Annotated in this window: 53 protein-coding genes (2 of these 53 cut by a window edge); 10 read left to right on the top strand and 43 right to left on the bottom strand. The window is 59.4% G+C overall.

The window, feature by feature from the left end; genetic code table 11:
* Together HU742_RS24855 and zigA are read right to left on the bottom strand one after the other, a co-directional pair.
* A protein-coding gene (locus HU742_RS24855; protein ID WP_186644918.1) for a DUF1826 domain-containing protein crosses the window boundary here: on the bottom strand, positions 1–240 show its beginning. 402 nt of this gene lie to the left of the window's left edge; only the first 240 of its 642 coding nucleotides appear in the window; it begins with the start codon at positions 238–240; its stop codon lies off the left edge, out of view.
* A complete protein-coding gene (gene zigA / locus HU742_RS24850; RefSeq protein ID WP_186644919.1) occupies positions 240–1448 on the bottom strand; it encodes a zinc metallochaperone GTPase ZigA in 1209 nt (402 codons plus the stop codon). The genes HU742_RS24855 and zigA overlap by 1 nt, the downstream gene beginning before the upstream one ends.
* A 163-nt stretch (positions 1449–1611) precedes the next feature.
* Between zigA and HU742_RS26855 the strand changes: the two genes are divergently transcribed.
* The 5 genes from HU742_RS26855 (at position 1612) to HU742_RS24830 (ending at position 5436) form a co-directional block, all read left to right on the top strand.
* Positions 1612–2007, top strand: a complete 396-nt coding sequence (locus tag HU742_RS26855) for a glutamine synthetase (protein ID WP_225923656.1) — start codon at positions 1612–1614, stop codon at positions 2005–2007.
* A gap of 114 nt (positions 2008–2121) precedes the next feature.
* Positions 2122–3018, top strand: coding sequence for a GTP cyclohydrolase FolE2 (folE2, locus tag HU742_RS24845; protein WP_186633238.1), 897 nt, complete (start codon positions 2122–2124; stop codon positions 3016–3018).
* Positions 3015–3683: a metal ABC transporter ATP-binding protein gene (locus HU742_RS24840; RefSeq protein ID WP_186633241.1), complete on the top strand. Its 669-nt coding sequence runs from the start codon at positions 3015–3017 to the stop codon at positions 3681–3683. The genes folE2 and HU742_RS24840 overlap by 4 nt, the downstream gene beginning before the upstream one ends.
* The gene (locus HU742_RS24835) at positions 3683–4549 is read left to right on the top strand and encodes a metal ABC transporter permease (protein WP_186633244.1); all 867 of its coding nucleotides are present in this window, start codon (positions 3683–3685) and stop codon (positions 4547–4549) included. The genes HU742_RS24840 and HU742_RS24835 overlap by 1 nt, the downstream gene beginning before the upstream one ends.
* An 11-nt stretch (positions 4550–4560) precedes the next feature.
* Positions 4561–5436 carry a metal ABC transporter substrate-binding protein gene (locus HU742_RS24830; RefSeq protein WP_186633246.1) on the top strand — a complete coding sequence of 292 codons (876 nt, stop codon included), beginning with the start codon at positions 4561–4563 and terminating at the stop codon, positions 5434–5436.
* Between the two features lie 70 nt (positions 5437–5506).
* Here the strand turns inward: HU742_RS24830 and HU742_RS24825 are convergent, their stop codons facing one another.
* Positions 5507–6028 (bottom strand): DUF3617 domain-containing protein, encoded by a 522-nt coding sequence (locus HU742_RS24825; RefSeq protein ID WP_186611323.1) that lies wholly within the window; start codon positions 6026–6028, stop codon positions 5507–5509.
* A 140-nt stretch (positions 6029–6168) separates the two neighbouring features.
* Between HU742_RS24825 and cls the strand changes: the two genes are divergently transcribed.
* Positions 6169–7608, top strand: a complete 1440-nt coding sequence (cls, locus tag HU742_RS24820; RefSeq protein WP_186633249.1) for a cardiolipin synthase — start codon at positions 6169–6171, stop codon at positions 7606–7608.
* Here the strand turns inward: cls and cfaB are convergent.
* The 5 genes from cfaB to hflK (HU742_RS24795) form a co-directional block, all read right to left on the bottom strand.
* Positions 7605–8792, bottom strand: coding sequence for a C17 cyclopropane fatty acid synthase CfaB (gene cfaB, locus HU742_RS24815; RefSeq protein WP_186644920.1), 1188 nt, complete (start codon positions 8790–8792; stop codon positions 7605–7607). The two genes, cls and cfaB, sit on opposite strands and share 4 nt — an antisense overlap.
* 197 nt (positions 8793–8989) lie before the next feature.
* Positions 8990–10885, bottom strand: a complete 1896-nt coding sequence (locus HU742_RS24810; RefSeq protein WP_186633255.1) for a heavy metal translocating P-type ATPase — start codon at positions 10883–10885, stop codon at positions 8990–8992.
* Positions 10882–11934 carry a protease modulator HflK gene (gene hflK, locus HU742_RS24805; protein ID WP_186644921.1) on the bottom strand — a complete coding sequence of 351 codons (1053 nt, stop codon included), beginning with the start codon at positions 11932–11934 and terminating at the stop codon, positions 10882–10884. The genes HU742_RS24810 and hflK (HU742_RS24805) overlap by 4 nt, the downstream gene beginning before the upstream one ends.
* The gene (gene hflC / locus HU742_RS24800) at positions 11931–12971 is read right to left on the bottom strand and encodes a protease modulator HflC (protein WP_186644922.1); all 1041 of its coding nucleotides are present in this window, start codon (positions 12969–12971) and stop codon (positions 11931–11933) included. Before hflC ends, hflK (HU742_RS24805) begins: the two co-directional genes overlap by 4 nt.
* Positions 12968–14932, bottom strand: a complete 1965-nt coding sequence (gene hflK, locus HU742_RS24795) for a protease modulator HflK (protein WP_186644923.1) — start codon at positions 14930–14932, stop codon at positions 12968–12970. The genes hflC and hflK (HU742_RS24795) overlap by 4 nt, the downstream gene beginning before the upstream one ends.
* A gap of 219 nt (positions 14933–15151) precedes the next feature.
* On the opposite strand from hflK (HU742_RS24795), the gene lpdA reads away from it, so the two are divergent.
* Entirely contained in the window at positions 15152–16552 is a 1401-nt protein-coding gene (gene lpdA, locus HU742_RS24790; protein WP_186644924.1) for a dihydrolipoyl dehydrogenase, read from the top strand.
* Between the two features lie 64 nt (positions 16553–16616).
* On the opposite strand, the gene HU742_RS24785 is transcribed toward lpdA, so the two are convergent.
* The 4 genes from HU742_RS24785 to HU742_RS24770 all read right to left on the bottom strand — a co-directional run bounded on the left by HU742_RS24785 (position 16617) and on the right by HU742_RS24770 (position 21704).
* Entirely contained in the window at positions 16617–18767 is a 2151-nt protein-coding gene (locus tag HU742_RS24785) for a hypothetical protein (protein WP_186644925.1), read from the bottom strand.
* Positions 18754–19947, bottom strand: a complete 1194-nt coding sequence (locus HU742_RS24780; RefSeq protein WP_186644926.1) for a DUF3142 domain-containing protein — start codon at positions 19945–19947, stop codon at positions 18754–18756. The genes HU742_RS24785 and HU742_RS24780 overlap by 14 nt, the downstream gene beginning before the upstream one ends.
* Before the next feature lie 102 nt (positions 19948–20049).
* Entirely contained in the window at positions 20050–20676 is a 627-nt protein-coding gene (locus HU742_RS24775) for a glutathione S-transferase family protein (RefSeq protein WP_186644928.1), read from the bottom strand.
* Between the two features lie 125 nt (positions 20677–20801).
* Positions 20802–21704, bottom strand: coding sequence for a LysR family transcriptional regulator (locus HU742_RS24770; RefSeq protein WP_186633278.1), 903 nt, complete (start codon positions 21702–21704; stop codon positions 20802–20804).
* A 230-nt stretch (positions 21705–21934) separates the two neighbouring features.
* Here HU742_RS24770 and HU742_RS24765 point away from each other — a divergent pair, with 230 nt between their 5' ends.
* On the top strand, positions 21935–24139 hold the full coding sequence (locus tag HU742_RS24765; RefSeq protein ID WP_186644930.1) for an LTA synthase family protein: 2205 nt from the start codon (positions 21935–21937) through the stop codon (positions 24137–24139).
* 60 nt (positions 24140–24199) lie between these two features.
* Here the strand turns inward: HU742_RS24765 and HU742_RS24760 are convergent, their stop codons facing one another.
* From HU742_RS24760 to HU742_RS24740, 5 genes are all read right to left on the bottom strand, one after another.
* Entirely contained in the window at positions 24200–25189 is a 990-nt protein-coding gene (locus HU742_RS24760) for an aspartate-semialdehyde dehydrogenase (RefSeq protein ID WP_186644936.1), read from the bottom strand.
* A 57-nt stretch (positions 25190–25246) separates the two neighbouring features.
* Entirely contained in the window at positions 25247–26176 is a 930-nt protein-coding gene (gene rarD / locus HU742_RS24755) for an EamA family transporter RarD (RefSeq protein WP_186633287.1), read from the bottom strand.
* Positions 26173–26919, bottom strand: a complete 747-nt coding sequence (locus tag HU742_RS24750; protein WP_186633289.1) for an iron-containing redox enzyme family protein — start codon at positions 26917–26919, stop codon at positions 26173–26175. Before HU742_RS24750 ends, rarD begins: the two co-directional genes overlap by 4 nt.
* Before the next feature lie 82 nt (positions 26920–27001).
* Positions 27002–27796 carry a HalD/BesD family halogenase gene (locus HU742_RS24745; RefSeq protein ID WP_186611307.1) on the bottom strand — a complete coding sequence of 265 codons (795 nt, stop codon included), beginning with the start codon at positions 27794–27796 and terminating at the stop codon, positions 27002–27004.
* Positions 27797–29053, bottom strand: coding sequence for a cation:proton antiporter domain-containing protein (locus HU742_RS24740; protein WP_225923658.1), 1257 nt, complete (start codon positions 29051–29053; stop codon positions 27797–27799).
* A gap of 353 nt (positions 29054–29406) precedes the next feature.
* On the opposite strand from HU742_RS24740, the gene ftrA reads away from it, so the two are divergent.
* Entirely contained in the window at positions 29407–30402 is a 996-nt protein-coding gene (gene ftrA, locus HU742_RS24735) for a transcriptional regulator FtrA (RefSeq protein ID WP_186634404.1), read from the top strand.
* 6 nt (positions 30403–30408) lie between these two features.
* On the opposite strand, the gene nudK is transcribed toward ftrA, so the two are convergent.
* From nudK to rpmH, 26 genes are all read right to left on the bottom strand, one after another.
* The gene (gene nudK, locus HU742_RS24730) at positions 30409–31005 is read right to left on the bottom strand and encodes a GDP-mannose pyrophosphatase NudK (RefSeq protein WP_186633295.1); all 597 of its coding nucleotides are present in this window, start codon (positions 31003–31005) and stop codon (positions 30409–30411) included.
* Positions 31006–31057: 52 nt separating this feature from the next.
* Positions 31058–32488 carry an FAD-binding oxidoreductase gene (locus HU742_RS24725; protein ID WP_186644938.1) on the bottom strand — a complete coding sequence of 477 codons (1431 nt, stop codon included), beginning with the start codon at positions 32486–32488 and terminating at the stop codon, positions 31058–31060.
* 154 nt (positions 32489–32642) lie between these two features.
* A complete protein-coding gene (locus HU742_RS24720) occupies positions 32643–34163 on the bottom strand; it encodes a tripartite tricarboxylate transporter permease (protein WP_186644939.1) in 1521 nt (506 codons plus the stop codon).
* Between the two features lie 9 nt (positions 34164–34172).
* Positions 34173–34646 carry a tripartite tricarboxylate transporter TctB family protein gene (locus tag HU742_RS24715; protein ID WP_186644941.1) on the bottom strand — a complete coding sequence of 158 codons (474 nt, stop codon included), beginning with the start codon at positions 34644–34646 and terminating at the stop codon, positions 34173–34175.
* A 79-nt stretch (positions 34647–34725) separates the two neighbouring features.
* On the bottom strand, positions 34726–35697 hold the full coding sequence (locus tag HU742_RS24710; protein ID WP_186644943.1) for a tripartite tricarboxylate transporter substrate binding protein: 972 nt from the start codon (positions 35695–35697) through the stop codon (positions 34726–34728).
* Between the two features lie 519 nt (positions 35698–36216).
* Positions 36217–38049 (bottom strand): glutamine--fructose-6-phosphate transaminase (isomerizing), encoded by a 1833-nt coding sequence (gene glmS / locus HU742_RS24705; protein ID WP_186633310.1) that lies wholly within the window; start codon positions 38047–38049, stop codon positions 36217–36219.
* Position 38050: 1 nt separating this feature from the next.
* The gene (locus HU742_RS24700; RefSeq protein ID WP_186633313.1) at positions 38051–38827 is read right to left on the bottom strand and encodes a DeoR/GlpR family DNA-binding transcription regulator; all 777 of its coding nucleotides are present in this window, start codon (positions 38825–38827) and stop codon (positions 38051–38053) included.
* A 145-nt stretch (positions 38828–38972) separates the two neighbouring features.
* On the bottom strand, positions 38973–40340 hold the full coding sequence (gene glmU / locus HU742_RS24695; RefSeq protein WP_186644945.1) for a bifunctional UDP-N-acetylglucosamine diphosphorylase/glucosamine-1-phosphate N-acetyltransferase GlmU: 1368 nt from the start codon (positions 40338–40340) through the stop codon (positions 38973–38975).
* Positions 40341–40455: 115 nt separating this feature from the next.
* Complete coding sequence (locus tag HU742_RS24690) at positions 40456–40881, bottom strand: F0F1 ATP synthase subunit epsilon (protein WP_186611301.1); 426 nt, start codon at positions 40879–40881, stop codon at positions 40456–40458.
* A gap of 45 nt (positions 40882–40926) precedes the next feature.
* Positions 40927–42303, bottom strand: coding sequence for a F0F1 ATP synthase subunit beta (gene atpD / locus HU742_RS24685; RefSeq protein WP_186611300.1), 1377 nt, complete (start codon positions 42301–42303; stop codon positions 40927–40929).
* A 27-nt stretch (positions 42304–42330) separates the two neighbouring features.
* A complete protein-coding gene (gene atpG / locus HU742_RS24680; protein ID WP_186611299.1) occupies positions 42331–43191 on the bottom strand; it encodes a F0F1 ATP synthase subunit gamma in 861 nt (286 codons plus the stop codon).
* Between the two features lie 50 nt (positions 43192–43241).
* On the bottom strand, positions 43242–44786 hold the full coding sequence (atpA, locus tag HU742_RS24675) for a F0F1 ATP synthase subunit alpha (RefSeq protein ID WP_186611298.1): 1545 nt from the start codon (positions 44784–44786) through the stop codon (positions 43242–43244).
* Between the two features lie 21 nt (positions 44787–44807).
* Positions 44808–45344 carry a F0F1 ATP synthase subunit delta gene (locus HU742_RS24670; RefSeq protein WP_003187192.1) on the bottom strand — a complete coding sequence of 179 codons (537 nt, stop codon included), beginning with the start codon at positions 45342–45344 and terminating at the stop codon, positions 44808–44810.
* Positions 45345–45356: 12 nt separating this feature from the next.
* Entirely contained in the window at positions 45357–45827 is a 471-nt protein-coding gene (locus HU742_RS24665) for a F0F1 ATP synthase subunit B (RefSeq protein WP_047230097.1), read from the bottom strand.
* Positions 45828–45885: 58 nt separating this feature from the next.
* Entirely contained in the window at positions 45886–46143 is a 258-nt protein-coding gene (atpE, locus tag HU742_RS24660; protein WP_003097235.1) for a F0F1 ATP synthase subunit C, read from the bottom strand.
* A 132-nt stretch (positions 46144–46275) separates the two neighbouring features.
* Positions 46276–47145: a F0F1 ATP synthase subunit A gene (atpB, locus tag HU742_RS24655; protein WP_186633319.1), complete on the bottom strand. Its 870-nt coding sequence runs from the start codon at positions 47143–47145 to the stop codon at positions 46276–46278.
* A gap of 16 nt (positions 47146–47161) precedes the next feature.
* Positions 47162–47569, bottom strand: a complete 408-nt coding sequence (locus HU742_RS24650; RefSeq protein WP_186611296.1) for a F0F1 ATP synthase subunit I — start codon at positions 47567–47569, stop codon at positions 47162–47164.
* A gap of 148 nt (positions 47570–47717) precedes the next feature.
* On the bottom strand, positions 47718–48590 hold the full coding sequence (locus HU742_RS24645; protein WP_003187197.1) for a ParB/RepB/Spo0J family partition protein: 873 nt from the start codon (positions 48588–48590) through the stop codon (positions 47718–47720).
* Positions 48591–48599: 9 nt separating this feature from the next.
* Positions 48600–49397, bottom strand: coding sequence for a ParA family protein (locus HU742_RS24640; RefSeq protein WP_186633322.1), 798 nt, complete (start codon positions 49395–49397; stop codon positions 48600–48602).
* Positions 49398–49415: 18 nt separating this feature from the next.
* Positions 49416–50051 (bottom strand): 16S rRNA (guanine(527)-N(7))-methyltransferase RsmG, encoded by a 636-nt coding sequence (rsmG, locus tag HU742_RS24635; RefSeq protein WP_186634407.1) that lies wholly within the window; start codon positions 50049–50051, stop codon positions 49416–49418.
* A 5-nt stretch (positions 50052–50056) separates the two neighbouring features.
* Positions 50057–51955 (bottom strand): tRNA uridine-5-carboxymethylaminomethyl(34) synthesis enzyme MnmG, encoded by a 1899-nt coding sequence (gene mnmG, locus HU742_RS24630; RefSeq protein WP_186644946.1) that lies wholly within the window; start codon positions 51953–51955, stop codon positions 50057–50059.
* Positions 51956–52511: 556 nt separating this feature from the next.
* Positions 52512–53882: a tRNA uridine-5-carboxymethylaminomethyl(34) synthesis GTPase MnmE gene (gene mnmE / locus HU742_RS24625; protein ID WP_186644947.1), complete on the bottom strand. Its 1371-nt coding sequence runs from the start codon at positions 53880–53882 to the stop codon at positions 52512–52514.
* Positions 53883–53961: 79 nt separating this feature from the next.
* Positions 53962–55644 carry a membrane protein insertase YidC gene (gene yidC, locus HU742_RS24620; protein ID WP_186633331.1) on the bottom strand — a complete coding sequence of 561 codons (1683 nt, stop codon included), beginning with the start codon at positions 55642–55644 and terminating at the stop codon, positions 53962–53964.
* Between the two features lie 2 nt (positions 55645–55646).
* Positions 55647–55892: a membrane protein insertion efficiency factor YidD gene (gene yidD / locus HU742_RS24615; protein ID WP_010465488.1), complete on the bottom strand. Its 246-nt coding sequence runs from the start codon at positions 55890–55892 to the stop codon at positions 55647–55649.
* Positions 55885–56286, bottom strand: a complete 402-nt coding sequence (rnpA, locus tag HU742_RS24610) for a ribonuclease P protein component (protein WP_039593248.1) — start codon at positions 56284–56286, stop codon at positions 55885–55887. Before rnpA ends, yidD begins: the two co-directional genes overlap by 8 nt.
* Before the next feature lie 16 nt (positions 56287–56302).
* Positions 56303–56437 carry a 50S ribosomal protein L34 gene (gene rpmH / locus HU742_RS24605; RefSeq protein WP_003213577.1) on the bottom strand — a complete coding sequence of 45 codons (135 nt, stop codon included), beginning with the start codon at positions 56435–56437 and terminating at the stop codon, positions 56303–56305.
* 567 nt (positions 56438–57004) lie between these two features.
* Between rpmH and dnaA the strand changes: the two genes are divergently transcribed.
* Positions 57005–57671: the beginning of a chromosomal replication initiator protein DnaA gene (gene dnaA, locus HU742_RS24600; RefSeq protein WP_186633332.1), read on the top strand. The gene runs 857 nt beyond the window's last position; only the first 667 of its 1524 coding nucleotides appear in the window; it begins with the start codon at positions 57005–57007; the stop codon falls past the right edge of the window.

Genomic DNA, 57671 nt, shown 5'->3' with positions numbered 1-57671 from the left:
GCTGAAACCTGCAGCAAGACCGTGCAGCGTCGGCTGGGTGTCTTCATCCGGCATGTCGAGAACCATCGACTCGGCCACGGACTGGTTCATCGAAACCACCATGGCCGCGAAGTCACTAATATGCGCCGGGAGCTGGCGCTGCCAGACCGCCAGGTTGATGTCATCATCCAGAATCTGCGCCAAGGTCAGCGGGGTATGCCCGTGAACCTGCCGCACCTGTTTCAAACGAGTCGCCAGCATCACGCCGCAACCTCGTCATGCCAGGGACCGAACGGGTCCGGCAAATGACGCCAACCTTCTACCCCCAGGCTCATCTCCGCGTCGGTGAGCAGGCAGGCGTCCAGTTCGGTGGTGAGCAGGGAAAAATCTATATCCTGACCGATGAACACCAGCTCCTGGCGGCAATCACCGGTGGTCGCCAGCCAGTTTTTCATGATGGCGGCGGCGTCCTCCTCGTCCTGCGGCCATTGACCTTTGGGCACAAATCGCCACCAGCGTCCGGCGAAGCCGTGGCGCATCAGACCGCCGGCTTGCGACCAACTGCCGGCCTCCTCGTGTTTGCTCGCCAGCCAGAAAAAACCCTTTGAGCGCAACAGCGTGCCGTTGGTCCATGGGCGATCGATAAAGCTGAAAAACCGTTGCGGATGGAATGGACGGCGGGCGCGGTAAGCCGTCGACGCGATGCCGTATTCCTGGGTTTCGGGCACATGCTCGCCGCGCAGCTCCCGCAGCCAACCGGGCGCCTGCGAGGCGCGCTCAAAGTCAAAACGGCCGGTGTCGAGGATCGTTTCCAGCGGTACCTGGCCCATGACCATTGGAACAATCTGCGCTTGGCTGTTGAGACGCTTCAAAATTGCCGTCAGTTCTTCCCGTTCGTGGCGGCTGATCAGATCGATCTTGCTGATCAGGATCACGTCGGCAAACTCGACCTGTTCAATCAGCAAATCGGTGATAGAGCGCTCGTCTTCTTCCCCGAGGGTTTCGCCCCTTGTCGAAAGGTTCTCGGCGGCTTGGTAATCCTTCATAAAATTCACACCGTCGACCACGGTGACCATGGTGTCGAGCCTCGCGACATCGACCAAGCTGCGACCTTCTTCATCACGAAAGGTGAAGGTCTCGGCCACGGGCATCGGCTCCGAAATACCGGTGGACTCAATCAGCAAATAATCGAAGCGCCCTTCCCTGGCCAGCTTGCCGACTTCTATCAACAAGTCTTCACGTAGCGTGCAGCAGATACAGCCATTGCTCATCTCCACCAATCGTTCTTCGGCCCGATTGAGAGTGACATCTCGCTGAACTTCGCTGCCATCGATGTTGATCTCGCTCATATCGTTGACGATCACTGCGACGCGCAGATTATCGCGATTGCGCAAGACGTGATTAAGCAAGGTACTTTTACCGGCACCGAGGAATCCGGAAAGCACGGTGACTGGGAGGCGCTTGGGCATCAGGTTTATCCTCATCAGGGCGGCGGCCGCTGGCGACGTCGTTTTGGCGTGTCACGGCTCGTTTTCAGGCTTTGGTTCGGCCAAGGTCTGCTTTGTTGATGTTATACTATAACCATAAACGCAACCTTTCCAACTTCCCTCCTGCCGCTTGAGAGTGAAATCCATGCATAACCTCTGTCGGTTGCTGATCGCGGGGTGCTTGTTGTTGCTGGTCGCCCCAGGCGTATCCGCGCAAGAGCCTCTGTTGGCGAAATGCACCCGCAGCGCCAATGTGCTTGCTTGTGTGGATGCACAAGGCAACGCCTATAGCGTCTTAACGGCTGGAAATACGATTTATCTGCGCGGATTCGAGGTATCAGGCCGTCGCTCTTGGGCCCAAACAAACAGCCGCTACGGGCAGCTAACTTTTTTCACGGGATTGGCTTCAAATGGCGAAGCTTGGGTTGGATACAGTCGTCGCGTGGGCTGGACGACTATCAATCGTTTCTCCAGCTCTGGGGGCGGCGCTGGGAGATTCGTGTGCGGGCGAATCACGGGCTGCCAGGATTCGGCGCGCTGATGTTTCACGTGGAACGACCAGCCGCGGTGGATGAAACTCTGTTCATAAAAAAGGATTCGTCGCTTTCATTGTTATACTATAACATCAAAACCGGGCCCCTGATGGATCTTAAAAATGAACGCGTTAACTCTGCCGGATATTGCGGCACAGCCCTCTCGCCAAGCTTTGCCTCTGGAGTGGGTAGGCATGTGCGGCATCGCGGTGCCGGTATTGGTAAACGGCCAGCGGTTGAATGCAACGGCCGACGCGGGTGTCAGCCTCGACGACGGCGAGGCGCGTGGCATCCATATGTCACGCTTGTATCTGGCATTGCAGATGCTAGAAGAGGCCCCGCTCTCTCCGGTCCTTTTACGTCAAATCCTCCAGCAATTTCTCGTTAGCCATGATGGCCTGTCCCGTAGCGCTTCCCTGACTTTGCACACTGACTTGTTATTAAAGCGCCCCGCGCTGGTCAGCCCACTGGCCGGCTGGAAGCGTTATCCAATCGCCATCGAAGCTCAGCTGAAAAACTCAGTGTTCCACGTGGAACTCGAAATTCAGATCCCTTATTCATCGACGTGCCCTTGCTCTGCGGCGCTGGCGCGGCAGTTGATCCAGCAACAATTCGTCGACGATTTTGCCAACAAAGCCCTCGAGCATGCGCAGGTGCTGGCTTGGCTAGGCTCAACGAAAGGCATCGTTGCTACCCCTCATAGCCAACGCAGCGTGGCCACCCTTGCCGTGCGGTTGACCCCCAACGTCGCCGAGCTTCCGTTATTACCGATTATCGATGAGGCCGAAAAAGCCCTCGGCACCGCCGTACAAACCGCCGTCAAACGCGCCGATGAGCAAGCGTTCGCCCTCGCCAATGGCCAAAACCTGATGTTCTGCGAGGACGCTGCGCGTCGATTGAACAGGGCGCTAAGAAGCGTGCCTTCAATCACTTCATTCGACGTACGAGTGGTTCATGCCGAAAGCCTGCATGCCCATGATGCTGTTGCACGAAGCCATTGGAACGGGGAGCAATCATGATCCGATGCCGAGACCTACGCTGGGGCGCGCCCGGACAACCCCTGACGCCGCCCCTTCATATGGAGCGGTCGGAAGGCAGTCTGACGGCCATTATCGGCGCGAACGGCGCGGGGAAAAGCAGCCTGCTGAAAGTCATCGCCGGGCTGCAAAAGCCCCTGTCGGGAAGCGTGCTAATCAAGGTTCCACGGCGCGGCGGCGTGTCATTTCTGCCCCAGCAGCAACATCTGGACCGGCAGTTTCCCATCAGTCTTCAGGAATTGGTGGCCGCTGGCTCCTGGGGCTCAAGACATGCTCCAGCCACACGAAATCAGCGACTCAAGGCTGTCCTGGACGATTGGGCGTTGAGCGGTCTTGAGCAGCGGCCGCTAATGGCGCTCTCGGGAGGCGAGCTGCAACGTGCCCTGCTCGCCCGCTTGAGCCTGGCCGAAGCGCCGCTTTTACTACTCGACGAGCCCCACGCGGCCCTCGACGAACAGGGCCAGACGTTGCTGTGGAAACACATTCATCAATGGCATCGCGAGGGGCGCACCTTGGTGGTGGTCTGCCACGACTTGGCTGCGGTACACCGACACATCCCTCACACATTGTTGATCAGACCCACCGGATGCGAGTTGGGTCGCAGCGCCGATCTCATCGCCCAGCCCACTTACACACGGGTGGCTTGATGCTCGCCGCAGCTCAACTCTGGCTACCCTTCCAGGAATTTGTCTTTATGCGTCGAGCCTTGCTCGGCGGCCTGATGTTGGCGTGCAGCACGGCGCCGCTGGGAGTGTTCCTTATCCTAAGGCGCATGAGCCTGATCGGCGATGCAGTGGCTCACGGCATTTTGCCAGGCGCAGCCCTCGGCTTCTGGTTCGCCGGGCTGAGCTTGCCAGCCTTGACTCTGGGCGGCCTGGGCGCTGGCCTGAGCATGGCCGGGTTGGCTGCCTGGATCACCCGACGTACCGGCCTGCGGGAAGATGCCAGCCTGGCGGCAATCTATCCAATCTCCTTGGCCGCGGGCGTGTTGATTCTCGGCATGGCCGGTAAACGCCTGGACTTGCTGCACTTATTGTTCGGCTCGGCACTGGCCGTGGACGGCCCGACACTCACCGGGATGCTCTGGGTTTCTGCGGCCAGCCTGGCCGCAATGGCGCTGATCTATCGTCCCCTGCTGCTGGACACCCTCGACCCGCTGTTCCTGCAAACCGTCAGCCGTCTCGGGCCGTTGGCCCATGGCGTATTCCTGACCCTCGTGGTGCTCAATCTGGTGATCGGCTTCCAGGCGATCGGCGCATTGATGGTTGTTGGCCTGATGATGCTGCCAGCGGCCGCTTCGAGATTCTGGAGCCGTCGCTTGCCCATGCTGATAGGGGTCGCGGCACTGCTCGGTTGTCTGTCGGTATGGCTGGGCCTGCTGCTGTCGTTCTATCTGTCGCTGCCCAGCGGGCCGGCCATCGTCCTGGTGGCGGGCGCGTCTTATCTGCTGTCCGTGGTATTCGGTCCGGTGCACGGTTTGCTGCGCCGCCCGCCCCTGCTTACATCCCAATGAGGTGTTTCCCGATGCGCGTCCTGTTTCTGATATTCAGCTTGATGCTGTCCATGTCCTTGTCTGCCGCAGAAAAGCTCCACGTGGTCACCAGCTTCTCCATCCTGGCCGACATGACCCAACAGGTCGGCGGCGAACACGTCAAGATCATCAACATGGTGGGACCGGACGCCGATGCGCACACCTACGAGCCCACGCCGGACGACGCCAAGGCACTGCTCGCGGCAAAACTGATCATCAAGAACGGACTGGGCTTCGAGCCGTGGCTGGACCGCCTGGTCACCAGCACTGAAACCAGCGCCCCGGTGATCAGCGCCAGCCGTGGCGTGATCCCGCGTTCGCTGGATGAAGATGGCGAGACCATCCCCGACCCGCATGCCTGGCATAACCTTGCCAATGCCGAACTGTACGTCAGCAATATCACCAAGGCGCTGGTAGCCGCCGACCCGGCCAACAAGGCTGACTACGAACGCAACAGCCAGACTTACCTGAAGAAGATCTACGCCCTGCTCGCCGAAGCCAAGACCAAGTTCGGTGCACTGCCTCCGGGCAATCGCAAGATCGTCACGTCTCACGATGCGTTCGGTTACCTGGGCCAAGCCTATGGCATCGACTTCATGGCGCCCCAAGGCTTGTCCACTGAGCGTGAGCCATCGGCGGCGGAAGTGGCCGCCCTGATCACTCAAATTCGCCAGGCGAAAGTCAAAGCGGTGTTCATGGAAAACATCAAGGACGCACGTCTGCTCAAGCAGATCGCCGACGAAAGCGGCGCGCACATTGGCGGCACGTTGTACTCCGACGCCCTCGCCGCCAGCGGCCCCGCCAGTACCTTCACCGGCCTGTTCGAGTACAACCTCAACACGCTTTACGAGGCATTGAGCCGGCCTTGATCGGCTGGGCTAGCAATACGCAACCCGACGGGAGCGAACGCCCTCGTCCCAGGGGCTGGTTTGAAACAGGTCAAGCCCTCGGCTTGACCGTGCCGCAATCCTGCCCCAGCCACACGGCTCGAGTGTCGAGGCTACCGTTCTGCTGGATCCCAGTGGCGTTGAACGTGCCGTTGACCTTAGTGGTGAATTCTCGATCGCTCTGGAATGTCGCGATACCGTTGCCCTGGGCTTTAGGGCAACTGAAGCGAAACTTCCACTGATTGCCGGTTCGCTCGGTGATCTGCTGTTTGCATCCCGATTGCGGGTCCTGCAATGGAATGTCGTTGGTCTGGACCTGTGCCGGAGTCAGGCACACCCGAATGCCCTTGCCGCCCATGGTAATGCCTTGCTTCTCGAGCATTGCCCGCTGCTCCGGCGTCATCTGGCCTTGCAGCTGGCCGAGGATCAATTGCAGGTCCGGCAGGTTCTGGTTGTCGACTTTCATATTGCTTGTCGTCAATTCCCACAGGCCCGGTTGAAGCATCTGCGCCTGAGCCGCCACAGGAACCGACAAGCCAACGGCCAAGGCCAAACCCAGCAGACGAACTTTCATTGCAAAAACTCCAGAGGACAAGTGGCCGTTAGACGTCTTCCACAGACTTCGGTTCAGGCTCGGGGCGAGTGAATTAAATAGCGACATTCGCGATGGAACATGGTCTGTTAAGCATCGAACCTCAGGAGCATGGCTGTCCCATGGATTATTTTGGCCCGCATGTTTTTGGTTACCTAATCGCGCTGCTCCACACCCTCGGTTCCATTGCCGCCGTTCATGCGGTGCTTACCGTGCGAACCGCCCAAGGCTCGATCGCCTGGGCCCTGTCACTGGTGTTCATTCCGTACCTGACACTGATTCCCTACCTGGTTTTTGGTCGCAGCACCTTCGACGGTTACATCAAGGCGCGCCGGCAAGCCAACGAAGAAATGCGCAAGGCGATTTCTGAATTGAATTGGCGCCCCTGGGTCGAAGAGGCGCTGACCGCCCGCGCGTCCCAGGCTTATGCTTCGTTACGGGCGATGCCTAAATTGGGCCGGGCACCGTGCCTGGCGAACAATCAGGTGCGGTTGCTGGTAGACGGCCAGGTAACGTTCGAGGCTATTTTCCAAGCCATTGAACATGCCAGGGAAGCGGTGCTGGTTCAATTCTTCATCATCCACGACGACCGTCTCGGACAACGCCTGCAGGCATTGCTTTTAAAGAAAGCCGCCGAAGGCGTGGCCGTGTATCTGCTTTATGACCGTATCGGCAGCCATTCCCTGCCCCACCGTTACGTCCAGGCGCTGCGGGACGGCGGTGTCCACGTGAAGGCGTTCGCCACTCGCAGCGGCTGGCTCAACCGGTTTCAGGTCAACTTTCGCAACCACCGCAAGATTGTCGCTGTGGACGGCGTCCTGGGCTTCGTCGGCGGCCACAATGTGGGCGATGAATATCTGGGTGAAAAGCCTCCCTTGGCCCCCTGGCGCGATACCCATGTCGAAGTCCGCGGCCCCGTTGTGGGCAGCATGCAGGAGTCATTTGCCGAAGACTGGTTCTGGGCCGCTCGCTCGTTGCCGCCGTTGATCCTTCCGGACACTTATCCAGAGGGCGGCGTGCTCTGCCAGCTGTTGTCCAGCGGTCCGGCCGATGCCTACGAAACCTGCTCGCTGTTCTTTGTCGAGGCCATCCATGCCGCAAGCGAGCGGGTCTGGATTACCACGCCGTATTTCATACCCGACGAAGCAGTGTTTGCGGCACTGCGCCTTGCGGTCCTGCGCGGGGTGGATGTGCGCATCCTTCTACCGTCGCGGCCGGACCACAAGATTGTCTACGCCGCATCCAGCCTCTATGCCTTCGAAGCGGTTCGGGCCGGCGTGCGGGTGTTCCGTTATGAGCCAGGCTTTTTGCATCAGAAAGTTGTCTTGGTCGACCGGGAAATAAGCGCCATCGGCAGCGCGAACCTGGATAACCGTTCGTTCCGATTGAATTTCGAGGTGATGCTCCTGACGGTGGATGCCGCCTTCGCCAGCGAAGTGGAGCAAATGCTGGAAAACGATTTCGCCCAAGCCCACGAAATCGCCAAACAAGAAAGCCGGGAGACCCACCGCCTGCAGAAAGTCGGCATGCGGATCGCCCGGCTCATTTCCCCGATCCTTTAAGGGATGTAGATGTCGTCGCGGGTCCAGGGCAACTCATGGCTACCATCGGCATGGGCCTTCACCGCGAGAATCTGGTGCAGGTTGATCCAACCCTTGGCAAACGCATAAGCGCAGCCGGCCAAGTAGAGTCGCCAGATTCGCAGCGCCTGTTCAGGCACTTCCCTGGAGGCGGCTTCGAGGTTGTCTTCGAGGCGCTCGCTCCAATGGTCGAGCGTGCGCGCGTAATGCATGCGCAGGCTTTCCACGTCGACGATTTCCAACCCTGCTTCGCTGATCTCGGCAGAGATCATTGACAGGTGCGGCAGTTCACCGTTGGGGAACACGTACTTCTCGATGAACTCACCCGCGCCGCGACCGACCGGGCGGCCGTCGGTGTGCTTGGCAGTAATCCCATGGTTCATTACCAGGCCACCCTCGCGAACGGCGCCAAACAGCGTCTTGCAGTACTGCGCCAGATTGGCGTGCCCTACGTGCTCGAACATACCTACGCTGACCACTTTGTCGAAGCGACCGTCCTGGGGCAGGTCTCGGTAATCCATCAGCTGGAGCTCAACTTGATCCGCCAGCCCTTGCGCGTTGACCCGCTCGCGGGCCAAGGCCAGTTGCGCGTTGCTCAGGGTGATGCCGAAAACCCTGGCGCCGAATTCTCGCGCCGCGAAGCGGGCCAACCCGCCCCATCCGCACCCGACGTCCAGCAGATAGTCGCCCGGTTGCAGGCGCAACTTGCGGCACAGATGGCGGAACTTGGCTTGCTGCGCTTGTTCGAGGGTTTCGCTGCCGGTTTCGAAATAGGCGCATGAATATGCCATGTCGCTGTCGAGCCAGAGCTGATAAAAGGCATTGGATAAATCGTAATGGTAGGAAATCGCCTTGGCGTCGGTTTCCTTGTCATGGACCGAGCGCATCGGCAAATGTCTGTCGTCGTCTTTCAACAAGGCCTGGCTCAACTCGTCGCAGACCCGAATGACTTCGTTGATCGAGCCCTCGAGTTCAAGTTTGCCTTCGACAAATGCCGCTCCCAATGCGTCCAGGCTGGGATGGGTGAATTGCGCAACCATTTGTGGGTCCTTGACCACAATCGTGACGCTGGGGTCGGCACCCAGCGTGAACTCATTACCGTCCCAGAGCCGCAGCCGAAGCGGAAGATGCAGATTCTGTAAGGCCGGTGGAAGGTGAGCGAGCATGAAGAATCCCCCCTTGTTTCAGACGTCTGAAATGAGGGTAGACCATCGTAGAAAAATAGTAGGCTATCGAATTTATAGCCTTTTTCTATCGCTTCCAATTCTACTGTTTGAGCAGTAACCGCCTGAAGTGGTGCGCCCCTCTCGTAAATGACTGTAGGAGCGACCAACAGTTCGCTTCAAGTACTCAAGCAGACACGCTAGATTTTTGGCAAGGGCTCCTGGAACCGCAGCAGCCGTCCAGCGTTACCCAGTACCAACAATGTGCTTAGGTTATGCAGCAGCGCCGCGATCATCGCCCCCGCCGCCCCGAGCCAGCCAAATGCAGCGAAGGCGACGATGGCCAGCGTCCAGCCCAAGCCGATGATCACATTGACCTGGAGCGTCCGCCGGCATTGGCGACTCAATCGCACGCAGGTGCCCAGGCGCCGCAGGTCGCTGCCAATCAGGACAATATCCGCCGACGCGAGGGCAATGTCCGCGCCGCCAGCGCCCATCGCAACGCCCACCACGCCGGCCTTGAGCGCCAACGAATCATTGATCCCGTCCCCCACCACCATGGGCCGGAACCCGTGGCCAATTTCGGCCATGACCCGTTTGAGCTTATCTTCTGGGAATGCCTGAGCCTGAACGTCATTAATGCCAACTTCTTGTGCCAGGGCAGTGGCCACGCTCTGGCGATCACCGGTCAACAACAACTGGCGCCCCAGGCCAAGCGCGCGTAATTGCTCCATGGCCGCCCCCGCTTCCGGCTTGACGCTGTCGGCCAGCAGCAGCCAGGCGAGAAAGTGTCCATTTAGGGCCAATCCGGCGATCGGGCCGTCATGATCGGGAATCGTCGAGGTCTGGATCCCCAATTGGGCAAACAACTCGGGGCGGCCGAGTGCAGCCTCCCCTTGCTCGGTCATTGCCACCACACCCAAACCCTGGCGTTCGTGGATATCAGTGAGTGGCAGATAATTGTGCTGTTCCACCAAGCTCGCCAAAGCACGACTGACCGGATGACTGCTGGCCGAGCCGAGGCTCGCGGCCAATGGCAGCAGCACGGTGCGATCAGCTGAGGCACTTTGGATCGACTGCAGGCGCAACGTGCCATAAGTCAAAGTGCCGGTCTTGTCGATGACCAACGATGTCAGGTCCGCCAGCTCTTCAAGGAAGGCCGAGCTGCGAATCAAGATGCCATGGCGCGCTGCCACCGCGATGCCGGCAATCGCCGTGGCCGGCGCCGACAGCACAAGGGCGCAGGGACACGCCGCGACCAGAACCGCGAGCATCGCCTGGGCGTCGTTGGTCACGAACCAGGTCACCGCCGCCAGCAACAGCACCAACACCAGGTAGCTACCGGCGTATCGTTCCAGCAAACGCGTAATCGGTGGCTTGGAGCGCTCGGCGTTTTGCATCAGGGCAATCACCTTGCCCAGCGTCGATTCCTCGCCGGTGCGTGTCACTTGCAGACGCAGCAGACCATCAAGATTGATCGCGCCGCCAAACACTTCGACGCCGGCCACCGCTTCCAATGGCACCGACTCCCCGGTAATAGGCGCGGTGTCGAGACTTGCCTGACCGGACAACACCCGACCGTCGGCGGGCACCCGATCTCCAGCACGAACCTCCACCACATCGCCAGGTCGCAACGTACCGTTATCGACTTCGACAATCGAGCCGTCGGCCTGCACCTTGCGGCCCTGGCTGCGGGTCAACTGGCCGAGTGCGTGAATCGCTTCCTGGGAGCCAATGACACTGCGCTCTTCCAGGACGTGACCGAAAATCATGATGATCGGTAGCAGCGCCGCGGTCAGCAGATCGCCAGTGGCCCAGGCGCCGAGCATCGCCAGGGCGATCAGTTGATCGGTGATCCCGTGCAGGCTTGGATAACGCAAGCTGTACCAGGCGGAACGCATCACCGGCACCGCTACCAACAATGAGGCAAACCCCAACAGCAGTTGACTGACCCCGCTTTGCTCCGGCGACCAGCCGCGCCATGCAAGGCCCAAGGCAAGCAGGCCGAGGGCGAGCATAGCCAGCGTCAGTTGCCGTGCGGCTGAACGCTGCTCGGCGGAGGACAACATCGGCATGGCTGTGTTTTGGGCGGTCATTGGCCGGCTCCCTGGATGATCAGACGGCTGTCGTCTTTCGGGTCGACCGTGGTGACTGACCCCGCCCGGAGGAGGATGTCAGGCATGCGTTCGCGGTAAAGGCGCAGCAACATCTGAGGATCCTGGCCTTGGGTTTTCGCCAACCCGAACACCGTAGCCGTGTCCGCCGAAGCCTTGGCGAGCCGTTCGCCGGCCTGCGCATGGGCGACTTCCAACGTGCGATCGGCATCCTGGCGGGCGGCCTGGGTTTGTTTCTCGGCTTCGGTGTGAGCATTGGCGACGGCTTTGTCGGCTTGCTGGCTAGCAGTCAATACCGCATTGAACGCCCCCACCGCTGGGCCCGGCAGGCTCGATTGCACATCGACCCGGACCACTTCGATCCCCAGCCCCTGCCCTGTCGCTGCAAGATCAGCCAAGCGGCGGTTGATGCCTTGCACCAAGTCGCCACGCAAGCGTTCGCGGCGCTCCGCAGCCTGGTTGTCGCTGCCCAGCAGTTCAGGCCGGGCCACCAGAATGGTGTCCAGGTCCCTGGCGGCGGCGAGTGCCACGGCGCTGCGGGTCGCCAGTCGGTCCAGCGCCGGCAATACATGTTCACCTTGCAGGGCGTACGCGTAAGGCTCGGTGACCTTATAGAACACCCGCACATCCAGTTGCACCACACCTGCGTCACCGGTCAATAAATAACCAGAGCCCGCCAACGCGTCGCTGACCGGGGAAGCGAAACTGGCGACACGATCAGCTTGCAGAGCCGCGTCCGAACGCAACAGATTGTCGATCCTTCGCTCCAGTACGCGATCCGCAGCGGGCAACAGAATCACCTGTTCCACGGGACGAGGCCAGGCGATCAAGAGCCCGGCGTTCCGGATTCGATCAAGAGCACCAAAGTGCATCACCATCGCCCGGTCCTGCGGGTCGATCTGTCGCACATTGGAAAAAATCCAAGCCAATGCAGCCAAAATCGTAACGGCATAAAGAGCAAGAAACGCTAAGCGTCCGGCCTGGATCCATGGGCTGGACAACTCGTTTGTTCCACGTGGAACCAAACTCATGGCTGTGTTCCACCCTTGAGTTCCGCCGTCGGGGGACCGTCAACCAAGACACGGAACGGCGCGGCGTCAGTGCGCAGGATCAACTTGGTGCCTGGGCTGACAATGGTGCTCAGGGTGTCCAGGGAACGCAGCAGGTTGTAAAGCTGAGGCGAACCCGCATAGGCCTTGCCATAGATTTCAGCCGCCTCTACCCGGGACTGCGCCTCGATTTCAGCGGCTTTAACCGTTGCATCGGCTTGCAGGATTCGTGCATCACGTTCGGCGGAAGACCGAATCTGTGCGGCCTCACGCTTACCGATGGCCGTGCGCTCCGTAGCGATGGTTTCGCGCTCTGCACGCATACGGTCCACCGTTGCAGTGAGCGTCACTGACGGCAGCGTCAGGCGCTCGATGCCAACCTGAAGTACGCGCACGCCGTAGGTGGCCAGCAGTTGTTGTTCGATTTGCTGGCGCAACTGGGCTTCGAAATCAGCAATGCGCACTTGGCTGGGATCGGTGTTGACCAAGTTTGCCAGGTCATAACTGGCGGCCGTGGTCTCCAGGGCTGAACCGACAAACGTGCGGATTTGCCGCGCGGCTTCGTCCGGCTGGTTCTGCACGGCCCGCATGAAACGCTGCACATTGTCCGTGTCACCCTGCACCTGCCACGTCACGTAGGCCTGGACGATGATCCGTAACCCGTCGCGCGTACCGACGTCCTGCAAACCGCTGGAGCTGGTACGAAGGCGCAAATCCACCGGGATCGCCGCTTCGAATGGCGCTGGCCAGCGCCAGCCCAGGCCCGGCTGCAGCAACACCCGCGCCGGATTGCCAAAACGGGTGATGACGGTGGCTTCACCCGACCGCACTTGCACCAGGCTCGCGGCCGCGATGGCAAAGGCCACCAGCAATAATGCCCAGCTCATCCGTCGCCAGGGAAACGGCCCGGCCACCTGCGGATCGCCGTGATGGGCGTGATGATGTCCGTGGTGATGACCGGCATAGCCGTGATCGTGACCGGCGTGGTCAGGGTGATCGTGTGACGAAGACTGGCTCAATGGGCAGCTCCTGGCTGGACAGGGTTACGTGGCGACGCGGGGTCCGCCGGCAGCGTGAAGTTACGCAGGTCAATGGTCGGCGCGTTGCCGCTGCCGCCCAGGCGATGATCGAGTATCAGCAGATTGGCCTGGCCAAGTCCCTGGCTCAGTTGGCTAAGGTATTGCTCCAGGACGAAGGCGTGCCCCGCCGACGCGTAGGCTTTGCGATCGGCGTTGAAGCGCAGGTCCGCGGCCTGGGCGGTGGCGCTGATTTCCCGGGCGGTGCCTTGGGCCCGGTCATAGGCAACGCTCGCTTGCAGTTGCGCTTGGTTGGTTTGTTCCGCAGCGGCGCCACGCTCCCGGGCAATCAGTGCCTGGGCACCGATCTGCGCCGCCTGCACACCGTGGTAGGCATTGGCCGCACCGGCCGGTGGGTGAATCGCCTCTACCACCGTCGCGAGAATCTCCACGCCGCTGTCGAGTGATTGCAAGTCGGCCTGCACCGCACGGCCGATTTCATCCGCCAGGCTGACACGGTCCGCACCGAGCAAACCGTCCAGCGTGCGCGAAGCAAACTCATGCACGAGGATGCGGCTGGCGGTGCTGCGGATCAACGCCGGCACATCCGCACTGTTGTAAGTGGCCGCCAGTGCGGCGGCGTCCGTCAAGCCGATGCGATATACGAAGCGCACGTCCATGTTGACGATCTGGAAGCTTTGTTGATCGCCGCGCCGACTGGCAATCACTTGGGATTTGTCGTTCACATGACTGGCGTCCCATAAGCGATTGGCAACCGTCGGGGCAGGCCCTTCCGCTGGCTCAGCTTCCGGGACCACCTTGTTATCGCCGATACTGGTCGCCAACTCATGCACAACGCCGTTTTCTACGCTGAGCACCCTGCCCCACGGCCAAGGCAGCCCGGCATGCAGGCCCGGGCCGAAGACTTCCACCGGTTTACCAAACCGCTCATAGATGCCACGTGCTTGCAGCGGCACCTCATGCACGCCCGTCAGCAGCCAACCCACCAATGCCACCAGCGCCAGGACCGGCAAGAAGGCCCGGCGCATGTAGCTGAACGCCCAGATCTGGCGCAAGTCGATGCCGAAGCGGTTGTGCAGCTCATGTTGCAGGGCCAGCAACGGTTGCGGCGGCCAGCGCAGCAGGTCGGCGATGACGCTTCGCCCCAACAACCTCGGCTCCAGGGACTCCCGGCGCGGGCTGAACAACGAGAGCGCGGCGCGCAGCAAGAACTCCACCGCTACCAGCCCTGGCAATACCCCGGTCAGCACCGCCAAGCGCACCGGCCATACCGACGATTCCCCGGCGAAGAGCAAGCACAAGGCTGTCAGCACAAGAACGGCGATGGCGACTCGTGACAGTTGCGCGAGCGACGATGCTTCTGGCCATTCGAGGGCAGATTGTTGAACCAGTTGCCGCTCAAACACCAGCAAGCCGAACGCCAACAACAATGCGAGCACGGCGCCGACACTGGCCGACACGCCAAGCGAAGCAGCTGGAAGATCAAGGTTCCAAGCCTGCTCCAGACTCAACAGGGTCAAGAGCGACCAACCGGCGAGCCACAAGGCAGGCGCCCCGATTTGCGTCAGCAAACCAATCGAGCGGGCGCTGATTCGCTCGAGCATCTGCTCATACCAGCCCACGTTATCCACAGGCTCGGCGGCGGCAAGAACTGGGATTTCGACCTGGCGCACAAGCGCCTGGCTGCGCCACTTGGCCACCCAGCCAGCCGATTGCAGGCCCGCCACCAGCACAATCAAGCTGGCACTTTGGCTAACCAACAGCGCAGGCCATATCGACTGCGGCGAAAACAACCCAGTGAAAAACGCCAGCACCAGCCCAACGCTCGCCAGGCCGCCCAGCACAAAAACGACCCGCTTCAAGCGACGCGCTTGCAACGACGCCTGCTGAAAGCGCGGCCACTCAGCCACTTGTGCCCCTTGGATATCAAGATCGACTTGCATGTCACCCCAGCGCTTGTGGCGATCAAAATCTGCATTGGCAACCGACGCCCAATGCCGCTCCGTTACGTGGCGTTACCTTATAACCATTTCTGTGAAATTTCTGTTTTGAATTGTTCACGGTATGCAGAAGCCTGCCACTTGACGTAAGCCTTGACCGAATTCTTCGGAAACGCTCATATTACGCACATAATTTTTTTACAAGCCAAGCGGGAGAACGGTATGAGCAACTACGACGTCATCATTCTGGGCGGCGGTCCTGGCGGCTATAACGCGGCGATTCGCGCCGGACAGCTGGGGTTGAAAGCGGCCTGTATCGAGGGCCGCGCCACCCTCGGCGGCACCTGTCTGAACGTCGGCTGCATGCCCTCCAAGGCGTTGCTCCACGCTTCGGAACTGTACGAAGCGGCCAAGGGCTCTGAGTTTGCCAACCTGGGCATCAACGTCAGCCCCACCCTCGACCTCGTACAGATGATGAAGCAGAAGGACGACAGCGTGACTGGCCTGACCAAGGGCATCGAATTTCTGTTCCGCAAGAACAAAGTCGACTGGATCAAGGGCTGGGGCCATATCGATGGACCGGGTAAAGTGACCGTCACCGCCGAGGACGGCGGCGAGACCGAACTGAGCGCCAAGGACATCATCATTGCCACCGGCTCAGAGCCCACCCCGCTGCCCGGCGTAGACATCGATAACCGGCGCATCCTGGACTCCACCGGTGCGCTGTCCCTGGGCGAAGTGCCCCGGCATCTGGTGGTGATAGGCGCTGGCGTCATCGGCCTCGAACTGGGTTCGGTCTGGCGGCGCCTGGGTGCCGAGGTAACCGTGGTGGAATACCTCGATCGCATCTGCCCAGGCGTAGATGGCGAAGCCGGCAAGACCCTGCAACGGGCCCTGGCCAAACAAGGCATTCAGTTCAAGTTGAGCGCTAAAGTCACCGGCGCCGTGTCCTCGGCGAACGGCGTGCAGTTGCACGTCGAACCCGCGGCAGGCGGCGAGGCGCAAACGCTGGACGCCGATTACGTGCTGGTCGCCATCGGTCGCCGCCCTTATACCCAGGGGCTGGGGCTGGAGAACGTCGGGTTGGCGACCGACAAACGCGGCATGCTCGCCAACCAGCGCCACCGCACAGAAGCGCCGGGCGTCTGGGTGATCGGGGATGTCACCTCCGGGCCAATGCTGGCCCACAAGGCGGAAGATGAAGCCATGGCCTGCATCGAACAAATCGTCGGCAAGGCGGGCGAGGTCAATTACGAGCTGATCCCCAACGTTATCTATACCCGTCCGGAACTGGCCAGCGTCGGCAAAACCGAAGAGCAACTCAAGGCTGAAGGTCGCGCCTATAAAGTCGGCAAATTTCCGTTCACGGCCAACAGCCGGGCAAAAATCAATCACGAAACCGAAGGGTTCGCCAAGGTATTGGCCGATGAACACACCGACCAGATTCTCGGCGTGCATCTGGTCGGCCCGAGTGTCAGCGAGATGATCGGCGAGTATTGCGTCGCGATGGAATTCGGCGCATCGGCCGAAGACATCGCCCTGATTTGCCACCCCCACCCCACTCGCTCGGAAGCGCTGCGTCAGGCGGCGATGAATGTGGAAGGAATGGCTACGCAGATGTAGGCAACAAAGAGCACTGCGGTAGATTCCTGCGGCGGGGGAGCTCCCTCGCCACAGATTGATCAATCTACTCGGCTGCCATCCGCGCCTTGCGCTTGGGGCGGCTGATGAATGCCAGCACCACGGCCACCACGAGCACCGCGCCACCCACCTCCAACCACGCCTTGAAAGGCCGCAGGGCCGAGCGAATCGGTGCCAGGGCCTGGGTGACGTAGCGTTTATTCGCCTGGTCGAACGCCGGTTCCGCACATTGGTGACCGAAATCCCACGCCCATTCCACGTAGGGGCCTTCCTTCACGTAACGCTGATACAACGCACTTTGCACTTCCAGACTCGAGTTGTACCCGACCGCCTTGCACAGCACCGCCGCAAACGCCTGGCTGGTGTGCGGCAAATGATCGGCAGCCTGGCTCGCCAACGCCGTGGCGACAAAACGGTAGTGATAACGCACGTCCGGTTGCGCTGTGCTGGCCTGTTGCCGTTGCACTTCGCCTTCCGCTACCAGCGGACCGATCTTCAGCTCCACCGGCTCAAAACTGTAGTTGCCATCCAGGCTCGCGTAATCCGGCGCCATCTCGTAGCCCAGCAATTGCATGCCGGACTTGCGCGCGATGACGGACGCGTTGAAATACGCCTCGGCACGGCTGGTTGGCAACCATTTGGACTCGGCATCCTGGCGCAATTTTCCGTAGGCGCGGGCCTTGTCCTGCAGCTCGGCGTTATCGAAATAAGCCGGTGCCTCATCGTAGCGACCCTCACGCAGCAAGCGACGCCCCAGCAGGTTGCGCAGGTTCCCGGCTACGGACAACTGCACGTAGTTGTCTCGATCCTCCTGGCTCAACGGCGGCGGTGCCGGCACCTGGGCGTCGACATATTGCTTGAGTTCCTCGACGGTCAGCACGCGCTCGGCGACCGTCGCGGCGTCATACCAATAATTGCCCTGGCCGCGATAAAGCTGATCGAACGCTTGCAGATAGTCGCCCCGTTGCAACGCGAGGATCGCGCTTTCGCCCTCGACCCGACACTTGGGCTGTACCGTCTCGTAATCCCAGTCTGGCGTGCGGCGGGCGCCCCAGGACTCGTCCTGCGGAAAAGCCTGGGCGGCCTTGGCATAAGCCGCCGCCGCAGCGACTTTGTCGCCCTCGCGCAACGCGAGCTTGGCCCGCACCCACCAGGCCAATCCGGTGTCGGCGGCCTTGTCTGCAAACGCCTTTGCGCCAGCGTAGTCAGCGTGTTGATAACTCACCGCCGCCAAGCGATCAGCGTCTTCCAGGTTGCTCTGGGCGCTGGCTTGCAGAAGCTTGACGAGTTTTTTCTCGCCGGACGGCTCTTCGCCGTCCCACCAGCCGACACGGCTGAGCAAATAGGCGGTTACCAAGCGCTGGACCGATTTGGCTTTGAGCAATTCGCCCAGGCGTTCTTCCGACTCGACGCTGAGGCCGCCCGCCAACTGCAGCAACGAGCTGTAGCCGACCGGGGAGCCCTGAGCGTTCTGGCTCGCATACAGGCCGATGGCGGCGTCCCAGTCGTCGGCGGTATAGGCGACCCTGACCTCTTCGCCCAGGCTGGCGACGCCCAATTCCAGCGGATCACTGAAGCCGGCGATACTCAGCTCGCGAGCCTGGCGGAACGCTTGGCGAGCCTGATCCTGCATCACCGCCGGTTCGCCGCGCCCGGCCTCGACGCTCATGGCAAACAAGGCACGTCCCAAGGAATAGGCGGCCCAGGTGCTGCGCAAACGACGCTCGTCGGCCGGCAACGCGAGCAATTGCTGGAACGATTCGGCAGCACGCGGATGATCGCCCGCATTGAAGGCCGCCGCGCCGATCGCATACAACCGCAACTCGGCGGGCAGGTTCGCCGCTTCGGCAACGACCAGCTCGACATCGCTTGATGCCCGCAAACGCTCCACCACGGCTTGTTGCGGTGGCGTGAGGCCAAGTTGTTCGGCCTTGTTGCGTTGTTCCACGTAAGAAGAAACATCGTCGTAGCTGTAATCCGGGTTGCGCGTTGCCTCTGTCACTGGCTTCAACCCCGCGATGGCCTGGCCGAGGCGGCTGACTTCGAAGCGAAAGCTGCCTTCGGGCAGTTCAGCCAATGACTGGGCACGGTTATCCAGCAGGCGCATCGGGAAATCCGGCCCACAAGCCATTGCCTGGCCCAGCGGCAGGCTGAGGCTCAGGCACAGCAGGCGACGAGGCCAGTTACGGGTAGACATTGAATCCTCCTTGGTCAATTTTCGTACAGCGCGCCCAGCCGATAGCCCGTTGGGCACCGGCAGCCAAGCGGCCTTCCTGAATGCGGGTGAAGGTAAGCAGTCCGGGGGTTTGTTGCAACGTATAACCCGCCAAGGCATCGACCCCATCACAGGCGCCTACAGCAAGGGTCAGACGCTGGGGCCAGGGGCTGTCGAGATTGCCCTGGTTCACCAGCCGGATATCGTACAGGCCGTCTTGCTCGTCAACGTGCACCGCCAGGCGACTGTCGAGGCTGTCTCCACGGGCAACCGCGCCCAGCGTGGTCAGGCTCCAGACTCGCCGGTCCCCCGTCAGCGGCAGGCGAAACCAGATCAGCCCGGCCAAATGCTCCGGCGGTTCGGCGCGCAGGTCGGCAACAAGCCCGGCCACGGTTTGCGGATCGGCCAACAATTCCCGACGCTCGCCGCCCCGGTCGATGGGCACTTCGCTTTCCACCACCGGCGCACCGGTTTCCTGAGTCAAAAGCGCCACGCCATACGCCGGCAAGGCCAGATAAAAAGGCCGCGTGGTGACGGCCCCCCAACGCTTGGCCCAGCGCCTGGCCTGGCCGGCATCGAACAGTCCTTGCCGCGGGTCGCTGACCGCGTGAACCTGCAACACGCTGCTGTCCACCGTCTGCAACAACTCGGTCAGTTCAGGGCTGTCGAGCCAGGCCGGCAGCGCCGTGATGCTTAGCTGCAACGTGGTCGGCAAGGTTTGGCGCAATCGTGCGAGGAACGTCCGGTAGGCCGGCAGTCGTGCGCTACCGGCATCGTGATCGATCTCAACTCCCACCGGCGCCAGGCCTTGGGCTTGCCAGTCGCCTAGCACGTGTTGGATCTGCGCGATGACATCGTCTTGGTTGAGGGATTTGAGCTGACCGTCCAGGCGAATCACAGCCACCAACGGCCGACCGTCAGCCTTGAGCATCGCCGGATCGATCCGCGCCCGGCTCCAGCCGGCGCCGGGAAATGCCTGCAACGCCAACACCCGGACACTGGAAAAGTCGCCACGGCTCTGGCGCAGCGCCAACGCGTGAGCGGGTGTCCACTGGCGTTGCCAGATATAGAGTTGCTGATCGAGGACGAGAGGTGCGGGCTGATCGCAGCCACTCAGGAACAGCGCGGCAAGGGCCAGCGACAGCCTGTGGATAAAAGTCATGAAGCGCAGCCACCCGCGGGAAAAGGCTGGCAGATTAGCGCTTTCGACGTTTAACAGAAACCGTGGCGAGGGCGTTTGCCCCCTCCACGAGCGACCGGGTGCTCAAGCCTCCTTTTGCAGGCCCACAACGGTACGTGGCATCCCCACGAACCCGGGCAAGGCTTCGACCCGCGCCAGCCATGCGCGCACATGGGCGTAATCTTGCAGCGAAACATTGCCCTCTGGTGCATGGGCGATGTAGCTGTAGCCAGCGATGTCGGCGATGGTTGGCGTGTCACCGGCCAGATAAGCGCTGTTGCTCAATTCATGGTCGATGACCTTGAGCAGGCTGTGGGAACGGGCAATTACATCCTCGGCGTTATGGGACGCGCCGAATACGGTGATCAACCGCGCCGTGGCCGGTCCGGCATGCAGAGGTCCGGCCGCTACCGACAGCCAACGCTGTACGCGAGCGGCGCCGACCGGGTCCATTGGCAGCCAACGGCCTTGGCCATATTTTTGCGCCAAGTACACCAGGATGGCGTTGGAATCAGCCAGCACCACACCATTGTCATCAATCACCGGCACTTGCCCGAACGGATTGATCGCGAGGAAATCAGCCTGTTTGTGCGCACCCTTGGCCAGGTCGACGAAGATGACTTCGACTGGCAACTTGAGCAGCGACAGCATCAGCTGCACACGGTGCGCGTGGCCAGAGAGGGGGAAGTGATAGAGCTTGAGAGGGTTCATGGTCGACTCCGCTGGGAAATGACGCCATCGGTAAGCGGCGTCGATGGCTTCATCTTCCGCTCTAGCCCGAAGCTATAGAATCACCTGGAAACGCAATCCATCATTTCTATCGGCGCAACAATGCGTCAGCCTTTCAAGGCCGGGTGTTCGCGCAACGCGCTGACGATGAAGTCGACGAAGCTGCGAACGCGCGCCGGCGCATTGCGCCCGCCCTGGTACACCACATGGATCGGCAGCGGCGGGAGCTCGAAGTCAGCCAGGACGATTTCCAGCTCGCCGGCGGCAACGTTGGCCGCCACTTGATAGGACAGGACCCGCGTCATCCCCAATCCCTGGCACGCTGCACCAATGGCCGCCTGGTTGGCCGTGACCACCAGCCGAGGCGCGGGCCGGACTGACAGCGGCTGGCCTGCCTCGACGAAGGTCCAGTTCCTGACCTGGCCAATGGCTGATGACGACACCACGGGCATCCGCTCCAGGTCTTGTGGGTGCTGGGGCCGGCCATGGCGGGCGAAAAACCGCGCAGAACCGCACACCACGCGCCGCACCTCGCCGACACGAACGGCGTGCAAGCTGCTGTCGGGTAACTCGCCGATGCGCACGGCGACGTCGACGCCCTCCTCCACCATGCTGACGGTGCGATCCAGCAGCAGGGCGTTGACACAGACCTCGGAAAACCGCTCCAGGTAATCCACCAGCACCGGCGTGACGAACAGTTGGCCGAACAGCACGGGCGCGGTAATGGTCAGTTGCCCGCGAGGCTGTGCGTGGCTGCCGGCCGCCGAATCCTCGGCTTCCTGCAAATCGCCGAGGATCCGCCGACAGTCGTCGAGAAAGCGCTGGCCGGCTTCACTCAGATAGACGTTGCGCGTGGTACGTACCAGCAACGGCGTCCCGATGCGTTGCTCCAGCGCCGCCACTGCCCGCGTCACGCTGGCGGCCGACAGCCCCAGGCGCCGCGCAGCCGAGGAAAACCCAGAGTCCTGGGCGACGGCGACGAATACCTGCATTTCCTGGAACCTGTCCATCCATCCCCCGATGAGAAATCCTGATACAAGTTTTGCGCACGCCTCGAAGCCGCGTCGTATGGCCATTGTAGAGGCCCTGCAAGTGAACCACAGCCAGGCACATCGACGTTGAGCGGTCGCTGGCCGCTACGCTTGGTACCATCACGCACGATGTCATGACACTTTCATGACCGAAAGGAAAATCCTATGGGTTATCCGATGGATTGGCTTCAACCGAAGGGCCCGTTTCTGTGAACACTCTTTACCGCGCACTCACCCATCCATTCGCGTCACTCAGCGCCCTGGCTGGCGCCGTCCTGCTGGTCCCCATGGGCTTGCGGCTTGCATTGGGCTGGTCCGACCCGCTGGGTTATCTTTCGGACCTGGCCATCGGCGTCTTGTTGATTACGCTGCTGTATCGACGCCCCTGGTGGCTGGCATTGCCCGTGCTGCTGGCCTGGTGTGCGCTGACGCTGGCTTGCATCGAGTTGGTCAATGCCGTGGGCCGGATGCCAACACCGGCGGACATCCAATATCTGATCGACCCGCAATTCGTCGAGAATTCCACCAGCGGTGGCTTCGCACATCCTTGGCTTGCCGCCATCGTGCTCGCCGCACTGGCGCTGTGGTTGATCGTTCAGTGGACCAATCGGCGCCACCAGGCGCCGCCGTTGCCGCGCCACGCCTGGGCGCTGCCGATCCTGCTTTTGCTGGCCCACAGCACCGTGCAAACCTGGCGGCCCAACGAGGCGGACCAATGGAACCTGTTCAACCTGCCCCATCAACTCATCACCGCGGGCTTCGCCGCCGGTCAAGAGCATATCGAGCAACGGTTGGCCGGCGATGTGCCGGATCAGGTTCCGCCCATGGAAGGACTCACCCGGCTGGACCTTGATGGACAAAAGCTGCTGGCTGCACCGGGCCAAGCACGCAACGTGCTCGTCATCGCTCTGGAAGGAATCCCCGGCGCCTACTTGGAAACCAACCGCCAGGCCCTGAAAAGCAGTTATCAGGAAAACCTCATGCCGCGCCTCAGTGCCTGGGCCGAACGCGGCATGAACACGCCTGATTACGTGCTGCACAGTCACCAGACCATCCGAGGCCTGTACGCGATGCTGTGTGGCGACTACGACAAACTCGACGATGGCACCCCCAAGGGTGTCGAGATGTTGAATCAGACCCAACGCAACCAAGCCTGCCTACCGGCCCAGTTGCGCAAGAACGGCTTTTCCACGCACTTCCTGCAAGGCGCTGGCCTGCGGTTCATGGCCAAGGACCGGATCATGCCGCACATCGGCTTCGACACCACCTTGGGCATGGACTGGTTCACCCGCCCTGCCTATCTGGAATTCCCTTGGGGCAAGGATGACAAGACCTTCTTCGAAGGCGCGCTGGACTATGTCGGGCAATTGCAACAGGCCGACAAGCCTTGGATGCTGACCTTGCTGACCGTGGGCACGCATCAGCCCTACTCCGCGCCGGAAGACTATCTGGAACGCTACGACACCGCCAAGCAGGCCGCCGTGGGCTATCTGGACGACGCCCTGGACAGTTTCCTGACGGGCCTGGAACGCCAGGGGATTCTTGAAAACACGCTGGTGGTCATCACCTCGGACGAGTCCCATGGCATCGACGACGTACGCCTGGCATCGTCCTGGGGATTCAACCTGACGCTGGCGCCCGAGCCACTGCCCAGGATCAAGCCAGGCGTCTACGGCCACGTGGACCTGACCGCCTCGATTCTCGACTACTTCGGTTACACGGTGCCCGCATCATTGTCCGGTCGCTCGATGTTCCGGGACTACGCGACGGGCCGGGAAATCATGTCGTTCACCAACGGCAAGCTGCGCTATCACGACGGCAAAGGCACCTTCACCGAGTGCGATTTCCTCCAGCGTTGCCGCGACTACAAGAGCGAGGGCTTCATCGCCGATCGCGCCACCTACGCCGGGCAATACAGCGGCCAGCGCGCCAGGCTGATCAGCGCACGGGCCACGGCACTGGACCAGACGCTGCTCACCACGCCCTTGAACCAGCACTATCAGTTCGGCAGTGCTGAAAAAATCCCCCTTCCCGCGCAGGTCACCAACGATTGGACCGACAACCTCATCGGCGCCCAATACCTGGAAATGCCCAAAGGCACCCGCACGCGTGTGAGCTTGACCATCCGCGCCGTGGATACGGACCACGCCGCCTATATCTCCCTGAAGGCCAAGGAATTCGAGCGGGACGTGCCGATGGACTTGCCCACCGACGTGGCGGTGACCTCTGATCAACCGCTGGTAATGAATATCCACTTCGATAACCCGCAACCGCGCAAGGCGTTCTCTTTCCACTTGCTCGGTCACGGGACGGGTGCCGTGGAAATCAGTGACTTCAGCGTCATCACCGAGCTGCCCGACCAGCCGGAATACCTGGATGACATGCAAGAAGACAGCGAGCCTCAGTCCAGCTGAATGAAAAAACGCGCAACCGCCGAAAAGCGATTGCGCGTTTTTACGCCATGCCTCGATGGGTCAGTCATCGACCAGTTGCATGATCTCGAACGCGTTCAGCGCCGCCCCACGCAGCAACTGGTCACCGCTGATGAACAGGTCCAGCCCATGTTCGCCGTAGATCAGGTTATAGCGGATCCGTCCAACCTCCACCGCATGCTTGTACGTGGAGGTCATGGGCATCGGATAAACGCCCTGCTTGGGCTCATCCACCACCTCGACGCCCGGTGCAGCCGCCAGGAGCTCGCGCACCTGGGCCAGTGAATGCACCGGTTGCTTGAAGCGCAGGCTCAGGCTCTCGGCATGGGAACGCAGGGTCGGCACCCGAACCGCTGTGGTGCTGATGGCCAGGTCCGGTTCGTCCAGGACCTTGCGCAACTCCCAGACCACTTTCATTTCTTCGCGGGTATAACCGTTGTCTTCGAACGAATCGACTTGAGGGATGACGTTGAATGCCAGGTTATGGGCGAAGTTTTCGCTGTCGTCCTGATCGCCGTAGTCACTGAACGCCTTGGCCTTCTCCCGCAACTCGAGCATGGCGGGTTGCCCCGCGCCGCTGGCGGCCTGATAGGTGGAAATGATCGCGCTTTCCAACCCGAAGGCATCGTGCAACGGCCCCAGCACCATCAGTGCAATGGCTGAGGAGCAGTTGGGATTGGCAATCAGCTTTTCGCCCTTGTAGCGCTGGCCGTTGATTGGCGGAACCAGTAGCGGAATGTTCGGGTGATAACGAAACGCCGATGAGTTATCGATCACATAGGAGTTTTCAGCCAGACGCTCGCCGTACTCCAAGGCAAAGGAGCCTGACACACAGAGGAAAACGATATCGCACGAAGCGCAGCCTTCGACCGAAAAAGGCTCGATCAGGTGCTCGGTATTACCCGCCTTCAAGCGCTTGCCGGCCGAACGTTCAGAGGCCATGCAGACCACTTCATAGTCGGTGTCTTCAAGCAATTGCAGCATGGTCATGCCCACTGCACCGGTGCAACCCACTACGGCGACTTTCTTCATTTCAATTCCTTTATCCTGAAAAACCCGCGCCGTTTCAAGGCGGCGCGGGCGGGTAGGTCATGCCGTACGCATTTGCACGGACAATCTGGCGGCTGCCGCTGCACGCTGGACCCGAATGGAATTCAACGTGAACAACGCAAGCGCCAGCCAGATGAACGAGAACGCCGCCAGTTTCAACGACGAGACCGGTTCACCATAAACGAATGCCGCCAACAGGAAGTTGCAAATTGGCGGGACGAACTGCAAAAAGCCCAGCGTGATCATCGACAACTGCTTGGCCGCCAAGCTGTACCACCACAACGGCAGCACCGTGATCAGGCCCGTCGCGACCAGCAGCAGGTCGCGGGTGCCCGATTGCAGGAACTGGTGCCCCACGCCCTGGGCCTGCGCCAGCAGCAGGAACAGCGCCGCAAACGGCAGCAGCACGGCGATTTCGAGGGTTTGGATGACCACCGGATCGCCAGGTACTTTCTTCTTGAAGATGCCGTAGAAGGAATAGCAGAAGCCAATGACCAGTGCGATCCACGGGAAGGAACGCAGGTTCAGCAGTTCGAACGCCATCAATGTCACACCGGTGACGGCCAGGAAGATCGCCCAGGTCTGCAATGAAGTGAGGCGTTCCTTGAAGATCACCCGTGACACCAGCATGCTCATGATCGGGCTAAGGAAATAGCCGAAAGCCACTTCCAGCACGCGTCCGGTCATGATCCCGTAGATGTACATCAACCACCACAACCCCAACACTGCGGACACGGTGAGTACATTGGCCGGGCGAACCGTTTTGAGGGTCGAACGCAACGTTCCGACCCGCGCAGTCAGTAGCACAAGCGCCAAGAGAAACAACTCGGCGAACACTACCCGCCAAGACAGCAGGTGATAGGCATCGAGCCCAGCCAGCGGCTTGTACCACAGCGGATACGAGCCCCAGAGCAGCGTGGCGCCGAGACCGAAGGCGACGCCTTGTCCGGATTCGTTCTTGGCGGTCATTGGCGTCCTCCAGCGTTGAGTTTGCGCTCGATGCCATCCCAGTAGACTTCCATCAGGTGCAAGTACTGTTCAATCCCTTCAGCGAACAGACGACGCTCTTGCGGCGTTTGCAGATGCTTTTCCATGACGTTGAACACTGCGTTGGAGTGGCCAACTTCCACTTCCATGTGCAGCGTCCAGAAGAACCGCCCGCGGTCGCTGACGCCTTCCTTGATCAATCCATCGTTGTACTTAGAAACCATCGATGCCGACATCGCCTCGTCCGCGAACAACCCGCCCAGGGCCTTTTGCAGCGGCGGTTTGCTGTAGAGCGCGCAGATGCCGTCGTTCAATGCCTGGGTGCTGGGCAGGCACTTGTAAGCTTCGATCTGCTCCTCGCTGATGCCCTTGTCGTGCAGGAACTTGCGGTACAGGTCGGAATGGGAATGGGTTTCGCCCAGTTCGTCACGGGCATTGAAAGCGATCGTGCGCAGCACTGCCTCGTCACGGGTGATGGTGGAAATCCCACAGACGTAGAACGGCAGGTATTTGAAGTAATGCAGGGTTTCCAGGTACAGCACGTTGCTTTGCTCCGGCGGCAGGCCGTGCTCGGCGTAGGCATTGAGAAACGGGTGTTCGGTCGCCCGATGCTTGAGGATGTATTCGATCTGCTCATCCATGAACAACTTGAGTTCCAGATCGACGCCTTCGTTGCGCACGACGTAGGCGGTTTCGGATTGAAACGTTTCTTGAGTGATGGACATGGCCTGCTTCCTTGAGCCCCGGGGGCAACATTGATTCGATAGATGAAACCGGGCGGACACCCATCCGCCCAGCCGTTCGCCGTCAAGCTTCTTCGGTGGTCCTGGCCTTGGTATCCCAGATCACTTCGATGCTCTCGTGGGCGACATCGGTTCGCCGGTCATGGGCACTGGCCCAGCACGTGTTGAGAATGATCCGAGTGGTTTCCTGCTGGATCGGCACGACGTGGTGCAACGTGGTGTCGGACTTGAGGAAATACACATCACCCTTGAGGTGGTGGTAGGACTTGATCGGGTTGTTGAGGATGTACTGCCAGATCTGCGGGTTCTGCTTGTCCCATTCACTGTGGGGCACGCATTGGAGCACGCCGCCGATCGCCGGGTCCTCGGGCGCCTCGATGATCCAGATCATCGTGTATGGGTAATCGCCCCAATGCCAGCCGTGGGTATCGCCCGGATGGCTCAGCTTGGTGATCAGGTATTGCTCTTGCTCCCAGCAGGACGCCAAGTCATCGCCGGCAATGTTGCCCAGGAAATTACGCAGTGACTCGGATTGATAAAGCGCAGGAATGAACGTCCCGCCCTCGGCGATTTCCGGTTGATTGACGTTGTACATCTTGCGATAGGTGTTACCCGTGGACGGAACCGTAACATCGCGACGTACCGAATATTCATCGAGTAATGCATGAACCTCGGCATGAACGTTTTCCAAGATCCTTTTCGGTAGGAAAGAAAAGTTCTTGAAGTTGAAATAACCGTCGCGGCGAAATTCGTTGCGAATCTGCTTCATCCGGTTTTCATCTTGCAAAATACTCTGGAAATGCTTGGCCAGTTGTTGCTCCATTACTTCAATAACCAAGCTGGACGTTTGTTCGCTCATTTATCGCTCCATTCCATTGTTATCGGTCGGTGTTACAAATCCGTGGGGTGGCGACACTCTTGGAATTGACAGAGTGCCCATGGGGATAACTTTCTTTTTGTGCAAATTCATCAGCGGCCCGGTCATCAGCGTCGTGACGATGGTCATGACCACCAAGGCGGTAAACAACTCACTTGCGATGATTCCCATGTCCAGGCCGATCTTGAGCACGACCAGCTCCATCAACCCGCGGGTGTTCATCAGGGCACCGATGGTCAGCGACGTCGACCAGGTGCATCCCACCAACCGGGCGCCCAGGGCGCTACCCGCAACCTTTGCGGTGATGGCCACCAGCAGGATCACCAGCAGCACCCAGACACCCAGGCCAGTAAACGCCGACGAGGTGGTGCTCAGGCCTGCAAGAGCGAAGAAACAGGGCATCAGTATGATCAGCGATACGTGCTCCAACCGTTCGATGATCATGTCCAGCAAGCGCTGTTCCCGCGGCACACAGAGGCCGAACAGGAAGGCGCCAAACACCGCATGCACCTGCAACGCGTGAGTCAGGCTGCCGTAGATCATCACGCCGGCCAGCAATGCCACCAGCACCATCGGTTGCGCGAATTTTCCTTCAGCGGCGAGCCAGCGGCTCAACAGCGGCTTGAGCACCAGGAACGAAAACACCACCAGCAACACCAGACAGGCGCCCCGGACGACCAAGGCCATCCAGTTACTGTCATGACCATTCACCATGGCGACGGCGGCAATCAGCATCCATGCGACCACGTCGCTCATGGCTGCGGCCAGCAAGGCGATCGCACCGACTTGCGTACCGAGCATGCCGCGTTCCTTGAGGATCCGCGCCAGTACCGGGAAAGCGGTGACAGAAAACACCGTGCCTATGAACAGGACGAAACCCAACCGGGAGGTCTCGGGCGTGGCGAAATGCTCGAACAGCCAGGGCGCTATCGCGGCGCCAAGGGAAAAAGGGATGACGATGCTGAAGGCGCCGATGACGATGGCCTTGAAGCCAGTCTTGCTCTGTTTCAATGGGAATCGAAACTCGGCGCCGATGACGAACATGAATAACAAGATACCCAACTCGCTCAGGACTTTGAGCTGGGTGATAGCGTTACTGTCGAATAACTGCTGATGAAAGGCGGGAAACAGCTGACCCAGTACAACCGGGCCCAACACAAAACCAGCGATCATTTCTCCAACGACCTGAGGCTGTCCCAAGCGATTGAACACAGCCCCCAGGAGTTTTGCTGACAACATGACAAACACTATCTGGATCAGCAACATAGTCCATTCCCTTACAACTCCAGGTTAATCCGGGTACCACTAAAACTCCTCGACACCGCCAATATCCATTAGCGGCGTCCGTTAACAGAACTCAATCAGAGACGCACACTTCAGCAATCCGCACGAATCGTTTTCTGTTGAAACAGGAATAAATCTGGAAGTGACAATCTTCTACCGATGCGATGGGGTGGGGTACCGGTAATGCGGCCGTCACCTTTGTGGGGTGCAGCCGTCTTGGTTTCGTTGATTGCCTGGCAGCGATTGTAGGGGCATGGGACTGTCCGCTACAGTGCAGCAGACGACAATAAACGGTGAAATTACGCCAAATGCATGCTCATCCCGGAACAGTGGCAATCCTCGTTTATGAGGGCCTTTGCGTATTCGAATTCGGTATCGCCCTGGAGATATTCGGGCTACCCCGCCCAGAACTGGACGTGCCTTGGTATACCCACCGCATCGTCGCTGTCGACGAGGGACCGATGCATGCGTTGGGAGGATTGCAGATCTCGGTCGACGCAGGTCTCGAGGAGCTTGAGAACGCACAGACCATTATCGTTCCCGGTTGGCGCAATCGTTACGAGCCGCCCCCCGAAGCGCTGCTGCAAGCCCTTAGAAGAGCCCATGCTCGCGGCGCACGCTTGCTGTCTATCTGCTCGGGGGTGTTCGTACTGGCCGCCACCGGGCTGCTCGATGGCGAAACCGTAACCACTCACTGGCAATTTTCCAAGGAACTGGCCGAACGATTCCCCAACATCAAGGTTGACCCTAACGTGCTTTACGTCGATTCAGGCCAGTTGATCACTTCAGCCGGAAGCGCCGCCGGGATCGACGCCTGCCTGCACTTGATCGCCCGGGATTTTGGCACGCACATCGCCAACTCCGTGGCCCGACGCCTGGTCATGGCGCCGCAACGAACCGGCGGCCAGTCTCAATTCATCGTCGCCCCGGTGTGCAAGTCACCGCGCAACGAGCTGACGCGAGTGCTGCAATGGATTCGCGAGAATCTGGAGCAACCGTTGAGCGTGGCTGACATGGCGGCCCGCGTGGCCATGAGCGAGCGCACTTTTTTGCGCCGTTTCATTGAGACCACGGGACTCTCGCCCAAGGTCTGGCTGCAGCAGGAACGGCTGAACCGGGCGCGAGAGCTGCTCGAAAGCACGGACCAGAACACCACCGGCATCGCACAAGCCTGTGGATACCGGTCGGTGGAAAGTTTTCGAGCGGCCTTTCGCAATGCGGTGGGGCTGGCTCCGTCCGCCTACCGTGAACGGTTCGGTAGCGGCGAGGCCGGCAAACAAGCTGCCGGGATCGCCAACTGCTGACTCCGGTTAATCAAGCAATTGATGCAGCTTGGCGTACTGCAGCAACATGATGGTCTTGCCGTCGCAGATTTCCCCGGTTTCGATCATTCCCAACGCTTGGTCCAAGGGCATTTCCAGCACCTCGATCTCCTCGCCCTCGGACTCAAGCCCGCCCCCTTCGTGCTGTTTGTCTTCATCGAAATATTCGCCGACGAAAAAATGCACACGCTCGGTCACTGAACCCGGGCTCATGAAGGCTTCGAACACCTTGCGCACGTCTTGGACGATGTAGCCGGTTTCTTCCTGGGTTTCCTTGCGGATACAGGTCTGTGGGTCATCGTTGTCCAGCAGGCCGGCGCAGGTTTCGATCAGCAGGCCGTCGTGCCCGTTGACGAAGGCCGGGAAGCGGAATTGCCGAGTGAGCACCACAGTCTGCTTGGCCTTGCTGTAGAGCAGGATGGTCGCGCCGTTGCCGCGGTCATAGGTCTCGCGCGTCAGCTCACGCCATTGGCCATTGCGGCCGAGGTAGTCATAGGTGGTCTTGCGCAGGATGTACCAGTTGTCCGAGAGGACTTCGACGTTCTTGATGCGCACACGATCTTTGGTGGCGGTTACCTGGGTCATCACCCACTCCATGTCCGGTATTCGAGCGGGAGGCTAACAGAGGCCGGCGCGATCACTCCAGCCCGACGGTGAAAACCTTGCCTGGATTCATCAGCCCAGTCGGGTCCAACGTGCGTTTGATGGCACGCATCAACTCGATCTCCAACGGATCCTTGAAGCGAACCGCCGCGTCAGGCTTGGCTTGTCCCAGCCCATGCTCGGCACTGATGCTGCCGTTGAAGATGCTCGTCATCCGGTAGATGACCTGCATGATCGCGTGTTCGCGGGCCTTGAATGAAGCGTCCGCGTCGCCGACCGGCTTGCTGATGTTGTAGTGCAGGTTGCCGTCGCCCATGTGACCATAGGAAACGATGCGCACCCCCGGAAAATCCTGTTGCAGGGCCTTGTCGGTGCGCCCGATGAATTCCGGTATCCGACTCACGGGCACGCTGATGTCGTGCTTGAGGCTCGGGCCTTCATGATTCTGCGCCTCGGAAATCCCTTCGCGCAGCGCCCACAGCGCCGCAGCCTGCGCCTGGCTGCTGGCGAGTACCGCATCGGTGACCCAACCCTGTTCAAAGGCGTGAGCCATGCCGTTTTCAAGCAAAAGCGCCAACGGCGCGTCCGGCACGGTGTCCCGCAGTTCAATCAAGGCGTACCAGGGATGCTTCGCTTCCAGGGGATCAGTGCAGCCGGCCACATGATCCAGGACGAAATCCAGGCTTTGGCGCGACATCATCTCGAAGCCCGTCAGACGATCCGCGCACAGGCTGCGGACGTGGCCGATCAAATCCACCGCTGCCTGCGGCGAAGGCAGCGCGACCCATGCTGTCGCTGTGCTGTGGGTCGCCGGAAAGAGTTTCAGCACCGCCGCCGTAATGATGCCGAGCGTACCCTCCGAGCCAATGAATAAATGCTTGAGGTCATAGCCCGTGTTGTCTTTACGCAAGCCGCGCAACCCATTCCAGACACGACCGTCGGGCAGCACCACCTCCAGCCCCAGCGTCAGCTCGCGCATGTTGCCGTAACGCAGCACCGCCGTCCCGCCGGCATTGGTCGCCAGATTGCCGCCCACCGTGCAACTGCCCTCCGCTCCCAGCGACAGCGGGAACAGACGACCGGCCTGACTGGCCGCGTCCTGCAACTGCTGGAGGATCACCCCGGCCTCGACCGTGATGGTTTCATTAGCCAGGTCGATTTCCCGGATGCGCTTCATCCGGGTCAGGGACAGCACCACTTGGTTGCCAGACGAGTCAGGGATCGAGCCGCCGCACAAACCGGTGTTGCCGCCCTGTGGTACCAGGGCAACTTGGGCGTCATGGCAGATGCGTACAACCTCAGCCACTTCTTCGGTGGTGGCCGGGCGCACCACCAGGGCAGCCTGGCCCTGGTAGGCGTTACGCCAATCGGTCAGATAACCACGCATCAGTTGGGGATCACGCACCAACCCTGTCGCTCCGACGACCTGCTCGATGCGTTGGATGACTTCATGGTTCAACGACATGCTTCTCTCCTCGATCAGCTGACGGATGCCGCGAACTGAGCCTGGCTTGCCGTCCAGCCTGCCGATTGCTTGTTTGCGGCGATACGTGGCGATCTGGTTCGGCTGCTGCAACACCTGTCGCGTTGCAGCAGCGAAAGCGGACGAATGAAGGGGACTAGCTGCGCATCAATTCGATGGCAGCGCTTTTCCTGTTGCGAATGACCGTCACCAAATGCCAGGAGATGGAGGCGGCAGCCAGGATGAGGAAGCCCGCGGAGATGGGGTTGGTCAGGAAACCACTGAAGTTGCCATCGGACAGCATCAAGCCACGGCGCAAGTTGGTCTCAGCCATCGGGCCGAGGATGAAACCGATGATGAACGGAGCAATCGGCAAACCTGCCTTGACGAATCCGTACCCAAGCAAGCCAAACAGCAACACCGCCCAGACGTCGAAGATCCGGCTGTTCAGGCCAAAAGCGCCGACCACGCAGAGCACCAGGATAATCGGCAACAGAATGTGCTTGGGCACCGCCAGCAGTTTGATGAACATGCGCAGGCCGTAGAACTCGAGCACCAGCATCAGCACGGAAGCGAGGATCAGCGCGGCGAAAATCGTGTAGACCAGCGGTGCCTGGCTGATGAACAGCAGGGGCCCGGGCTGGATGCCATGGATCATGAAACCACCGAGCATCACGGCTGTGGTGGTATCGCCAGGAATGCCCAGCGTCAGCAATGGGATCATCGCGCCGCCGATGCCGGCATTGTTGGCCGTCTCGCTGGCGACCACGCCGTCGATCTTGCCCTTGCCAAACTCTTCAGGCGTCTTGGAGCGTTTCTTGGCCACGATGTAAGAGACGATATTCGAGGTACCGGCACCGATGCCGGGCAAGATGCCGATACCCAGACCGATCAGCGATGAGCGAGTGGCGTTGGGCAGTTGGCCGACAAACTCCTTCATCGAAAAGCCGAAACCTTTCACGCCTTTCATGCTGACGTGCTGGGGTTTGGCCCGGTGGCTCAGGCGCGCGCTTTCAGCGAACTTCAGCACCTCGGAGACCGCAAACATACCGATCATGACGGTGAGCATGGCGAAGCCGCCATTGAGGCTCGGCAGGTCAAACGTGAAACGGCGGATGGCCTCGACCGGGGCGATCCCCACGGTGGAGAAAGCAAAGCCCAGGGCGCCGGCAAACAAGCCTTTGACTAGCGAACCGGTGGACAGCGTGGCGATCAACGTCAACGAGAATATCGCGATGGAAAAGTATTCGTGCGGGCCAAAGCTCAGCGCCAGATCCGCCAGGATCGGAGCGATGAACATCAGCGCGGCGATACTGAAAATCGTGCCCAGGAACGAGAACACCACGCCAATCCCCAGGGCCTTGACGCCATGGCCTTGTTTCATCAGCGGCCAACCATCGAACGTCGTGGCGATGGAGGCCGGCGTCCCCGGTATGTTGAGCAATATCGCCGATATCAACCCTCCCGAGGTGGCGCCGACGAACAGCGCGACCAGCAGCGCCAGGCCAGGACCTGGGCCCATCGAATAAGTCAGTGGCAAGCACAATGCGATCGCCATGGTGGCCGAAAGCCCGGGCACCGCACCAAAAACGATCCCCACCGCCACGCCGAGGGTGATCAGCAGAAATACGTAGGGTGTAAGTACGGCCGCGAAGCCTGTTTGCATGAGTTCAATCATGGCCGTCTCCTAGAAATCCAATAAACCGACAGGCAGGAGCAAGTCGAAGCCATGGCGAAAAATGTAAAAAATCAGGACTGCCGAAACGACCGCTATCAACGCGTATTGAAGATGTTTGACCTTTTGTTCCGCCGGGGTCAGCACAATGAACTGGGCGTAGAGATAAAGCACGGTCATGATCACGAAACCCACAGGCTCCAGCAGCGCGGTAAAAACCAGCACCAACGCCAGGGATTTGAAGACGGTTGGGTAATCAATCGCCTCGGCCTTTTCCGCAGGTTCGGCACTTTTGTTCGGCAGCTTTCGCCACGCCCACAACTGCAACGCACCCAACAGGCACAACGAGACGGCAAGTATCCAAGGTACAAACGCGGCATCGACCGTCCCGCGACGCGGCAGGTTCATGGTCAACACCAGATAAGCGATGCCGGCGGCGAACATAGCCAGGCCGGCTATCAGCTCGTTTCTTTTATAGGAATCCATACAGGCTCCTCTTACTGGAAAGGACTGGCGTCAGGTGCTTGCTGCCAACGCCGCGCACACCCGACCCCGTTACGCAAACTTACTTGCCTTTACGCATTTCGTCCTTGAACTCCATGAAGCTATCGCGGGTTTTACTCAAGGTAGCGACGGCTTCTTCGGTGCCCTGGAAGCTGACCGGCTGCTTGAACGACTTTTTCAACTCCTCGGCGTATTCCGGTTGTTCAGTGATTTTCTTCATGGTGTCGGCCATTTTCTTGATGATGGCCGGGTCGGTGCCTTTCGGGAAAGCCACGACGTAAGGCTTGTCCAGAATCAGGTCCACGCCCTGTTCCTTGAAGGTCTTGACGTCGCCCAGCAGCGCGTTGCGCTCGGCGTTGGGTTGGCCCAGCGCGGTCATCTTGCCGCTGGAGATGTAATCCTGGACCGAGCCATAGCTGATGGCGCCGAGGTCGATGCGCTTGCCCAACAAGGCAACGATTTTTTCCGAGACGGTGCCGCTGTCGACCATTTTCAGTTTCACGCCGGCGAGCTTCTCGAACATCAGGCCCTGCAGGTGAGAGAAGTTGCCCATCTCGGTGCCATAGGTGATGGTGCCGGGCTTGGCCTTGGCCTTCTCGATCAATTGGTCAAGGCTGTCGATGCCCGAGCTTTTCGCCGAGACGAACACCGCGCCTTTGTCGACGCCGGCGATGCAAGAGATATCAAACGCATCGAAGCGGTCTTCCGACAGCCCCGCAACCTCGTTGACGATCAACTGGCCGGTGTGAGTAAACAGAATGGTGTTGCCATCTGGCGCTGCGCTCTTGACCGCATCGGCCGCGATAGTGCCGCCCCCACCGGCCATATTGGTTACCACCATGGTTTTACCGGTGAGCTTGGTGAAGTACTTGGCCATCATTCGTGCGTTGAAATCGGTGTCCCCCCCGGCGTTGGCAATCACCACCACCTGCACCGGACGACTTGGCCAGTCACTGGCATCCGCGGCCATGGCCGTACCGGCGGTCAGGCTAAGAAAAGAGGCGATCAAAGAAGCGCAGAGTGTTTTCTTCATTATTGTTCTCCAGGTACTGCCATTCATTGTGGGTTAGAAGCTGAGCAAGAAACGGACACGCCCGAACGCCACGCCTGTCGGGACAGGCAAGGATGCTTTGGGTGTTGAAATAGGGAAATTCGAATGTGCTTGCCAGCCCGAAAGGGGCTTTCCGAGAAATGAGGAAAGTAGCTGGAGCACTGCGTTAACGCGCGGGACCGGTGGACTGCTAAATCGCTGGGCCGCAAATGTGGAAAACATGGCTGCGCCTTTCGTTTTTATTATTCTGATGTCATACGTTGTCGTATGACTGGATATCATCACCTCTATGCCACGTTGTCAACGCAGTTGTTCAGGCGCTCGCCATGAATACGACGAACCGGGCTAGCGACGAGTTAGGACTTGAACCTTGGTACCGGCCTGAACTGGCAAATCCTTTTACGACATGCATAAAAAAACCCCCTTGAATTCAGGGGGTTGGATTTTTACGAGGGCTTTGGCTTGACGCTAGAGGCCAGATCCGTTGGCCCATGCTTTATCTCACTCAACCGTTACCGATTTCGCCAAATTACGCGGCTGGTCCACATCGGTACCCTTAAGCACCGCGACGTAGTACGACAGCAGCTGCAACGGGATGGTGTAGAGGATCGGCGAGAGGATGTCGTGGATGTGCGGCATGTGCACCACGTGGGTGCCTTCGCCGTTGGTCATGCCGGCCTTCTCGTCGGCAAAGACAATCAACTGCCCGCCACGGGCGCGGACTTCCTGCAGGTTGGACTTGAGCTTTTCCAGCAGCTCGTTGTTCGGCGCCACGGTGACGACCGGCATGTCGTTATCCACAAGCGCCAGAGGGCCGTGCTTGAGCTCACCGGCCGGATAGGCTTCGGCGTGAATATAGGAAATCTCCTTGAGCTTCAGCGCGCCTTCCATCGCCACCGGGAATTGCGCGCCTCGGCCCAGGAACAGGGTGTGGTTTTTCTCGGCGAACAGCTCGGCGATTTTTTCCACGATGCTGTCCATGGCCAAGGCTTCGCCCAGGCGGGCCGGCAGGCGACGCAGTTCTTCCACCAGCTTGGCCTCGACGCCCTCGCCCAACGTGCCGCGGACCTGGCCCAGGGACAGGGTCAACAACAGCAGGCCCACCAGTTGCGTGGTGAACGCCTTGGTCGACGCCACGCCGATCTCACGGCCGGCCTGGGTCAGCAGGGTCAAGTCGGATTCACGCACCAGCGAACTGATACCCACGTTGCAGATCGCCAGGCTGGCGAGGAAACCCAGTTCCTTGGCGTTGCGCAAGGCGGCCAGGGTGTCGGCCGTTTCGCCGGATTGGGAAATGGTGACGAACAGCGAGTCGGGTTGCACCACGACTTTGCGATAGCGGAACTCGCTGGCCACTTCGACCTGGCACGGAATACCGGCCAGTTCTTCGAGCCAGTAGCGGGCGACCATACCGGCGTGATAACTGGTGCCGCAGGCGACGATCTGCACGTTGCGCACCTTGGCGAACAACTCGGCCGCCTGGGGACCGAATGCCTGGACCAGTACTTGGCTCTGGCTCATGCGGCCTTCCAGGGTGCGCTGGACAACGGCAGGCTGCTCGTGAATTTCCTTGAGCATGTAATGGCGAAACTCGCCTTTGTCGGCGGCTTCGGCGCCGTCGCGGTACTGGACCGTCTCGCGCTCGACTTCTTTGCCATTGAGGTCCCAGATCTGCACGCTGTCGCGGCGGATTTCGGCGATATCGCCTTCTTCCAGGTACATGAAGCGGTCAGTGACCTGGCGCAGCGCCAGCTGATCGGACGCCAGGAAATTTTCCCCCAGGCCCAGGCCGATCACCAGCGGACTGCCACTGCGGGCCGCGACCAGGCGATCCGGTTGTTTTGCGCTGATCACCGCCAGACCGTAAGCGCCATGCAGCTCCTTGACCGTCGCCTTGAGCGCCACGGTCAGGTCAACCAGATCCTTGAGCTTATGGTTGAGCAAATGGGCAATGACTTCAGTGTCGGTATCAGACGTGAACACATAGCCAAGCGCCTTGAGCTGTTCACGCAAGGCTTCATAGTTTTCGATGATGCCGTTGTGCACCACTGCCAGGTCGTTGGAGAAATGCGGGTGAGCGTTACGCTCACATGGAGCGCCGTGAGTGGCCCAACGGGTATGGGCAATGCCCAGGCGACCGACCAGGGGTTGCGCTTCCAGCGCCCGTTCCAATTCACTGACCTTGCCCGGACGACGCATCCGCTCAAGCGTCTCATCGTTGGTGAAGACCGCCACGCCCGCGCTGTCATAGCCGCGATACTCGAGACGCTTGAGGCCTTCAAGCAAGATTGCAGTGATGTTGCGTTCAGCAACGGCGCCGACAATTCCACACATGCTATTTCTCCTGGCTGACAGGCGCGCAAATCAAATTGATGCCGCGGGCCTGAATCTGATCGCGTGCCTCCACGGGCAGGCGATCATCGGTAATGAGGGTATGGACGCTGCTCCACGGCAGCTCCAGATTGGGGATCTTGCGGCCGATCTTGTCGGCCTCCACCATCACGATCACTTCGCGGGCTACCTCAGCCATCACACGGCTCAGGCCCAGCAGTTCGTTGAAAGTGGTAGTGCCACGCACCAGATCGATGCCGTCGGCACCGATGAACAACTGATCGAAGTCATAGGAGCGCAGCACCTGCTCGGCGACTTGGCCTTGGAACGATTCGGAATGAGGGTCCCAGGTTCCGCCAGTCATCAACAGCACCGGCTCATGCTCCAGCTCGCTCAAGGCATTGGCGACGTGCAGGGAATTGGTCATCACCACCAAGCCCGGCTGTAGGCCAAGTGCGGGAATCATGGCCGCCGTGGTGCTGCCGCTGTCGATAATGATGCGCGCGTGCTCGCGGATCCGCTTCACAGCAGCCCGGGCGATGGCTTGTTTGTATTTGGAGACGGTTTGGCCGTTATCGGCCACCAGTTCCTGCGGCATCGGCACCGCGCCACCGTAACGGCGCAACAGCAGACCGTTGGTTTCCAACGCGGCAAGATCCTTGCGAATCGTAACTTCGGAGGTTTCGAAGTGCTTGGCCAGTTCGTCCACACTGACTTCGCCTTGCTCTTGAAGCAAGGCGAGGATGTTGTGACGGCGCTGTGGTGTGTTGCGCTTTGACATATCGGCTTAAGTTTCGATTCGAAAGATAACGTAAGCAATCAAAACCTATTGAAGGGATACCGTCAAGCCGTGAGGAGAAAAATTCAGAAATTATTGGGCCCGTATGGGAGCGGCTTACTCGCTCTCATACGGGCTGTGGATAACTTTACGGCTTCTTGATCTTTTCCGGACGCTTCCAGCCATCGATGTTGCGCTGGCGTGCTCGACCCACTGCCAGTTGGGACTTATCCACATCCTGATTGATGGTCGAACCCGCAGCCGTGTTTGACCCGTCGCCTATCGTCACGGGAGCTACCAAGGAATTGTTGGAGCCGATAAATACGTCTTCTCCAATGGTCGTGCGGTACTTATTGGCGCCATCGTAGTTACAGGTAATGGTGCCGGCGCCAATGTTGGTCCGCGCGCCGATCTCAGCGTCGCCCAGATAAGTCAGGTGACCCGCCTTGGCGCCCTCGCCCATGTGGGCATTCTTCAGCTCGACAAAGTTACCCACATGGGCACGGGCTTCCAGCACAGTGCCAGGACGCAGGCGGGCAAACGGCCCCGCGTCGCTGCCCTCGCCCATGACTGCGCCGTCGAGATGACTGTTGGCCTTGATCACCACGCCTTTGCGCAGGGTGCTGTCCTTGATCACGCAGTTCGGACCGATGACCACGTCGTCTTCGATGACAACCTTGCCTTCAAGGATGACATTGATGTCGATGATCACGTCGCGTCCCACGCTGACTTCACCACGAACATCGAAACGAGCCGGGTCGCGCAACGTCACGCCTTGGGCCATCAGGCGGCGGGCGGCACGCAACTGATAATGGCGCTCCAGCTCGGCTAATTGTCGGCGATCATTGGCGCCCTGCACTTCCATGGCATCCAACGGTTGCTCGGTGGCCACGACCAACCCGTCCGCCACCGCCATGGCAATGACATCGGTCAAGTAGTACTCGCCCTGGGCATTGTTGTTCGACAGACGACTCATCCAGTCGCCCAAGCGCTCGGCCGGCACGGCAAGAATTCCGGTGTTGCCCTCGGTAATCGCGCGCTGGGACTCGTTGGCGTCCTTCTGCTCAACGATAGCGGTCACCTGGCCGGCGCCGTTGCGCACGATACGGCCGTAGCCGGTCGGGTCATCCAGCTCGACTGTCAGCAGGCCAAGCTGCTGAGGTGCAACGTGCTTGAGCAGGCGCTGCAACGTATCGACTTCGATCAGCGGCACATCGCCATAGAGAATCAGCACGGTATCGGCGGTAATGAACGGTACGGCCTGGGCCACCGCATGACCGGTACCGAGTTGCTTGTCTTGCAGCACGAAATTCAGGTCATCCGCCGCCAGGCGTTCACGTACCGCATCGGCACCGTGGCCGATCACCACGTGAATGCGCTGTGGATCAAGTTGTCGCGCGCTGTGGATAACATGGCCGAGCATGGAGTTGCCGGCTACCGGATGCAGCACCTTGGGTAGCGCCGAGCGCATGCGAGTGCCTTGACCGGCCGCGAGAATAACGATTTCGAGAGACATGACTGGCTACCAATCCTGGGTGGTCAGCGGCTGCGACCAGATGATGAGAGTCGGGAAAAGAAAAAAGGGTAGCCGAGGCTACCCTTTTTAATCAATCGCACAGAAAGCAGACGGGTTAGCCGCCGAACTTCTTGCGGATCTGCTGGACGGTGCGCAGCTGGGCTGCGGCCTCGGCCAGACGTGCAGCAGCAGAACCGTAGTCGAAGTCTGCGCCTTTTTCGTTCAGGGCCTTCTCGGCAGCCTTGACGGCTTCCTGAGCGGAGGCTTCGTCCAGGTCGGCAGCACGTTGCACGGTGTCGGCAAGGACCTTGACCATGTTCGGCTGAACCTCGAGGAAACCACCGGAGATGTAATACACCTCTGCTTCCCCGCCCTGCTTGATCAAGCGGATCGGACCTGGTTTCAGGTTAGTGATCAGCGGTGCGTGACCCAGAGCGATACCAAGATCGCCCAGCTCACCATGCGCAACCACCATCTCGACCAGACCGGAGAAGATTTCCCCTTCCGCACTGACGATATCGCAATGGACTGTCATAGCCATCTGATTGCCTCAACCTAAATTAGCGCCCGTTGCCGGGCGCCGGGATTACAGTTTCTTGGCTTTCTCGATCGCTTCTTCGATGCCGCCGACCATGTAGAACGCTTGTTCTGGCAGGTGGTCGTAGTCACCGTTGAGGATGCCTTTGAAGCCAGCAATGGTGTCTTTCAGGGAAACGTATTTACCCGAGGCACCGGTGAAGACTTCAGCCACGAAGAACGGTTGCGACAAGAAGCGCTGGATCTTACGAGCGCGGGATACCAACTGCTTGTCGGTTTCCGACAGTTCGTCCATACCCAGGATCGCGATGATGTCCTTCAGCTCTTTGTAGCGCTGCAGCACGTACTGGACGCCGCGAGCGGTGTCGTAGTGCTCCTGGCCAATCACGTTCGGGTCCAGCTGGCGCGAAGTCGAGTCGAGTGGATCGACCGCTGGGTAGATACCCAGGGAAGCGATGTCACGGGACAGTACGACGGTGGCGTCCAAGTGGGCGAAGGTGGTCGCTGGCGACGGGTCGGTCAAGTCATCCGCAGGTACGTATACCGCTTGGATCGAAGTGATCGAACCTTCCTTGGTCGAAGTGATACGTTCTTGCAGAACGCCCATCTCTTCAGCCAGGGTCGGCTGGTAACCTACTGCCGAAGGCATACGGCCCAGCAGTGCGGATACTTCGGTACCGGCCAGGGTGTAACGGTAGATGTTGTCGACGAACAGCAGAACGTCGTTACCTTCGTCACGGAACTTCTCGGCCATGGTCAGGCCGGTCAAGGCTACGCGCAGACGGTTTCCCGGCGGCTCGTTCATCTGGCCGTAGACCAGTGCCACTTTGTCCAGAACGTTGGAATCCTTCATCTCGTGGTAGAAGTCGTTACCCTCACGAGTACGCTCACCCACACCGGCGAACACGGAATAACCGCTGTGCTCGATGGCGATGTTACGGATCAGTTCCATCATGTTTACGGTCTTGCCTACACCGGCACCACCGAACAGACCGACTTTACCGCCCTTGGCGAACGGGCAAACCAGGTCGATAACCTTGATGCCGGTTTCCAGCAGGTCGTTGCCGCCTGCCTGTTCAGCGAAGGATGGCGCAGGACGGTGAATGCCCCAGCGCTCGTCGGTATCGATCGGACCAGCTTCGTCGATCGGGTTGCCCAGTACGTCCATGATCCGGCCCAGGGTCGCTTTACCGACCGGTACGGAGATGGCAGCGCCAGAGTCGATAACGTCCAGACCGCGCTTCAAGCCTTCGGTGGAACCCATCGCAATGGTACGAACCACGCCGTCGCCCAGCTGCTGCTGAACTTCCAGGGTGGTTTCCGCGCCTTGTACTTTCAGCGCGTTGTAGATGCTCGGTACGCTGTCGCGTGGGAATTCCACGTCGATAACGGCGCCGATGATTTGAACGATACGTCCGCTACTCATAGCTGGATCCTCTGAATATTTGAACCGTTAAACCGCGGCAGCGCCGCCGACGATTTCCGAGATCTCTTGGGTGATCGCAGCCTGACGCGCCTTGTTGTAGATCAGCTGCAAATCGCTGATCAAATCACCGGCGTTGTCGGTAGCGTTTTTCATCGCGATCATCCGCGCCGCTTGTTCAGCTGCGTTGTTCTCGACCACCGCCTGGTACACCTGCGACTCCACGTAGCGGACCATCAAGCCGTCAAGCAGCTCCTTGGCATCGGGTTCGTAGAGGTAGTCCCAGTGGTGTTTGAGTTCCTGTTCCGGGGTCGCCACCAGTGGGATCAATTGCTCCACGGTTGGCTGCTGCGTCATGGTGTTGATGAACTTGTTGGATACCACGGACAGGCGGTCAATCCGGCCTTCCAGGTAAGCATCCAGCATCACCTTGACGCTGCCGATCAGGTCATTGATCGACGGTTCTTCACCCAGGTGGCTGATAGCGGCGACGACGTTACCGCCGAAGTTGCGGAAGAATGCCGCACCCTTGCTACCAATCACGCACAGATCAATCTCGACGCCTTGTTCGCGGTTTACCGCCATGTCCTTGACCAGGGCCTTGAACAGGTTGGTGTTCAAGCCACCGCACAGACCACGGTCACTGCTCACCACGACGTAACCGACGCGCTTGACGGCGCGGTCGATCATGAACGGGTGGCGATATTCCGGGTTGGCGTTGGCCAGATGACCAATCACCTGGCGGATGCGCTCCGCGTAAGGACGGCTAGCAGCCATGCGCATTTGTGCCTTGCGCATTTTGCTGACCGCCACTTTTTCCATGGCGCTGGTAATCTTTTGCGTGCTTTTGATGCTCGCAATCTTACTGCGAATCTCTTTTGCGCCTGCCATGTAACACCTATCAGGTTAGCAAGCGGGAGCCTTGCGACTCCCGCTGCGGCTTACCAGGTTTGGGTGGCCTTGAACTTCTCGATACCGGCTTTCATGCCAGCGTCGATTTCGTCATTGAAGTCACCCTTCACGTTGATCTTCGCCATCAAATCGGCGTGATCGCGGTTGAAGTAAGCAATCAGCGCTTGTTCAAAGCTGCCGACCTTGGCGATTTCAACGTCAGTCAGGAACCCACGTTCAGCGGCATACAGCGACAACGCCATGTCAGCGATCGACATAGGAGCGTATTGCTTCTGCTTCATCAGCTCGGTAACGCGCTGACCATGCTCAAGTTGCTTACGGGTCGCTTCGTCCAGGTCAGAAGCGAACTGGGCGAATGCCGCCAGTTCACGGTACTGAGCCAGAGCGGTACGGATACCACCGGAGAGCTTCTTGATGATCTTGGTCTGAGCGGCACCACCCACACGGGATACCGAAACACCGGCGTTCACAGCAGGACGGATGCCCGAGTTGAACATGGCCGATTCCAGGAAGATCTGACCGTCGGTGATGGAAATCACGTTGGTCGGAACGAACGCGGAAACGTCGCCAGCCTGGGTTTCGATGATCGGCAGGGCGGTCAGGGAACCGGTCTTGCCAGTCACTGCGCCGTTGGTGAACTTCTCTACGTAGTCTTCCGAAACGCGGGATGCGCGCTCCAGCAGGCGGGAGTGGAGATAGAACACGTCGCCTGGGTAGGCTTCACGGCCTGGTGGACGGCGCAGCAGCAGGGAAATCTGGCGGTAAGCCACTGCTTGCTTGGACAGATCGTCATAAACGATCAGCGCGTCTTCACCGCGGTCGCGGAAGTACTCGCCCATGGTGCAGCCGGAGTACGGAGCCAGGAACTGCAGCGCAGGAGATTCCGAAGCACTGGCCGCCACGATGATCGTGTTGGCCAGGGCGCCGTTTTCTTCCAGCTTGCGAACCACGTTGGCGATGGTCGATTGCTTCTGACCGATGGCAACGTAGACGCAGAAAATGCCGCTGTTCTTCTGGTTGATGATCGCGTCGATCGCCAGAGCGGTCTTACCGATCTGACGGTCACCGATGATCAGCTCACGCTGGCCACGGCCGACAGGGATCATGGCATCGACAGCCTTGTAGCCAGTCTGTACAGGCTGGTCTACCGACTTACGCCAGATCACGCCTGGAGCAACTTTCTCGACCGCATCGGTCTCGGTGTTGTTCAGCGGACCTTTGCCGTCAACAGGATTACCCAGTGCGTCGACTACGCGGCCCAGCAGTTCCTTACCAACAGGAACCTCGAGGATGCGGCCGGTGCACTTGGCGCTCATGCCTTCAGCCAGCGACGTGTACGCGCCCAATACCACGGCACCTACAGAGTCTTGCTCCAGGTTGAGGGCCATACCGTAGACGCCGCCCGGAAACTCGATCATCTCGCCGTACATGACGTCGGCCAGACCGTGAATCCGCACGATGCCGTCAGATACGCTGACGACAGTGCCTTCGTTACGGGCTTGGGAGGTCACATCGAGCTTGTCGATGCGGCCCTTGATAATTTCACTTATTTCGGAAGGATTGAGTTGCTGCATTGCTCTGCTGCCCCTTCAAACTCAAGATTTCAATGCTTCGGCAAGTTTCGCGATTTTGCCGCGAATCGAGCCATCGATAACCAGGTCGCCGGCGCGGATTACAACGCCCCCTATCAGGGACTTGTCTTCCTCGACTTGCAGGCGCACTTCCCGGTTGAGTCGTGCACTGAGAACCTTGGCGAGTTTGTCTTGCTGTTCTTGGTTCAATGCAAAAGCACTGGTCACTTCCACGTCTACCGACTTCTCTTGCTCGGCCTTGTACAGGTCGAAAAGAGCGGCGATCTCCGGCAGAAGCGGGAGACGGTCGTTTTCGGCAACGACGTGAATGAAATTCTGTGCCTTGGCATCGAACTTGTCGCCGCACACGTCAATAAACGTGGCGGCCTTTTCTGCGCTCGTCAGTCGCGGGGCCTTGAGCACGCGCTGCATGGTGTCGTCTTGCGACACCGCTGCTGCCAGGCCGAGCATGGCTGACCAATTGGCCAGTTGCTGGTGGGCCTGAGCGTGCTCGAAGGCCGCCTTAGCGTAAGGTCGGGCCAACGTGGTCAGTTCTGCCATGATCGCCCTCGCTTAGATTTCAGCAGCCAGTTTGTTTACCAGCTCTGCGTGCGCATTTTGATCGATTGTGGCACCCAGGATCTTCGAAGCACCGCCAACAGCCAGGGCACCCACTTGGGCACGCAAGGCGTCTTTGACGCTGTTCAGTTCCTGTTCGATCTCGGCTTGAGCCTGAGCCTTCACACGGTCAGCTTCGACGCGAGCCTGTTCACGGGCCTCGTCGACAATCTGGGTACCGCGTTTCTTGGCTTGCTCGATGATTTCAGCTGCCTGAGCTTTCGCTTCGCGCAGTTGCTGACCCACTTTCTCATGGGCCAACTCCAGGTCGCGAGCTGCTCGGCTGGCAGCGTCCAGACCATCAGCGATCTTCTTTTGACGTTCGTGCAATGCCGCAATGACCGGTGGCCATACGAACTTCATGCAGAACAGTACAAAAATCAGGAACGCAACGGACTGGCCAATCAGGGTCGCATTAATGTTCACGCCAACACCTCGCAGTTACGTTGTCCATCACACCAAATTACCCGGAAGATCCGAGTAATCAGCCAGCGATCTGACCAACGAACGGGTTCGCAAAGGTGAAGAACAGAGCGATACCAACACCGATCATGGTTACGGCGTCGAGCAGACCGGCAACGATGAACATTTTCACTTGCAGCATTGGAACCATTTCTGGCTGACGCGCAGCGCCTTCCAGGAATTTGCCGCCCAACAGGCCGAAACCAATTGCGGTACCCAGTGCGCCCAGGCCGATCAACAGTGCAACAGCGATAGCGGTTAGACCAACTACAGTTTCCATCTTTCCTCCCGACTTTTACGTCGTATGGTTTAGGTTTTTTAGATTAAAGCGGTAAAACAAATCGTTTCATCGAGCCCGTTCGGGCCCCTTCCCGTTTGACCGGGAAGGACATCAGACTAGTCGAGACTGGCCTTAATGGTTTTCTTCGTGCGCCATCGACAGGTAGACGATGGTCAGCATCATGAAGATGAACGCCTGCAAGGTGATGATCAGGATGTGGAACACAGCCCACGCCCATTGCAGCACCACGCCCAGGCCGCTGAGCCAGAGCAGGCCGCTGCCGAACATCACAGCGATCAGGATGAACACCAGCTCGCCGGCATACATGTTGCCGAACAGACGCAGGGCCAGAGAGATTGGCTTGGCGATCAGGGTCACGAATTCCAAGAGGAAGTTCACCGGGATCAGCAGGGCCTGAACGAGGACGTTCTTGCTGCCGAACGGGTGCAGGGTCAGTTCGCCGATGAAGCCGCCGATGCCCTTGACCTTGATGCTATAGAAAATGATCAGTGCGAAAACCGACAACGCCATGCCCAGGGTCGCGTTCGGGTCGGTGGTCGACACGGCGCGGAACGGGATGTGCGCATCGCCGGAGATCAGGATGGCCAGCTGAGGAATCCAGTCGACCGGTACCAGGTCGACGGCGTTCATCAGGAACACCCAGACGAAGATGGTCAGTGCCAGCGGCGCAATCACCGGGCTACGGCCATGGAAGCTGTCTTTCACGCTGCCATCGACGAATTCGACCAATACTTCAACGAAGTTCTGCAATGCACCAGGCTGACCGGAGGTCGCTTTCTTTGCCGCCATGCGGAAAAGGAAAACGAAGATCAGACCCAACGCGACCGACCAGCCGAGGGTATCGACGTGGAAAGCCCAGAAGCCCATTTCCTTGGCTTCTGCTGCGGTGTGAGCAAAGCCCCAGCCGCCATTGGGTAGCTGCCCGAAGGTCAGGTTCTGCAAGTGGTGCTGGATATAGCCCGAAGCGGTTGTCTCTGCCATGGTTGCCTCAAACGCCCTAAGGTCTCGAAAGTCTTGTTCTCATTAACAGGGGAGCGAACCAGTTGACCATCTGGGTCAATAGGAACACGCCGAATACAGCCAGCGGCGCCAAAGGCTTCACACCTGCAAACGTCAGTGCAAACAGCACTGCCGTCAAAATCAGTTTCCCTGCCTCGCCGGCATAAAAAGACCGGACGATGGCTTGGGCTGCTCGGGCGCCGGAAAACCGAAATGCCCTGTGAGCGAAGTAAATATTGGGAAGCAAGGCTATCAGGCCTCCGCAAAGACCTGAGTATCCGGCGACGACTCCCTTCCATTGCCAAAGCGCCAACGCGGCGATCAGTACAACGACAAACTGGGCCATCAATACCGGGAAAACTGCCAGACGATGGAACGGCAAGCGGTTTGGCGTGCGTGTTTCCATCGCTTTTGCTCTCCAAGGGTCGGCTGCCGAAATTCAATAACTTGGCATAATTTGTGCCGACAAAATGCGCGCAGAGTATAGGGGCGGTTCTGCCCCTATTCAACCTTCAGGTAGTGATTTCCGACTGCGCGCTACAAGAGCAATTGTTTCAGCGAATGTGCGCAAGCACGCCCTGCAACTCGTCGAGAGAGTTATAGCCGATCACCAACTGACCTTTGCCCTTCTTTCCATGGCGAATCTGCACCGCAGAGCCCAGGCGCTCGGCCAACCGCTGCTCCAGGCGAGCGATATCCGGATCGGTCTTTGGCGCTTCGACAGGGGCCGGTTTCCCGCTCAGCCACTGGCGAACCAGTGCCTCGGTTTGGCGCACTGTCAGGCCGCGTGCGACAACATGTCGCGCCCCTTCAACTTGTTGATTTTCCGGCAAACCGAGCAATGCCCGGGCATGCCCCATCTCCAGGTCACCGTGGGACAGCATGGTCTTGATGACTTCCGGCAACGCAATCAGCCGAAGCAGGTTAGCCACGGTCACCCGGGATTTACCCACTGCTTCGGCGACTTGTTGCTGGGTCAGTTGGAATTCCTGCTGCAAGCGCTGCAGGGCCACGGCTTCCTCAATTGGGTTGAGGTCTTCGCGCTGAATGTTTTCGATCAATGCCATGGCGATGGCGGTTTCATCCGGAACATCGCGGACCATCGCCGGAATGGTTTCCTGGCCAGCCTGCTGGCTGGCGCGCCAGCGACGTTCGCCAGCGATGATCTCGAAACGCCCATTGGCGATCGGCCGGACCACGATCGGTTGCATCACGCCCTGGCTCTTGATCGATTGAGCCAGCTCTTCCAGTGCCTGCGGGTCCATGTCCCGGCGCGGCTGGTATTTGCCACGCTGGATCAGGTCCAGGGGCAGATGCTGCAATTCGCGCTGGTCAGCCTGCACGGCCTGCTCTTCCAGCGAGCTGACTGTGGGGCCGCTGAGCAGCGCATCCAGTCCACGTCCGAGACCTCGTTTCTTGACGGCCATGGGGTTTCCTTAAGTTGGCTGGGCTGCAGCGATGCGTGGCTGACGGCGCTGGCGGCGAACCATCTCGCCCGCCAGGGCCAGGTAAGCCAGCGCACCACGGGATTGTTTGTCATAAGCCAGGGCCGGCATGCCGTAGCTCGGCGCTTCGGCCAAGCGGATGTTGCGCGGAATGACGGTGTCGTAGAGCTGCTCGCCGAAGTGCTCCTTGAGCTGGGCCGATACGTCGTTCATCAGGCTCAAGCGCGGGTCATACATCGTCCGCAGCAGGCCTTCGACCTTCAGGTCTGGATTGAGCAACTCGGCAATGCGCTTGATGTTATCCACAAGGTCGCTCAGCCCTTCGAGGGCGAAGTATTCGCACTGCATGGGGATAATGACCCCATCGGCAGCCACCAAGGCGTTGAGGGTCAGCATCGACAGCGACGGCGGGCAGTCGATCAGAATGTAGTCGTAGTTCTCGCGGACCGGCGCCAGTGCGCTGCGCAGGCGGCTTTCCTTCATCTGCATTTCCAGCAGCACCACTTCCGCCGCCGTCAGGTCACGGTTGGCGGGCAGCAGTTGATAACCGCCGTGTTCAGAGAAATGCATGGCCTGGCCCAGATCGCATTCGCCGATCAGGACGTCGTAGATGGAGTTTTCCAGGCCGTGCTTATCCACACCGCTACCCATGGTGGCGTTGCCCTGTGGATCGAGATCGATCAACAGCACCCGGCGCTTGGTCGCGACCAGGGATGCTGCGAGGTTGATACAGGTGGTGGTCTTGCCCACACCACCTTTCTGGTTCGCTATCGCGAATACCTTAGCCATTCTTGCTTGTGTTCCCAATCATGCCGTGCGGCGCAGTATCAGCAGATGGCGTTGGCCTTGGCAACCGGGTACGGCCAAGGCGTGTTCGCTATCGAGGTGGAAGTCTGCCGGCAATGCTACCAGCTCATCGGCCGGATGAACGCCCTTCATTGCCAGCCAGCGCGTATCGGCATCGCCCAGGTGGCGAGTCCAGTTGCTGAAGTTCTCCATGCTGCTGAACGCCCGGGAGATGATTCCGTTGAACGGCTCGGCAGGCTGGAACGCTTCGACGCGGCTGTGGATAACTTGAAGGTTATCCAGTTTTAGTTCGAGTTTGACCTGGGTCAGGAAGCGGGTTTTCTTGCCGTTGCTGTCGAGGCAGGTCACTTGTGAATCGGGAAAAAGGATCGCCAGCGGGATGCCCGGCATGCCTCCGCCGCTACCGACGTCCAGCCAGCGACCGTTTTCGATGAAGGACATGATGCTGAGGCTGTCGAGCAAATGCCGCGAAACCATTTCATCCGGATCGCGCACGGCGGTCAGGTTGTAGGCCTTGTTCCACTTGATCAACAGCGCCAGATAACCCAGCAATTGTGCCTGCTGGGCTTCGCTCAGGCTGACGCCGAGTTGAAGTGCACCTGTGGATAACTCTTCAGCGTGTTGCGAGGTGACCATCGAGCTCAAGCGCTTTGCTCCAACTGGCGGCCGGCGCCGCGTTTTTTCAAATGAATCATCAACAGCGAAATGGCTGCCGGCGTGACGCCAGGGATGCGCGAGGCCTGGCCCAGGGTTTCGGGACGGGTCGCACCGAGCTTGCCCTGGATTTCCTTCGACAACCCGGAAATACCGGTGTAATCGATATCCACAGGCAGCTTGGTGTCTTCGCTGGCTCGCAGCCGGGCGATTTCGTCCTGTTGGCGGTCGATGTAACCGGCGTATTTGGTCTTGATCTCGACCTGTTCAGCCACCTGTGGATCTTCCGCGCCCTGGCCGGTCACTTCCACCAGCCCGACGTAATCGATTTCCGGGCGGCTCAAGAGATTGAGCAAGTTGTATTCGTGAGTCAGCGGCGTACCGAATTTCGCCGCGATGGCATCGCCCTGCTCGGTACCGGGACGAACCCAGGTGCTTTTCAGGCGCTGCTCTTCCAGCTCGATGCTCTCGCGTTTTTTGCAGAACGCGGCCCAGCGCACGTCATCCACCAAGCCCAGCTCACGACCTTTTTCGGTCAGGCGCAGGTCGGCGTTGTCTTCACGCAGGATCAGGCGATATTCGGCGCGGGACGTGAACATCCGATACGGTTCCTGGGTACCCAGGGTGATCAGGTCATCCACCAGCACGCCGATGTACGCCTCGTCGCGACGCGGGCACCAACTTTCTTTGCCCTTGGCGCGCAGCGCAGCGTTGGCGCCGGCGAGCAATCCTTGGGCGCCGGCTTCTTCGTAACCGGTGGTGCCGTTGATCTGGCCGGCAAAGAACAGACCGCCGATGACTTTGGTTTCCAGGCTGTATTTCAGGTCACGCGGGTCGAAATAGTCGTATTCGATGGCGTAGCCCGGGCGAACGATGTGGGCGTTTTCCATGCCGCGAATCGATTGCACGATCTGCAATTGCACGTCGAACGGCAGACTTGTGGATATCCCGTTCGGATACAGCTCATGGGTGGTCAAACCTTCCGGCTCGATGAACACCTGATGGCTTTCCTTGTCGGCAAAGCGATGGATCTTGTCTTCGATCGACGGGCAATAACGCGGGCCGACGCCTTCGATTTCACCGGCGGCGGAATACATCGGCGAACGATCGAGATTCGCCGCAATGATTTCGTGGGTGCGGGCGTTGGTATGGGTGATCCAGCAACTGACTTGCCGTGGATGCTGTTCCTTGTTGCCCATGAACGACATCACCGGGATCGGAGTATCACCAGGCTGCTCGGTCATCACCGAGAAATCCACGGACTTGCCATCGATGCGAGGGGGCGTACCGGTTTTCAACCGACCCACACGCAGTGGCATTTCACGCAGGCGCTGGGCCAGCGCGATCGAGGGTGGATCACCCGCGCGCCCGCCGGAAAAATTTTGCAGACCGATGTGGATAAGTCCACCGAGGAAGGTTCCGGTGGTCAGTACCACGGAATCGGCGAAGAAACGCAGGCCCATCTGGGTTACGACGCCACGAACCTGGTCCTGCTCGACGATCAGGTCATCGGCTGCTTGTTGAAATATCCACAGGTTCGGTTGGTTTTCCAGGATTTCGCGGACAGCGGCCTTGTACAGGATACGGTCGGCCTGGGCGCGAGTAGCACGCACCGCTGGGCCTTTGCGGCTGTTCAAAACGCGAAACTGGATGCCGCCTTTATCGGTGGCCATCGCCATCGCACCGCCAAGGGCATCGATTTCCTTGACCAGATGACTCTTGCCGATCCCACCGATAGCGGGGTTGCAACTCATGGCACCGAGGGTTTCCACGTTATGCGTCAGCAACAGGGTTTTTGCCCCCATGCGTGCTGATGCAAGTGCTGCCTCGGTACCGGCATGACCGCCGCCGATGACGATCACTTCAAAACGGGAAGGGAAATCCACCACGCACCTCATGCCTGCTTTATTCAGGTAATTCAGAAATAGATTTGGGTCGAGTCCTGGGCGTTTTTCGAACCAGGTCGGCAAGTATAGGGACTTCGCCCATCCTAAAGAACCCTTTGCACAAAATTTAACCAGCTGTGGAGAACTGGCGGTTAAAGAAATTAAAAAGAGAGAAATTTATAAAATCTTTGTTTTTATGTTTATTCTTACTGAGCCACGTTTCTGTGGATAAAGCTCTGCAGACCTTAATTTACTTCGTGTACAGAGATTCAAAACCCTGTGGCCATGTGGCAGTGAGGGGCTTGGATAACCGGTGTAAGCCTGTGGATTAAAGGGGTGGTTATCCACAGGGGCGGTTATCTTCAGCTTTGGAGGTGGTTTATCAACCGACCTCAATGGCGGTTATTCACAGGGCTTAATCCACAGAAAAGAGCCGCTACGGAGTCGCAGCAGCGTCCACAGGCAAGCCGCCATCAAGGGCAATCGTTTAAAAAGACAGGACCGGGTTTGCGTTGCGCTCGATAGTTTCGAGGGCAAACCCGGTTTTAAAGGCGGACTACTTACCGATGCAGAAGCTGGAAAAGATCCGGCCCAATAAGTCATCGGAGCTGAAAGCCCCGGTAATTTCCCCTAGGGAATGTTGTGCCTGGCGCAGATCTTCGGCCAACAGCTCGCCAGCCCCCGCCAGGGTCAGCTGCGCGCGACCATGCTCCAAGGCAGCGCTCGCATGGCGCAACGCTTCCAAGTGTCGCCGGCGAGCGCTGAAGCTGCTTTCCGAGGTCTGCTCGTAACCCATGCAAGCCTTGAGGTGCTCGCGCAGCAGCTCCAGGCCTTCACCCGCCGACTTAGCGCTCAGGCTGATGGTCACGTGCCCGTCATCGCTGACATCCAGGGCAATCGCCTCCCCGGTCAGGTCAGCCTTGTTGCGAATCAGGGTGACTTTCGCCGGATCCGGACGGACCTCGAGGAATTCAGGCCACAAGGCAAAGGGATCGTTCGCTTCCGGCGCGGTGGCATCCACCACCAGCAATACCCGGTCGGCTTCACCGATGGCCTTGAGTGCGCGTTCGACGCCGATTTTTTCCACCTGGTCCTCGGTGTCGCGCAAACCGGCCGTATCCACCACGTGCAGCGGCATGCCGTCAATGTGGATATGTTCGCGGAGGATGTCCCGGGTGGTGCCGGCGATCTCGGTGACGATCGCCGCCTCGCGGCCGGCCAGGGCATTCAACAGGCTGGACTTGCCGGCATTCGGTCGTCCAGCGATCACCACAGTCATCCCGTCGCGCAACAATGCACCTTGCCCGGCCTCGCGCAGTACTGTGGATAACTCGTCGCGAACCTTATCGAGCATGCTCAGCACGTGACCATCGGCGAGGAAGTCGATTTCTTCCTCCGGAAAGTCAATTGCAGCCTCGACATAGATGCGCAGGCCAATCAATTGTTCGGTGAGGTTATGCACACGCTGGGAAAAAGCGCCCTGCAACGAACGCAATGCGTTGCGTGCGGCCTGTGCAGAACTGGCTTCGATCAGATCAGCGATGGCTTCGGCCTGGGCCAGGTCGAGTTTGTCGTTGAGGAATGCCCTTTCGCTGAACTCACCCGGACGGGCCAGGCGGCAGCCCAGTTCCAGGCAACGCTTGAGCAGCATGTCCAGCACGATGGGACCGCCGTGTCCTTGCAGTTCCAGTACGTCTTCGCCGGTGAACGAATTCGGTCCAGGGAAATACAGGGCCAGCCCTTCGTCCAGTACCTGCTGGTCATCACTGAAAAACGGGCCGTAATGGGCGAACCGCGGTTTGAGTTCACGGCCGCTGATAGCATGGGCCGCAACACTGGCCAACGGCCCGGAAATACGGACGATGCCAACACCGCCGCGACCTTGGGCGGTGGCGACAGCAGCGATGGTTTCACGCGGTGCACTCATAAACCGGTATCCAGACAAAAGTGGCAGATAGCAAAACGCCCCACTAGGGGGCGTTTTGTGTGGTTATCCACAGAGCAAGTTACGCCTCGGCTTTTTTCGCAGCCGCTTCAATCTTACGCGTGATGTACCACTGCTGGGTGATGGACAACACGTTGTTCACAACCCAGTACAGCACAAGACCTGCTGGGAACCAGAGGAAGAAGAAGGTGAAGATGATCGGCATCATCTTCATGACCTTCGCTTGCATCGGATCCGGAGGTGTCGGGTTCAACTGCTGCTGGATGAACATGGTCGCGCCCATGATGATCGGCAGGATGAAGAACGGATCCTTGATCGACAGGTCGGTAATCCACAGCATGAACGGTGCCTGACGCATCTCCACGCTTTCCAGCAGAACCCAGTACAGCGCGAGGAACACGGGCATCTGAACAAGAATTGGCAAGCAACCGCCCAAGGGGTTGATCTTCTCTTTCTTGTACAACTCCATCATGGCCTGGGACATTTTCTGCCGGTCATCGCCATGTTGCTCTTTCAGCGCTGCCAGTTTCGGCGCAACGGCCCGCATGCGCGCCATGGATTTATAGCTGGCGGCCGACAGTGGGAAGAAGATCCCCTTGATCAGCATGGTCAGGAAAATAATCGACCAGCCCCAGTTACCGACGATGCTGTGGATATGTTGCAGCAGCCAGAAGATAGGCTGGGCAATGAACCACAGGAAACCGTAGTCCACGGTCAGTTCCAAGCCTGGGGACAACTCCTTGAGCACAGCCTGGCTTTTTGGCCCGGCGTACAGGATGGCGCTGGTTTCGACTTTCGCACCTGGCGCGGCGGTCAGGGCCGGGCCGGTGTAACCGACGATGTAGTTGCCTTTGCTGTCTTTACGCGTCTGGACGAGGTTGTTTTCGCCCTTCTGCGGAATCCACGCGGTTACAAAATAATGCTGCAACCAGGCAACCCAGCCGCCTTGGACGGTTTCCTTGAGCTGCGCCTTGTCCATGTCTTTCATGGACACTTTCTTGTACGGCTCCGAACTTGTCCACAGGGCAGCGCCCAGGTAAGTCGCGGTGCCGGTGGCGGTGCTGGAGGAAGGATCATCACTGGCGTCACGCTTGAGCTGCGCAAACATCGCGCCAGACCAAGGTTGGGCGCTCTGGTTGTCGACCAGATAAGTCACAGTCACGTCATACATGCCGCGCTTCAGGGTGAAACGCTTGATGTAATTGACGCCATCCTTGCTGAACTTCAGGTCGGCGACCAGTTGGTCCTGACCGTCAGCCAGTTGATAAACCTTCTTCTCGGCCGAATAAACCGGACGACCGGCCGGGTTGGCATCCGGGCCGTTGGCGCCGATCAGGCCGCTTTGCGCCAGATAGGTACGCTCGTTACCGTTGTCGAACAACTGGAACGGGATTTCCGGATGGTCCTGGCGACGCGGATACAAAGGCAGCTTCAACTGGGCGACATCGCCACCTTGTGGATCGATTGCCAGCTCGAGCACGTCGGTCTTGATCTGGATCAGGTCCTTGCTGGCCGCCACGGGGGCTTCGGCTGGAGCACTGGTGTCGCTTGCCGCGCGCGGGACATCGTCATTGCTGGCGGTGCTATTGCCAGTTGCTGTATCCGGCAGGCTCGGTGCGGTATTGCTGGCTGCAACATTCTGAGTCGGCAGGGCAGCCTGGCCGTAGTCCTGGTTCCATTTAAGGACCATGACATAGGACACGATTGCCAGGGCGACGATCAGGATCGTGCGTTTGATATCCATGATTACTCGGCCATCGAAGAAGAACGGGAGGTAGGGATAGGCGGAACCGGGTCATAACCGCCGGGATTCCACGGATGACAGCGACCTAAACGACGAAAGGTCAGCCAGCCACCGCGCAGAAGGCCATGATTTTCTATGGCTTCATACGCGTAGCAGGAACAACTGGGGTAGAAACGACAGTGGCTGGCCATCAGAGGACTAATGGCGTAGCGGTAAAACTGGATCGGAACGAGTGCCAGTTTACGCATCGGTACTGTCTACCCCTACAGTTTCGGTGTTGACTGCCGGTGCTGGCTTGTTACGAGCCAGGCGTTTCCAGAGCTTGCCGAAATGCTGAATCAATTCGGGGTTTTCTACATCACCCAAACCTTTGCGCGCGACGATAACAATGTCCCAGCCGACCAGTGAATCCTGGTTCAGGCGAAACGATTCGCGCATCAGACGTTTGAGGCGATTGCGCTGAACGGAGAGCTTTACGCTCTTTTTCCCGATAACCAGCCCGAGTCGGGGGTGATCGAGATCGTTACTGCGCGCAAGGAGCAGGAGATTTTTCCCCGGAACCTTGCCGGTAGGGGAGTCAAAGACTGCCTTGAAATGCCGGGGGGTAAGCAGACGCTTTTCCCGACTGAAGTCCTGACTCACCTCCAGTGCCGGATTATCAAACTGCCAGACGCGCACGACCTTTGGCGCGACGACGCGACAGGACGGCACGACCGTTCTTGGTAGCCATGCGAGCACGGAAACCGTGAGTACGAGCGCGTTTGATAGTGCTTGGTTGGAAAGTACGTTTCATGTCGTGTTACCTGGTTCGTCCACAACGGGCCGGAATGGCCCCCGTTTTAAGAGACCGGGGATTCTAGAGAAAGCAAGCCTCTAGGTCAATTTCCAACCAGCGTTTCCTTTAAATAGATCTCCAGGCGCTTCCCGCGGATTCATCACGCTGCGCTAGATATAGAAATAAAGAAGGGAATTATTTAAAGCTTTTCTGTAAAGCTTATAAAAGCAAGGGCGCCACTTGTCTGTGGATAACCATGCCTACGCCTTGTAATCCGCCATGTACAGAGAATGACAACTACAGGGGAAAGCGGTGGCAACCCTGTGCCGCACTGTCGGATAACCTGTGGGTGGAATAGGTATTTATCCACAGGGCGGTTATCCACTGACTTTAACCCCCAGTTATGCAACGGCCTTAGGGCGATTTATCCACAGGGCTTAGCCACCGACCATCCGTCGCCTTTCTCATGGTTAAAGCGTTGATAAATCATGGACGTTGAGCAACCTGCATGTGGATAAGTGAACGACTGATCGCTACAATGGCCGCTTGTTTTTGCCTCACCGGCTTTCAACTTAGGGGATATCCGTGTCAGTGGAACTTTGGCAGCAGTGCGTGGAGCTTTTGCGCGATGAGCTGCCTGCCCAACAATTCAACACTTGGATCCGTCCACTACAGGTCGAAGCCGAAGGCGACGAGTTGCGTGTCTATGCACCGAACCGTTTCGTTCTCGACTGGGTCAACGAAAAGTACCTGGGCCGGGTCATGGAACTGCTCGATGAGCATGGCAATGGCATGGCGCCCGCGTTGTCCTTATTAATAGGCAGCAAACGCAGCTCGGCGCCGCGGGCCGCTCCCAATGCGCCACTGGCCGCCTCGGCGTCCCAAGCCCAGGCGGCCGCCGCGCCGGTCAACAACCATGCCGCGCCGGCACCCGCGCCTACTTCAAGCAAACGCAACGCACAAAAAACCGCCGAGGTCAGCGAAGAGCCCTCAAGGGACAGCTTCGACCCCATGGCGGGTGCAAGCTCCCAGCAGGCCCCGGTACGGGCAGAACAACGCACCGTTCAGGTAGAAGGTGCGCTCAAGCACACCAGCTATCTGAACCGCACCTTTACCTTCGAAAACTTCGTCGAGGGTAAGTCCAACCAGCTGGCCCGAGCGGCAGCCTGGCAGGTGGCGGATAACCCCAAGCATGGCTATAACCCGCTCTTCCTTTATGGCGGTGTTGGCTTGGGTAAAACCCACTTGATGC

Origin of the sequence: Pseudomonas marvdashtae (assembly GCF_014268655.2) — a bacterium.
GTDB lineage: Bacteria > Pseudomonadota > Gammaproteobacteria > Pseudomonadales > Pseudomonadaceae > Aquipseudomonas > Aquipseudomonas marvdashtae.
The sequence above is the reverse complement of the archived record's forward strand: the minus strand, read 5'-3'. Positions and strand labels throughout refer to the sequence as shown.

Coding starts and splice junctions, on each gene's coding strand:
- HU742_RS24690 (WP_186611301.1), bottom strand. CDS start 40,881: ATGGCTATGACAGTCCATTGCGATATCGTCAGTGCGGAAGGGGAAATC.
- glmU (WP_186644945.1), bottom strand. CDS start 40,340: ATGTCTCTCGAAATCGTTATTCTCGCGGCCGGTCAAGGCACTCGCATG.
- rpmH (WP_003213577.1), bottom strand. CDS start 56,437: ATGAAACGTACTTTCCAACCAAGCACTATCAAACGCGCTCGTACTCAC.
- HU742_RS24835 (WP_186633244.1), top strand. CDS start 3,683: ATGCTCGCCGCAGCTCAACTCTGGCTACCCTTCCAGGAATTTGTCTTT.
- mnmE (WP_186644947.1), bottom strand. CDS start 53,882: ATGAGTGCACCGCGTGAAACCATCGCTGCTGTCGCCACCGCCCAAGGT.
- HU742_RS24780 (WP_186644926.1), bottom strand. CDS start 19,947: ATGACTTTTATCCACAGGCTGTCGCTGGCCCTTGCCGCGCTGTTCCTG.
- cfaB (WP_186644920.1), bottom strand. CDS start 8,792: ATGCTCGCTCACCTTCCACCGGCCTTACAGAATCTGCATCTTCCGCTT.
- nudK (WP_186633295.1), bottom strand. CDS start 31,005: ATGACCCAGGTAACCGCCACCAAAGATCGTGTGCGCATCAAGAACGTC.
- rsmG (WP_186634407.1), bottom strand. CDS start 50,051: ATGGTCACCTCGCAACACGCTGAAGAGTTATCCACAGGTGCACTTCAA.
- ftrA (WP_186634404.1), top strand. CDS start 29,407: ATGCATGCTCATCCCGGAACAGTGGCAATCCTCGTTTATGAGGGCCTT.
- yidC (WP_186633331.1), bottom strand. CDS start 55,644: ATGGATATCAAACGCACGATCCTGATCGTCGCCCTGGCAATCGTGTCC.
- HU742_RS24725 (WP_186644938.1), bottom strand. CDS start 32,488: ATGTCGTTGAACCATGAAGTCATCCAACGCATCGAGCAGGTCGTCGGA.
- rarD (WP_186633287.1), bottom strand. CDS start 26,176: ATGACCGCCAAGAACGAATCCGGACAAGGCGTCGCCTTCGGTCTCGGC.
- zigA (WP_186644919.1), bottom strand. CDS start 1,448: ATGCCCAAGCGCCTCCCAGTCACCGTGCTTTCCGGATTCCTCGGTGCC.
- HU742_RS24775 (WP_186644928.1), bottom strand. CDS start 20,676: ATGAACCCTCTCAAGCTCTATCACTTCCCCCTCTCTGGCCACGCGCAC.
- HU742_RS24760 (WP_186644936.1), bottom strand. CDS start 25,189: ATGAAGAAAGTCGCCGTAGTGGGTTGCACCGGTGCAGTGGGCATGACC.
- atpA (WP_186611298.1), bottom strand. CDS start 44,786: ATGCAGCAACTCAATCCTTCCGAAATAAGTGAAATTATCAAGGGCCGC.
- HU742_RS24715 (WP_186644941.1), bottom strand. CDS start 34,646: ATGGATTCCTATAAAAGAAACGAGCTGATAGCCGGCCTGGCTATGTTC.
- hflK (WP_186644923.1), bottom strand. CDS start 14,932: ATGCAAGTCGATCTTGATATCCAAGGGGCACAAGTGGCTGAGTGGCCG.
- atpB (WP_186633319.1), bottom strand. CDS start 47,145: ATGGCAGAGACAACCGCTTCGGGCTATATCCAGCACCACTTGCAGAAC.
- atpD (WP_186611300.1), bottom strand. CDS start 42,303: ATGAGTAGCGGACGTATCGTTCAAATCATCGGCGCCGTTATCGACGTG.
- HU742_RS24810 (WP_186633255.1), bottom strand. CDS start 10,885: ATGACCGCCCAAAACACAGCCATGCCGATGTTGTCCTCCGCCGAGCAG.
- HU742_RS24785 (WP_186644925.1), bottom strand. CDS start 18,767: ATGTCTACCCGTAACTGGCCTCGTCGCCTGCTGTGCCTGAGCCTCAGC.
- HU742_RS24740 (WP_225923658.1), bottom strand. CDS start 29,053: ATGTTGTCAGCAAAACTCCTGGGGGCTGTGTTCAATCGCTTGGGACAG.
- yidD (WP_010465488.1), bottom strand. CDS start 55,892: ATGCGTAAACTGGCACTCGTTCCGATCCAGTTTTACCGCTACGCCATT.
- HU742_RS24700 (WP_186633313.1), bottom strand. CDS start 38,827: ATGTCAAAGCGCAACACACCACAGCGCCGTCACAACATCCTCGCCTTG.
- HU742_RS24750 (WP_186633289.1), bottom strand. CDS start 26,919: ATGTCCATCACTCAAGAAACGTTTCAATCCGAAACCGCCTACGTCGTG.
- glmS (WP_186633310.1), bottom strand. CDS start 38,049: ATGTGTGGAATTGTCGGCGCCGTTGCTGAACGCAACATCACTGCAATC.
- atpG (WP_186611299.1), bottom strand. CDS start 43,191: ATGGCAGGCGCAAAAGAGATTCGCAGTAAGATTGCGAGCATCAAAAGC.
- HU742_RS24830 (WP_186633246.1), top strand. CDS start 4,561: ATGCGCGTCCTGTTTCTGATATTCAGCTTGATGCTGTCCATGTCCTTG.
- atpE (WP_003097235.1), bottom strand. CDS start 46,143: ATGGAAACTGTAGTTGGTCTAACCGCTATCGCTGTTGCACTGTTGATC.
- lpdA (WP_186644924.1), top strand. CDS start 15,152: ATGAGCAACTACGACGTCATCATTCTGGGCGGCGGTCCTGGCGGCTAT.
- cls (WP_186633249.1), top strand. CDS start 6,169: ATGGATTATTTTGGCCCGCATGTTTTTGGTTACCTAATCGCGCTGCTC.
- HU742_RS24825 (WP_186611323.1), bottom strand. CDS start 6,028: ATGAAAGTTCGTCTGCTGGGTTTGGCCTTGGCCGTTGGCTTGTCGGTT.
- folE2 (WP_186633238.1), top strand. CDS start 2,122: ATGAACGCGTTAACTCTGCCGGATATTGCGGCACAGCCCTCTCGCCAA.
- HU742_RS24745 (WP_186611307.1), bottom strand. CDS start 27,796: ATGAGCGAACAAACGTCCAGCTTGGTTATTGAAGTAATGGAGCAACAA.
- hflK (WP_186644921.1), bottom strand. CDS start 11,934: ATGAGTTTGGTTCCACGTGGAACAAACGAGTTGTCCAGCCCATGGATC.
- HU742_RS24640 (WP_186633322.1), bottom strand. CDS start 49,397: ATGGCTAAGGTATTCGCGATAGCGAACCAGAAAGGTGGTGTGGGCAAG.
- HU742_RS26855 (WP_225923656.1), top strand. CDS start 1,612: ATGCATAACCTCTGTCGGTTGCTGATCGCGGGGTGCTTGTTGTTGCTG.
- HU742_RS24720 (WP_186644939.1), bottom strand. CDS start 34,163: ATGATTGAACTCATGCAAACAGGCTTCGCGGCCGTACTTACACCCTAC.
- HU742_RS24840 (WP_186633241.1), top strand. CDS start 3,015: ATGATCCGATGCCGAGACCTACGCTGGGGCGCGCCCGGACAACCCCTG.
- HU742_RS24645 (WP_003187197.1), bottom strand. CDS start 48,590: ATGGCCGTCAAGAAACGAGGTCTCGGACGTGGACTGGATGCGCTGCTC.
- HU742_RS24770 (WP_186633278.1), bottom strand. CDS start 21,704: ATGGACAGGTTCCAGGAAATGCAGGTATTCGTCGCCGTCGCCCAGGAC.
- HU742_RS24710 (WP_186644943.1), bottom strand. CDS start 35,697: ATGAAGAAAACACTCTGCGCTTCTTTGATCGCCTCTTTTCTTAGCCTG.
- HU742_RS24670 (WP_003187192.1), bottom strand. CDS start 45,344: ATGGCAGAACTGACCACGTTGGCCCGACCTTACGCTAAGGCGGCCTTC.
- HU742_RS24650 (WP_186611296.1), bottom strand. CDS start 47,569: ATGGAAACACGCACGCCAAACCGCTTGCCGTTCCATCGTCTGGCAGTT.